Source organism: Negadavirga shengliensis (assembly GCF_042652345.1).
Classification (GTDB): Bacteria; Bacteroidota; Bacteroidia; order Cytophagales; family Cyclobacteriaceae; genus Negadavirga; species Negadavirga shengliensis.
On record NZ_JBHSJJ010000007.1, the window covers coordinates 1 to 57,671 of the forward strand.

52 protein-coding genes and 1 tRNA gene (1 of these 53 running past the window's edge) are annotated in these 57,671 nt (G+C 43.8%); 15 read left to right on the forward strand and 38 right to left on the reverse strand.

Annotated features, from left to right (window positions below; genetic code table 11):
* Nucleotides 1-185 precede the first annotated feature (185 nt).
* The 4 genes from hpf to ACFPFU_RS13125 are packed head-to-tail and all read right to left on the reverse strand — an operon-like array spanning nucleotide 186 to nucleotide 2,861.
* A complete protein-coding gene (hpf, locus tag ACFPFU_RS13110; RefSeq protein WP_377065214.1) occupies nucleotides 186-491 on the reverse strand; it encodes a ribosome hibernation-promoting factor, HPF/YfiA family in 306 nt (101 codons plus the stop codon).
* Nucleotides 492-522: 31 nt separating this feature from the next.
* Entirely contained in the window at nucleotides 523-1,407 is an 885-nt protein-coding gene (locus ACFPFU_RS13115; protein WP_377065216.1) for a tyrosine-type recombinase/integrase, read from the reverse strand.
* A 60-nt stretch (nucleotides 1,408-1,467) separates the two neighbouring features.
* On the reverse strand, nucleotides 1,468-1,662 hold the full coding sequence (gene rpsU / locus ACFPFU_RS13120) for a 30S ribosomal protein S21 (protein WP_377065218.1): 195 nt from the start codon (nucleotides 1,660-1,662) through the stop codon (nucleotides 1,468-1,470).
* 56 nt (nucleotides 1,663-1,718) lie between these two features.
* Nucleotides 1,719-2,861: an acyl-CoA dehydrogenase family protein gene (locus ACFPFU_RS13125; protein WP_377065220.1), complete on the reverse strand. Its 1,143-nt coding sequence runs from the start codon at nucleotides 2,859-2,861 to the stop codon at nucleotides 1,719-1,721.
* Nucleotides 2,862-3,098: 237 nt separating this feature from the next.
* On the opposite strand from ACFPFU_RS13125, the gene galE reads away from it, so the two are divergent.
* Both galE and ACFPFU_RS13135 read left to right on the forward strand, forming a co-directional pair.
* The gene (gene galE / locus ACFPFU_RS13130) at nucleotides 3,099-4,115 is read left to right on the forward strand and encodes a UDP-glucose 4-epimerase GalE (RefSeq protein WP_377065222.1); all 1,017 of its coding nucleotides are present in this window, start codon (nucleotides 3,099-3,101) and stop codon (nucleotides 4,113-4,115) included.
* Nucleotides 4,116-4,211: 96 nt separating this feature from the next.
* Entirely contained in the window at nucleotides 4,212-6,503 is a 2,292-nt protein-coding gene (locus ACFPFU_RS13135; protein ID WP_377065223.1) for a GH92 family glycosyl hydrolase, read from the forward strand.
* Between the two features lie 1,100 nt (nucleotides 6,504-7,603).
* Here ACFPFU_RS13135 and ACFPFU_RS13140 read toward each other — a convergent pair.
* From ACFPFU_RS13140 to rpmB, 7 genes are all read right to left on the reverse strand, one after another.
* Nucleotides 7,604-8,767, reverse strand: coding sequence for a hypothetical protein (locus tag ACFPFU_RS13140; RefSeq protein ID WP_377065224.1), 1,164 nt, complete (start codon nucleotides 8,765-8,767; stop codon nucleotides 7,604-7,606).
* Nucleotides 8,768-8,869: 102 nt separating this feature from the next.
* Nucleotides 8,870-10,180, reverse strand: coding sequence for a 30S ribosomal protein S12 methylthiotransferase RimO (gene rimO, locus ACFPFU_RS13145; protein WP_377065225.1), 1,311 nt, complete (start codon nucleotides 10,178-10,180; stop codon nucleotides 8,870-8,872).
* A gap of 249 nt (nucleotides 10,181-10,429) precedes the next feature.
* Nucleotides 10,430-11,479, reverse strand: coding sequence for a hypothetical protein (locus ACFPFU_RS13150; RefSeq protein WP_377065226.1), 1,050 nt, complete (start codon nucleotides 11,477-11,479; stop codon nucleotides 10,430-10,432).
* 525 nt (nucleotides 11,480-12,004) lie between these two features.
* Nucleotides 12,005-12,961: a signal recognition particle-docking protein FtsY gene (gene ftsY, locus ACFPFU_RS13155; protein WP_377065227.1), complete on the reverse strand. Its 957-nt coding sequence runs from the start codon at nucleotides 12,959-12,961 to the stop codon at nucleotides 12,005-12,007.
* Nucleotides 12,962-13,050: 89 nt separating this feature from the next.
* Nucleotides 13,051-13,203 (reverse strand): DUF4295 domain-containing protein, encoded by a 153-nt coding sequence (locus tag ACFPFU_RS13160; protein WP_377065228.1) that lies wholly within the window; start codon nucleotides 13,201-13,203, stop codon nucleotides 13,051-13,053.
* A 51-nt stretch (nucleotides 13,204-13,254) separates the two neighbouring features.
* A complete protein-coding gene (gene rpmG / locus ACFPFU_RS13165) occupies nucleotides 13,255-13,437 on the reverse strand; it encodes a 50S ribosomal protein L33 (RefSeq protein WP_092174477.1) in 183 nt (60 codons plus the stop codon).
* Nucleotides 13,438-13,467: 30 nt separating this feature from the next.
* On the reverse strand, nucleotides 13,468-13,710 hold the full coding sequence (gene rpmB, locus ACFPFU_RS13170; protein ID WP_377065229.1) for a 50S ribosomal protein L28: 243 nt from the start codon (nucleotides 13,708-13,710) through the stop codon (nucleotides 13,468-13,470).
* 220 nt (nucleotides 13,711-13,930) lie between these two features.
* Between rpmB and rocD the strand changes: the two genes are divergently transcribed.
* From rocD to ACFPFU_RS13205, 7 genes are all read left to right on the forward strand, one after another.
* A complete protein-coding gene (rocD, locus tag ACFPFU_RS13175; RefSeq protein WP_377065230.1) occupies nucleotides 13,931-15,205 on the forward strand; it encodes an ornithine--oxo-acid transaminase in 1,275 nt (424 codons plus the stop codon).
* Between the two features lie 19 nt (nucleotides 15,206-15,224).
* Nucleotides 15,225-15,881 (forward strand): HAD family hydrolase, encoded by a 657-nt coding sequence (locus ACFPFU_RS13180; RefSeq protein ID WP_377065231.1) that lies wholly within the window; start codon nucleotides 15,225-15,227, stop codon nucleotides 15,879-15,881.
* 205 nt (nucleotides 15,882-16,086) lie between these two features.
* Nucleotides 16,087-17,289 carry a porin gene (locus ACFPFU_RS13185; protein ID WP_377065232.1) on the forward strand — a complete coding sequence of 401 codons (1,203 nt, stop codon included), beginning with the start codon at nucleotides 16,087-16,089 and terminating at the stop codon, nucleotides 17,287-17,289.
* A 70-nt stretch (nucleotides 17,290-17,359) separates the two neighbouring features.
* Entirely contained in the window at nucleotides 17,360-18,328 is a 969-nt protein-coding gene (gene hemB, locus ACFPFU_RS13190) for a porphobilinogen synthase (RefSeq protein WP_377065233.1), read from the forward strand.
* Between the two features lie 856 nt (nucleotides 18,329-19,184).
* Nucleotides 19,185-20,495 (forward strand): ammonium transporter, encoded by a 1,311-nt coding sequence (locus ACFPFU_RS13195; RefSeq protein WP_377065234.1) that lies wholly within the window; start codon nucleotides 19,185-19,187, stop codon nucleotides 20,493-20,495.
* A gap of 125 nt (nucleotides 20,496-20,620) precedes the next feature.
* Nucleotides 20,621-21,790, forward strand: coding sequence for a porin (locus tag ACFPFU_RS13200; RefSeq protein ID WP_377065235.1), 1,170 nt, complete (start codon nucleotides 20,621-20,623; stop codon nucleotides 21,788-21,790).
* Between the two features lie 294 nt (nucleotides 21,791-22,084).
* Nucleotides 22,085-22,387 (forward strand): hypothetical protein, encoded by a 303-nt coding sequence (locus ACFPFU_RS13205; RefSeq protein ID WP_377065236.1) that lies wholly within the window; start codon nucleotides 22,085-22,087, stop codon nucleotides 22,385-22,387.
* 99 nt (nucleotides 22,388-22,486) lie between these two features.
* On the opposite strand, the gene ACFPFU_RS13210 is transcribed toward ACFPFU_RS13205, so the two are convergent.
* The 7 genes from ACFPFU_RS13210 to alaS all read right to left on the reverse strand — a co-directional run bounded on the left by ACFPFU_RS13210 (nucleotide 22,487) and on the right by alaS (nucleotide 32,435).
* The gene (locus tag ACFPFU_RS13210; protein ID WP_377065237.1) at nucleotides 22,487-24,934 is read right to left on the reverse strand and encodes a leucine-rich repeat domain-containing protein; all 2,448 of its coding nucleotides are present in this window, start codon (nucleotides 24,932-24,934) and stop codon (nucleotides 22,487-22,489) included.
* Nucleotides 24,921-25,763 carry a hypothetical protein gene (locus tag ACFPFU_RS13215; RefSeq protein ID WP_377065238.1) on the reverse strand — a complete coding sequence of 281 codons (843 nt, stop codon included), beginning with the start codon at nucleotides 25,761-25,763 and terminating at the stop codon, nucleotides 24,921-24,923. Before ACFPFU_RS13215 ends, ACFPFU_RS13210 begins: the two co-directional genes overlap by 14 nt.
* Nucleotides 25,760-26,338, reverse strand: a complete 579-nt coding sequence (locus ACFPFU_RS13220; RefSeq protein ID WP_377065239.1) for a hypothetical protein — start codon at nucleotides 26,336-26,338, stop codon at nucleotides 25,760-25,762. The genes ACFPFU_RS13215 and ACFPFU_RS13220 overlap by 4 nt, the downstream gene beginning before the upstream one ends.
* A gap of 29 nt (nucleotides 26,339-26,367) precedes the next feature.
* Nucleotides 26,368-26,838 carry a nucleoid-structuring protein H-NS gene (locus ACFPFU_RS13225; protein WP_377065240.1) on the reverse strand — a complete coding sequence of 157 codons (471 nt, stop codon included), beginning with the start codon at nucleotides 26,836-26,838 and terminating at the stop codon, nucleotides 26,368-26,370.
* A 284-nt stretch (nucleotides 26,839-27,122) separates the two neighbouring features.
* Nucleotides 27,123-28,238, reverse strand: a complete 1,116-nt coding sequence (locus ACFPFU_RS13230; protein ID WP_377065241.1) for a redoxin domain-containing protein — start codon at nucleotides 28,236-28,238, stop codon at nucleotides 27,123-27,125.
* A 2-nt stretch (nucleotides 28,239-28,240) separates the two neighbouring features.
* Nucleotides 28,241-29,725 (reverse strand): Asp-tRNA(Asn)/Glu-tRNA(Gln) amidotransferase subunit GatB, encoded by a 1,485-nt coding sequence (gene gatB / locus ACFPFU_RS13235; protein WP_377065491.1) that lies wholly within the window; start codon nucleotides 29,723-29,725, stop codon nucleotides 28,241-28,243.
* A 73-nt stretch (nucleotides 29,726-29,798) separates the two neighbouring features.
* On the reverse strand, nucleotides 29,799-32,435 hold the full coding sequence (gene alaS / locus ACFPFU_RS13240; protein ID WP_377065242.1) for an alanine--tRNA ligase: 2,637 nt from the start codon (nucleotides 32,433-32,435) through the stop codon (nucleotides 29,799-29,801).
* A 146-nt stretch (nucleotides 32,436-32,581) separates the two neighbouring features.
* Between alaS and ACFPFU_RS13245 the strand changes: the two genes are divergently transcribed.
* From ACFPFU_RS13245 to dprA, 3 genes are all read left to right on the forward strand, one after another.
* Nucleotides 32,582-33,559 (forward strand): M23 family metallopeptidase, encoded by a 978-nt coding sequence (locus tag ACFPFU_RS13245; protein ID WP_377065243.1) that lies wholly within the window; start codon nucleotides 32,582-32,584, stop codon nucleotides 33,557-33,559.
* A 203-nt stretch (nucleotides 33,560-33,762) separates the two neighbouring features.
* A complete protein-coding gene (locus tag ACFPFU_RS13250; RefSeq protein WP_377065244.1) occupies nucleotides 33,763-34,116 on the forward strand; it encodes a MerR family transcriptional regulator in 354 nt (117 codons plus the stop codon).
* Nucleotides 34,097-35,236, forward strand: a complete 1,140-nt coding sequence (gene dprA / locus ACFPFU_RS13255; RefSeq protein WP_377065245.1) for a DNA-processing protein DprA — start codon at nucleotides 34,097-34,099, stop codon at nucleotides 35,234-35,236. Before ACFPFU_RS13250 ends, dprA begins: the two co-directional genes overlap by 20 nt.
* 127 nt (nucleotides 35,237-35,363) lie before the next feature.
* On the opposite strand, the gene ACFPFU_RS13260 is transcribed toward dprA, so the two are convergent.
* Nucleotides 35,364-35,696 (reverse strand): type II toxin-antitoxin system PemK/MazF family toxin, encoded by a 333-nt coding sequence (locus ACFPFU_RS13260; protein WP_377065246.1) that lies wholly within the window; start codon nucleotides 35,694-35,696, stop codon nucleotides 35,364-35,366.
* Nucleotides 35,693-35,848 (reverse strand): hypothetical protein, encoded by a 156-nt coding sequence (locus ACFPFU_RS13265; RefSeq protein WP_377065247.1) that lies wholly within the window; start codon nucleotides 35,846-35,848, stop codon nucleotides 35,693-35,695. Before ACFPFU_RS13265 ends, ACFPFU_RS13260 begins: the two co-directional genes overlap by 4 nt.
* A gap of 118 nt (nucleotides 35,849-35,966) precedes the next feature.
* Here ACFPFU_RS13265 and ACFPFU_RS13270 point away from each other — a divergent pair, with 118 nt between their 5' ends.
* Nucleotides 35,967-36,626 (forward strand): hypothetical protein, encoded by a 660-nt coding sequence (locus ACFPFU_RS13270; RefSeq protein ID WP_377065248.1) that lies wholly within the window; start codon nucleotides 35,967-35,969, stop codon nucleotides 36,624-36,626.
* Nucleotides 36,627-36,631: 5 nt separating this feature from the next.
* Here the strand turns inward: ACFPFU_RS13270 and ACFPFU_RS13275 are convergent, their stop codons facing one another.
* The 17 genes from ACFPFU_RS13275 to ACFPFU_RS13355 form a co-directional block, all read right to left on the reverse strand.
* Entirely contained in the window at nucleotides 36,632-37,957 is a 1,326-nt protein-coding gene (locus ACFPFU_RS13275; protein ID WP_377065249.1) for a peptidoglycan DD-metalloendopeptidase family protein, read from the reverse strand.
* Nucleotides 37,958-38,353: 396 nt separating this feature from the next.
* Entirely contained in the window at nucleotides 38,354-38,917 is a 564-nt protein-coding gene (locus ACFPFU_RS13280) for a type 1 glutamine amidotransferase domain-containing protein (RefSeq protein ID WP_377065250.1), read from the reverse strand.
* Nucleotides 38,918-39,155: 238 nt separating this feature from the next.
* The gene (gene dnaN / locus ACFPFU_RS13285) at nucleotides 39,156-40,280 is read right to left on the reverse strand and encodes a DNA polymerase III subunit beta (RefSeq protein WP_377065251.1); all 1,125 of its coding nucleotides are present in this window, start codon (nucleotides 40,278-40,280) and stop codon (nucleotides 39,156-39,158) included.
* Nucleotides 40,281-40,583: 303 nt separating this feature from the next.
* Nucleotides 40,584-42,269: a gliding motility-associated ABC transporter substrate-binding protein GldG gene (gene gldG, locus ACFPFU_RS13290; RefSeq protein ID WP_377065252.1), complete on the reverse strand. Its 1,686-nt coding sequence runs from the start codon at nucleotides 42,267-42,269 to the stop codon at nucleotides 40,584-40,586.
* 9 nt (nucleotides 42,270-42,278) lie between these two features.
* A complete protein-coding gene (gene gldF, locus ACFPFU_RS13295) occupies nucleotides 42,279-42,998 on the reverse strand; it encodes a gliding motility-associated ABC transporter permease subunit GldF (RefSeq protein ID WP_377065253.1) in 720 nt (239 codons plus the stop codon).
* A gap of 2 nt (nucleotides 42,999-43,000) precedes the next feature.
* Nucleotides 43,001-43,909 (reverse strand): gliding motility-associated ABC transporter ATP-binding subunit GldA, encoded by a 909-nt coding sequence (gene gldA / locus ACFPFU_RS13300; protein WP_377065254.1) that lies wholly within the window; start codon nucleotides 43,907-43,909, stop codon nucleotides 43,001-43,003.
* A gap of 291 nt (nucleotides 43,910-44,200) precedes the next feature.
* Nucleotides 44,201-45,400: a phosphoglycerate kinase gene (locus tag ACFPFU_RS13305; RefSeq protein WP_377065255.1), complete on the reverse strand. Its 1,200-nt coding sequence runs from the start codon at nucleotides 45,398-45,400 to the stop codon at nucleotides 44,201-44,203.
* A 37-nt stretch (nucleotides 45,401-45,437) separates the two neighbouring features.
* Nucleotides 45,438-46,400 (reverse strand): L-threonylcarbamoyladenylate synthase, encoded by a 963-nt coding sequence (locus ACFPFU_RS13310; protein WP_377065492.1) that lies wholly within the window; start codon nucleotides 46,398-46,400, stop codon nucleotides 45,438-45,440.
* On the reverse strand, nucleotides 46,400-47,113 hold the full coding sequence (locus ACFPFU_RS13315) for a tetratricopeptide repeat protein (protein WP_377065256.1): 714 nt from the start codon (nucleotides 47,111-47,113) through the stop codon (nucleotides 46,400-46,402). The genes ACFPFU_RS13310 and ACFPFU_RS13315 overlap by 1 nt, the downstream gene beginning before the upstream one ends.
* A gap of 115 nt (nucleotides 47,114-47,228) precedes the next feature.
* On the reverse strand, nucleotides 47,229-47,780 hold the full coding sequence (locus ACFPFU_RS13320; protein ID WP_377065257.1) for an NUDIX hydrolase: 552 nt from the start codon (nucleotides 47,778-47,780) through the stop codon (nucleotides 47,229-47,231).
* Between the two features lie 4 nt (nucleotides 47,781-47,784).
* On the reverse strand, nucleotides 47,785-48,375 hold the full coding sequence (locus tag ACFPFU_RS13325; RefSeq protein WP_377065258.1) for a hypothetical protein: 591 nt from the start codon (nucleotides 48,373-48,375) through the stop codon (nucleotides 47,785-47,787).
* Between the two features lies 1 nt (nucleotide 48,376).
* On the reverse strand, nucleotides 48,377-50,290 hold the full coding sequence (locus ACFPFU_RS13330) for a RecQ family ATP-dependent DNA helicase (protein WP_377065259.1): 1,914 nt from the start codon (nucleotides 50,288-50,290) through the stop codon (nucleotides 48,377-48,379).
* Between the two features lies 1 nt (nucleotide 50,291).
* A complete protein-coding gene (locus tag ACFPFU_RS13335) occupies nucleotides 50,292-51,071 on the reverse strand; it encodes an enoyl-CoA hydratase/isomerase family protein (RefSeq protein ID WP_377065260.1) in 780 nt (259 codons plus the stop codon).
* Nucleotides 51,072-51,131: 60 nt separating this feature from the next.
* On the reverse strand, nucleotides 51,132-53,033 hold the full coding sequence (locus tag ACFPFU_RS13340) for a ComEC/Rec2 family competence protein (protein ID WP_377065261.1): 1,902 nt from the start codon (nucleotides 53,031-53,033) through the stop codon (nucleotides 51,132-51,134).
* A 262-nt stretch (nucleotides 53,034-53,295) separates the two neighbouring features.
* A complete protein-coding gene (locus ACFPFU_RS13345; protein ID WP_377065262.1) occupies nucleotides 53,296-53,850 on the reverse strand; it encodes a DUF3575 domain-containing protein in 555 nt (184 codons plus the stop codon).
* An 83-nt stretch (nucleotides 53,851-53,933) separates the two neighbouring features.
* Nucleotides 53,934-54,374, reverse strand: a complete 441-nt coding sequence (locus ACFPFU_RS13350) for a GNAT family N-acetyltransferase (RefSeq protein WP_377065263.1) — start codon at nucleotides 54,372-54,374, stop codon at nucleotides 53,934-53,936.
* Nucleotides 54,349-55,335 carry a PhoH family protein gene (locus tag ACFPFU_RS13355; protein ID WP_377065264.1) on the reverse strand — a complete coding sequence of 329 codons (987 nt, stop codon included), beginning with the start codon at nucleotides 55,333-55,335 and terminating at the stop codon, nucleotides 54,349-54,351. The genes ACFPFU_RS13350 and ACFPFU_RS13355 overlap by 26 nt, the downstream gene beginning before the upstream one ends.
* A gap of 106 nt (nucleotides 55,336-55,441) precedes the next feature.
* Between ACFPFU_RS13355 and ACFPFU_RS13360 the strand changes: the two genes are divergently transcribed.
* Both ACFPFU_RS13360 and ACFPFU_RS13365 read left to right on the forward strand, forming a co-directional pair.
* Entirely contained in the window at nucleotides 55,442-56,212 is a 771-nt protein-coding gene (locus tag ACFPFU_RS13360; RefSeq protein ID WP_377065265.1) for an SAM hydrolase/SAM-dependent halogenase family protein, read from the forward strand.
* 174 nt (nucleotides 56,213-56,386) lie between these two features.
* Nucleotides 56,387-56,470, forward strand: a tRNA-Leu gene (locus tag ACFPFU_RS13365).
* Nucleotides 56,471-56,825: 355 nt separating this feature from the next.
* On the opposite strand, the gene ACFPFU_RS13370 is transcribed toward ACFPFU_RS13365, so the two are convergent.
* Nucleotides 56,826-57,671 carry the end of a triple tyrosine motif-containing protein gene (locus tag ACFPFU_RS13370; RefSeq protein ID WP_377065266.1) on the reverse strand. Its footprint extends 2,154 nt past the window's final position, so the window shows 846 of its 3,000 coding nt (coding positions 2,155-3,000); its start codon lies beyond the right edge, outside the window; it ends in the stop codon at nucleotides 56,826-56,828.

Here is a 57,671-nt window from a genome sequence, read left to right on the forward strand (position 1 = left end):
GGACTGATTCTGTCAAAATCAATTTCACCGACTTCGTCGCAATGGAAAATAAACAGCGAAGTGCCAAAAATAACCCTATTCATTCACTGTCAAGCTTGTTCTATACAAGAAATTAGCCAAACTTAAGAAGGCTGCCTTTTACAAGGCAGCCTCTAATTTTAAATAAATATGGATGTTGGATTCTTCTATTGCTTGGCCAAGACCAGTTTTTCTTTGAATTTTTTGATCTGTCTCCTCAGTGCCTCCACTGATTCATCGGCAGCAGCCTCAAAAGAATCATTTTGACTTTTGGCAAACATCTGTTTGCCTGGTACATTCAGTTTAATTTCAACGATTTTGTTTTCACTCCTGTCATTTTTATCTAATCTCATAAAAACCTCGCCATCAATGATTTGGTCGTAATAGGTATCCAGCTTGTCCGCTTTTTTCTGGATAAAGTTGATCAGTTTTTGATCGGCGTCGAAATGAATTGAATGCATTTGAAGTTTCATGGTATTTAACGGTTAAAAGTTAAACTTTTATTTAGGCTTTAGGATGTGCCTGTTCAAACACAGCCTTAAGTTTCTCAATAGAGTTGTGGGTATAAACCTGGGTAGCAGCCAGACTTGCATGTCCCAATAAATCCTTAACGGCGTTCAGGTCCGCCCCTTTGTTGAGCAGGTGAGTAGCAAAAGTATGCCTCAATAGATGGGGACTTCTCTTGGTGGTCTGAACAAAAAGATCAAGGTGTTTTTTGACAATTCTGTATATCATCATAGGGTAAGCTGGCTCCTTACTTATTCTAACGATAAAATAGTCACTTCGGTGTACATTTAAAAATGTTTCTTCAAATACTTTTTGATAAAAAACAACATTCTTTTTTAGGGTCTCTGACATGGGAATAATTCTGTGTTTTTTACCTTTACCAAGCACCTGAATCTGCCCCGCATAGGTGTCCACATCAGCCCATCGCATGGTGATCAGCTCGGAAAGCCTCATGCCTGTAAGGTATAGAATCTCGATGACCATTTTGTCCCTTTGCCCCTCGAAATCTTCGCCATATTCTGCTTCTTCCAATATCTGCGCAATGGTATTTTCCTGGATAAATTCCGGCAACCTCCTTCCTTTCTTCAGGGCTTTGATTTTAAAAGTGGGGTCCTTGGAAATCTCCCCCGATCTGAGCAAAAACTTGTAAAACGACCTTAAGGTGGCGATTTTCCTGTTAACCGTTAAAACCGATAATCCCTGCTCGATTAAATCCACCATCCAGGCCCTGATTTCCTGGTGGCCGGCCTTTACCGGATCATCCAGTTCAAATGCTCCCTGCAAAAAGTCGGCAAATTGCTCAAGGTCTTTTTGGTAAGCCAATACCGTATGGGTGCTGGCCCGCTTCTCATGTTGAAGATAGTTGATAAAAGAAAAAAGCATACCGGTGAAAATATACACCAATATGCTTATTTATTTTTTCTAATGAAAAGGATGGACAGTTTATTTGCCTTCCTGATCCTGCATGCGCTGCTTGTAAGCCGCACGGATGATTTCATTTCTGCGACGAACAGAAGGTTTTTCAAAATGTTGCCTGCCTCTCAGTTCTCTGATGACGCCGGTTCTGTCAAACTTCTTCTTAAAACGCTTTAGCGCCTTTTCGATGGATTCGTTCTCTTTTACGTTTACTACGATCATTTTTTACACCTCCTTTCAGCATGCAAATGTAGGGCTATCAAATGAAAAAGAAAAATTTATTTCAGAATTGCTTTTGAAATCACCATCTTTTGTATCTCCGAAGTCCCTTCTCCTATCGTACAGAGTTTCACGTCCCGATAATATTTTTCCACAGGGTAATCTTTGGTAAAACCATATCCGCCAAAAATCTGCACGGCTTCGTTGGCAAGTTTTACCGCAATTTCTGAAGCGTAGTATTTGGCCATAGCCCCTTCCAGTTTTACCTGTTGTCCTCTGTTTTTCAGATCAGCAGCCTTGTAAGTAAGCAAACGTGCGGCTTCCAATTGCGTGGCCATATCGGCAAGTTTAAAAGAAATTCCCTGAAAGTCAGCGATGGGCCGGCCAAATTGTTTTCGTTCCTTTGCATATTTTAAAGAAGCTTCCAAAGCCCCTTCCGCTATGCCCAAAGACAACGCAGCAATGGAAATTCTACCGCCTTCCAGCACCTTCATGGATTGAATAAACCCCTCCCCCGTTTTCCCCAAAATCTGGCTTTCAGATACCCTGCAATCTTCCAAAATCAACTCTGCTGTTTCCGAGGTTCTCATCCCTAATTTATCCTCCTTTCTGCCTCCCCTGAAACCGGGGGTCCCTTTTTCCAATATGAATGCTGTCATGCCATGGGGGTTTCTCAGTTCTCCGGTCCTGGCAATCACAACAGCCACATCAGCTGAAAAACCATTGGTAATAAAATTTTTAGTCCCATTCAGAATATAGCCATCACTATCCTTTTTGGCGACCGTTCTCATGTTGGCAGCGTCAGATCCTGTGTTGGGTTCGGTAAGTCCCCAGGCACCCAGGTATTCTCCCTTTGCAAGTTTTTTGAGGTATTTTTCTTTCTGTTCGTCCGTACCGAAGGCTTGGATATGCCCCGCGCAGAGGGAATTATGGGCGGCCATGGACAAGGCTATACCAGGATCCAGCTTGGCCAGCTCCATAATGGCTGTCACATATTCAAAATATCCAAAACCGGCGCCGTCATACTCCTGCGGCACCAAAACACCCATCAATCCTAGTTCTCCGAGTTTTTTAAATAAGGGAACGGGAAATTCCTGGCGATCATCCCAGTCTTTTCGGAATGGACTGATCTCCTTTGCTCCAAAATCCCGAATCATCCCGGCAATCATGACCTGATTCTCATTGAGCTCAAAACTTATCATGGTAAAAAGAGTTTAAATAGTTTAATTGTATGGACAGATACTTTATTTAACTTAATCATTAGAACAAAGTTTCAAAATTCAAGCCGGCTTTTTGGCAATACCCGGAAATTGTTGAACCTTATATCTTTAAACGAAACTTCCAATAGTTATGGACGTTACTGAGGGGTTTAAAATGCCTTGTTAGAATGCAAGATTATAATTACAGTGTCGTTTCCTCACAAAATATTATATTTGGCCATGAAAAAAATTTTGATAACAGGGGGTGCAGGGTATATTGGTTCACATACCGCTGTCGCTTTGGTAAATGCAGGCTATGAGCCGGTCATCATCGATGACTTTTCTAATTCCGAAAAATCTGTCTTAGAAAGACTGAAAAGCATTACCAAACGGGAAATCACCTGGTATGAAGGCGACTGTAACGACGCCGTACGCATGCGGCAAATATTTTCCGAAAACCAGTTAACCGGCGTCATTCACTTCGCAGCCAGCAAAGCTGTTGGAGAAAGTACCCAAGTTCCTTTAAAATATTATAGAAACAACATCGTGTCCCTCTTGGTGCTCTTGGAAACCATGGCAGAGTTTGGAGTGAAAGACATTGTATTTTCTTCTTCATGCACCGTGTACGGCCAACCGGACCAACTGCCTGTAAAAGAGACTACCCCCAGAAAGGCAGCTGAAAGTCCCTATGGTAATACAAAAAAGATCGGGGAAGATATTTTGACGGATTATGTCAAAAGCAACGCCTCAGTCAGAGCCATATCCCTAAGGTATTTCAATCCCATTGGCGCTCACAAAACCGCTCTTATCGGCGAGTTGCCCCTAGGTGTACCAGCCAACCTGGTCCCTTTTGTAACACAAACCGGAGCGGGTATCCGTGAAAAACTTACCGTTTTCGGAAATGATTATGATACTCCCGACGGCACCTGTATCCGAGACTATATCCATGTCATGGACTTAGCTGACGCCCATGTAAAATCGATAGCCTATCTACAAGACAAAGGTGATCATTTTTATGATCTTTTTAACGTGGGAACGGGACAAGGCAACACGGTAATGGAAGTCATCAAGGCATTTGAAAAAGTCAGTGGTAAAAAACTCAATTATGAGATAGGTCCGAGAAGACCCGGTGATATTGAAAAAGTCTGGGCGGATACCGGAAAAATTGAAAAACTGTTGAACTGGAAAGCAAAATACAATCTTGAAGATGCTTTAAAGGACAGTTGGAAATGGCAACTGAGCCTGACCGCCAAATAATTTTCATGTAATAAATAATAAACTCCTAAGCACCTACCTATTGATCCGGATTTTAGTGTTCTGCTTAACGGATTGACGTTTGATACAATGTCTGATATGACGAAAATTACCTATTCCCGTTTTGTTTTAGCCTTATTGCTGGTAATCCCCTTGTCTTCTTTACGGGCGCAACTATCAGAGAGACCGGTAGATTTGGTTTTTCCCTTACTGGATGCGGCCAATTCAAGATGGTTTTTCTTCAGTTCAGCTACACGCCCCTTTGGCATGGTCAATCTCAGCCCCGACACCCAACTCGAAGGTGCCTGGGGAAGTGGTTACCGTTATGACACGGACACCATAAAAGGTTTCAGCCACATTCACGCCTGGCAAATGTCGGGAGTATCTGTCATGCCGGTAATCCCAAGTGACCATGTAGGGCAGTTGATGATGGATTACTATTCTCCTTTTAGCCATGAAAAAGAAACCGTAGAAGCGGGCTATCATAAGGTATATTTGGAAAAATATGAAATCCAAGCAGAACTTACCGCTACCCACCGGGTTGGGTTCCACAGATATAGGTACCCGGAACAACAGGCCCCTTCCGTCCTCTTTCACCTGGGCGGGACGCTGGGGCCAAGCGAAATTGTGGATGGCGAACTCCAACAAACCGGTCCCCGGACAATCGCAGGAAAAATCACCAATGCTCCTACTTCCAGAAGACCGAAGCCTATCACTGTCTATTTCCACGCTTCCTTTGAGCGGGAAATTTCGGGTATAATTGAAGACAATGCCGCTCCTCATAAGCTCGTTACTTTCCATCCCTCTAATGAGCAGGAACTCCTGATGAAGGTCAGCATATCCTACACCAGCCCTGAAAATGCCCAATTGAACATGGAGAGGGAATTGCCGGGATGGGATTTTGAAAATACGGTAAAAGAGGCCAAAAGGGAATGGAATGACTTGCTTGGCAGAATAAGCATAGAGGGGGGCACGGATACTTTGAGAAGGAGGTTCTATACAGACCTGTGGCATGCTCTGCAGGGCCGAAGGACCATCAGTGACGTAAATGGGGCTTATCCGGATAATACCGGAGCGACCTTCAGGATAGGTCAGATTCCCCTGAACACAGAGGGACAGCCCAAATTCAGGCACTTCAATTCGGATTCCTTTTGGGGTGCCCAGTGGACCTTGAATACCCTGTGGGGTTTGGTTTATCCGGAAATCATGGAGGAGTTCACTCAAAGTTTTTTGCAATATTATGAAGATGGCGGACTGATCCCCAGAGGGCCTTCCGGGGGCAACTACACCTACGTAATGACCGGGGCTTCTTCCACTCCTTTTTTCGTAAGCGCTTTCCAAAAAGGCATTAGAGGTTTTGACATAGAAAAAGCATATGAAGGCCTCAAAAAGAATCACATGCCCGGTGGAATGATGAGTAAATCGGGATATGAACACACAACGTGGCAGGGTGGCGATGTTGAAAATTACATCCGGTTGGGCTTTGTGCCTTATCCTAATCCACACGGACATTTCGGTAATCACGAAAAAGGGGCCAGTCTTACCCTGGAATATAGTTTTCAGGATTGGACATTGGCTCAACTGGCCAGAAAACTGGGCAAAAATGAAGATGCTGATTATTTTTTAGCCCGCTCCAAAAATTATAAAAACCAATATGATAAATCATCGGGCTGGATGAGACCAAAGGACGTTGACGGCAAATGGCTAGAACCTTTTGACCCTTATGATTATGGCAACGGGTTTATAGAATCCCATGCCGCTCAATTTACCTGGTTTGTCCCCCATGACCTATCCGGGCTTGCTGACCTTATGGGTGGCAAAGTGAAAGCTGCGGAAAAGTTGAACATGCAGTTCAGGCAAGCAGAAAAGCTGGGGTTCACCTCAGGCACCTCCCATTCCGTGGAGACCCATCCCGAATACCGACGGATTCCCATCAACTATGGCAACCAACCTTCCATGCAGACCGCTTTTGTGTTTAATTACCTGGGAAGACCCGATCTGACCCAATACTGGTCCAGAAAGGTTGTGGAAAAAGCTTTCAGCGCGCTCAGTCCTCATCTGGGATACAATGGGGACGAAGATCAGGGGCTCATGGGATCACTGGCGGTATTGATGAAACTGGGCCTCTTCCAGATGAACGGGGGTACGGAAACCAACCCTATATATGAACTGGGGAGTCCTGTTTTCGACAAGGTCACCATACAGTTAAATCCCGATTATTATCCCGGAAAAGAATTTATCATCATGGCGGAAAACAATTCGGATAAAAACTATTATATCCAGCACAAAACTTTCAACGGCGTGCCGTTGCCGGAGATGGGGGTACGGCATTTTGACATCATCCAAGGAGGCACGCTCCATTTGATCATGGGGGTTCAGCCAAAATGGTAACTATAGCAAAATCAAAAGGTGCTCTTGCAATTAAGTCAGGAATTCAACACGCAAATCATATCACCCGTTCCGGATTGGGGATATATTGAATCCGATTGGTTCTATAATCCTTTCACCCCTTCGGGGTTGGACCCAGAACGTACGGTAGACACCGGCCCAAACCGAAAAGGGGCGCCCTTCTTCCTTAATTTTTCAGACGGGGTAAAGGGATAATGTCACCCGTTCCGGGTTGGGGTGTGTTGGATTCCAATTGGTTCTATAGTCTTTTCACCCCTTCGGGGTTAGGTCCACAAAAACGGACGGCAGGCGCCAGCACACACCCATAGGGCGCTCCTTGTCCTCAATTTTTCGGACGGGGTAAAGGGATAATGTCACCCGCTCCGGGTAGGGGTGTGTTGGATTCCAATTGGTTCTATAGTCTTTTCACCCCTTCGGGGTTAGGTCCACAAAAACGGACAGTAGACGCCAGCACAAACCGAAAGGGACACCCTCTGTCCTCAATTTTTCGGACGGGGTAAAGGGATAATGTCACCCGTTCCGGGTTGGGGGTATTGGATCCCGATATGGCTCTATAGTCTTTTCACCCCGTCGGGGTTAGGTCCATAAAAACAGACGGCAGGCGCCGGCCCAAACCGAAAAGGGGCGCCCTTCTTCCTTAATTTTTCGGACGGGGTAAAGGGATAATGCCACCCGTTCCGGGTTAGGATATATTGGATTCCAATTGGTTCTATAATCTTTTCATTCCTTCGGAGTTAGGTCGCGGAACCGAAGGTAGACACCGATACAAATCCAAAGGGGCACTCTTTGTTCTCAATTTCTCGGATGGAATACTGGGATAATGTCACCCGTTCCGGGTTGGGGTGTATTGGATCCCGATATGGCTCTATAATCTTTTCACCCTTTCGGGGTTGGGTCTACGGAACGAACGGTAGATGCCGGACCACCCCGTAAGGGGTGGCATTCTTATAGAAAACACGGCTTAACACAGCGAAACCAACCCCGAAGGGGGTGACACCACTGCGAAGCCAAAAACACCGATCATTGAAAAAGATGTTTTCCTAATATTATATATCAAGGAACCTTCCCCTCATTAATCGTGATCACGAGAAAATAGGATGCCTTTCAAACGGCTTTTCCCTATCAAAGAGATACCTGTAGGTATGATGGGTTTTATAAATCGTTGCATTGAGCTGTTCGCATACCCGCATCATTTTTGGATTGAAATCCCCGATCCAGTTCATTTCCAAAGCTTTATAAGCCAGTTTTTTTTCGGCAATGGTATCCCGGTATTCAATGATCATCGCACTTTCCACCCCTTTACCCTGGAACTCTGGCACCACACCGAATACCAGCCCCAGCATTTTATCCGGGGGGTTAAAGGTCTTGTGCCACAGGAATTTGATTTTTCCCCATAAATCCATTTTCCCATTCACATATTTAAAAAGCTGATTGATCTCAGGAATATTGATAAAAAATGAAACCGGTTCTCCCTTGTGGAACCCAAAATATACCAAATACGGATCTATGATGGGTTTCATCTTATTCAGCATAAGTCGGGCTTCCCTTTCCGAAATGGACTTGCCCATGTGTCTTGCCCAGGCCTTATTGTATACGGTCATGAAATATACGGGGAATTTCTCCCATAGCTCTTTACCCTTAAGGTATCTGAACTGAAAATCTTTATCCTTAAGAATATGGGCAGCCCTTTCTTCCATTTTCGTCTCAATGGCCAAACCCCTCACCGGTCTCCTGTAGGTATATTGTTTGAAATATAACTGAAAACCATAAGCCTCAAAAAACTTTTGATAATAAGGAAAATTCCAGGGCATATTATAGTTCGGCGGCGAAAACCCATCCACCAGCAAGCCCCACCACTTATCCCGTTCGCCAAAGTTTACCGGCCCGTCCATGGCTTCCATCCCCTCTGCCTCAAGCCATTCCCTGGCCGTGTCGAAAAGCAAAAAGGCTGCTTTTTGATCGTCAACACATTCAAAAAAGCCCAAACCTCCCGTGGGTTGTTTCTCCTTCCATTTTGGATTCAAAAAAGCGGCCACTCGACCAATCGTGTCTCCGCTGTCATTTTTCGCCAACCACCTTTTGGCTTTCCCGCCCTGCTTGAAGAGTTTGTTGGTATCCGGATCAAAAATCCCCTCAATGTCTTTATCCAGCGGTCTGATCCAGTTTTTTTCGTTCCGGTATAGCCTTACCGCCATTTCTATAAATTCCTTACGGTGTTCCGGCCGGGTTACTTCCAATATCTGCATGTGGATTCGGTTTAAAATTTTAAAAATAAGCCCTTCTTTATAAAAGAAAAAGTTCAGACCAAAATAACCTGAACTTCTTCAAACCTTTTATCCAAACCGAAATCAAACCACCTCTCCATACAAATCAAATTCTGTGGCATCCGTGATTTTGACCTTCACAAAATCCCCAATGCGGCAATAATGCTTTTGGGCATCTACCAGCACCTCATTGTCCACTTCAACCGAATCAAACTCCGTCCTGCCCACAAAATGCCCGCTCTCTTTCTTATCAATCAGCACTTTGAAAGTCCTGCCTATTTTGGTCTGGTTCAAGTCAAAGGAAATCTGTTCCTGTATTTCCATCAATTGGTTGGCTCTGGCTTGTTTTACCTCTTCCGGCACACTGTCTTCCATATGGTACGCATGGGTGTCTTCTTCATGGGAATAGGTAAACACCCCCATCCTGTCAAAACGCATCCTCTCAATAAAACCCACCATTTCCTCAAATTCCTTTTCTCCTTCCCCTGGATGCCCGGCAATAAGGGTGGTCCTGATGGCAATGTTCGGGATTCTGGAACGAATGTTTTCTATCAAAGCCTCCTGTTTCTCCCTGGTGGTTCCTCTCCGCATGACCTTTAGCACTTCACTGGAACCATGCTGTAGCGGAATGTCCAGGTACTTGCAGATATTGTCCCGTTCGGCCATCACGTCCAGCACATCCATAGGAAATCCCGTGGGATAAGCATAATGCAGCCTTATCCATTCTATCCCTTCCACATCCGACAAAGCCCTCATGAGGTCCGCCAACCGCCGCTTTTTGTACAGGTCCAGCCCGTAATAGGTGGAGTCCTGGGCGATAAGCAACAGTTCCTTGGTTCCCTGGCTGGCTTTGTGTTGGGCCTCTTTTACCAGTTCCTCAATGGATCTGGATACGTGGCCACCACGCATAAGGGGAATGGCACAAAAGGAACAGGGGCGGTCGCAGCCCTCTGAAATCTTCATGTACGCATAATGGGCTGAGTGGGTAAGCAAACGCTCTCCTACCAGTTCATGTTTATAGTCCGCTTTGAATTTCTTCAGTATTGCCGGGAGATCCCTCGTCCCAAAGAAAGCATCCACTTGGGGAATCTCGGCCTCCAATTCGTCTTTGTAACGCTGGGACAGACAGCCCGTCACATAAACCTTATCAATTAACCCCCGCTCCTTTGCATCGGCATATTCCAGGATGGTATTAATGGATTCCTGCTTGGCATTGTCTATAAAACCACAGGTATTGATGATCACGATATTGTTGTCCGTTTCGCCGGATTCATGGCGGGCATCTATGCCGTTGCCCCGTAACTGGCTGAGTAAAACCTCTGAATCCACCAGGTTTTTCGAACAACCCATGGTAATGATATTGACTTTGTCTTTTTTTAAGGTTCTCGTTTTCAAATTATTGGAATTTGACGCAAAAGTACAAAAAATAAAAGCATTGGAAGATCCATGACTATAAAGATTGATCCAATGTTATTGAAATATTAATTCCGCGGGCCTTAATGGCTATTTAAATAAAAAAAGCTTAACCGTCCGGTTGACCCAAAAGACCGGATTATCAATAATTTTGGAGCAGTAATACAGCAACGATTTTTTATTACTCCTTGCAACATTTTTCAATCCGCGCCGATGTGAATCGGCGCTTTTTTATTGCTTCAACTTCAACATATAAAATGTCACGTGGTCCTCTTCCACACCAAAGTACTCCTGGTCCTTAAGGGCAAGTATCTCATCATTATCGTTTACCACTTGGGTCAATACCAAGCCTTTGGGAACCGGAATGTCTTTTTGAAGCACTTGGTGGCTTTTGTCCAAGACAGCGATATGTTGGTCTACGGTTTGCATGAATGACGCCCATCCCTCCGGATTGCTCCTATCATGCTGCCTAACCGTTTCCTCTTTTACTCCCTTGGTATATTGAACCAGGATATTCTCGTCCAAAACATACAAGTTCTCGATTTTGCCAAAATAAATATATTTCCATAGCTCATATAAATCATCCATCTTTTCAAAAGGTACTCCAAGGATAGGGACCGCATCTTTTATGTCCAGGTCCACGGTGTGCTGGAATAAAACTTCGTTTCCCATTTGATGATAAACATGGTATTTGAGCTCTCCCAGTAATTGCAAAAGCCACTCCTCCCCATTCTTGACGATGTGTGGATAGGTCCAATGATAGAAGTCTCCATCCTGATATATGGTTTCCGGGGGAAAGGGCATCGTATGGCAGACAGTTTGTGATGCAGGGTCAAAAACTTCCAGAATAGGGCTGCTGTATGTCTTCCTAAACATCTCCATCCGGCTACCATAATCCACTTTGCCTCTTTCAGGACGGATATAAGCCCAACCATCTCCCCATTCAAAAAACGGGGTTCTGAGCGTGCTGACATAAAAATAAGGCCCGGGAATTTCTATCCTCTCGGTTATATCGCCTGTGTCAGAAAATACCAAAAAACCTTTTTGTGAATCCATGATCGTAATTTTACCATCAAACAGACCAAAAGCCTTCGGCGATCGGACGGCATTCGGACCATCTGACGAAAGTGGAAACCGGGCCAAAACCTCCCCGCTCTCCCCGATAAGAAATATCACCCCTTTTTGACCATCTTCCATTAGATAGATATTCCTCTCTTTATCATAGTCATGGAAAGACAAGGTGCCTACATAATCGACGCGTAGGGAATCGACAATTTCCAATCGCCACCCGATGTTATGTTCCGACTTGGAATTATTCGATGAACAAGAAATCCAGATTAAACAGCCTGCAATTAAAATCAGTAAAAATTTATCAGTTTCCATATCCGAAAACTACGGATTGAGTTCTGATGATCCTATTTAAATAATGTTAAAAAATGGCTTCCACGCCTTTACCTGTGACAATAATTCATTTACATCAATGAGGAATTGTATCAGGTATAAAATTTAAATTACAATTTTTTATATATTTGATTCAATTTGATTTTTAAACAAAGTAAAAGGATTATATATCAACCACTAACACGAACCCATCATGAGAAATATATTCAGAGGATTACTGGCGGGCTATGGCGCCTACAAACTGGGAGGCGGATGCTTCAGCACCATTCTTATCTTTTTATTGCTTTGGTACCTTTTGGGTCAATGTTCCTAAACCGGATTGTTCGTTTTGCGGCCGTAGGTTATTTTCATTGGGCACTTAACCTGTATTTATAAAGCGTTTGGAAATGTTTAAAAAAGATCCAATTATTTCTTTTTAAACAATGAATCGACGAACTCTCTGCGGTTAAATACCTGCAGATCGGTCATTTTCTCTCCTACGCCAATATATTTAACCGGAATTTTGAATTGGTCGGAAATACCTATGACCACGCCGCCCTTTGCCGTTCCGTCCAGCTTGGTGATGGCCAGAGCAGTGATGTCGGTGGCTTTGGTGAATTCCTTGGCCTGTATGAAAGCATTTTGTCCGGTGGAGCCATCCAATACCAGAAGCACTTCATGAGGTGCTTCATCTATGAATTTTTGCATCACCCTTTTGATTTTAGTCAATTCATTCATCAGATTGACCTTGGTGTGCAGCCTCCCGGCAGTGTCCACGATAACCACATCCGCTCCCGTTTCCACCGCCTTTTTCACGGCATCAAAGGCCACCGAAGCCGGATCGGTGTTCATCCCATGTGAAACGACAGGCACCCCGACCCTTTCGCCCCAAAGAATTAGCTGGTCCACAGCCGCAGCCCGGAAAGTGTCGGCAGCCCCCAAGACCACAGATTTGCCCCCCTGTTTGAACTGATGGGCAAGCTTGCCTATGGTGGTGGTTTTACCGACACCATTGACTCCTACAACCATAATCACGTAAGGCTTCTTGCCTGCAGGCAATTCAAAATCTGTGAGATCATCGGTATTGTTTTCTTCCAGCAATTCCGCGATTTCCTCACGGAGGATAAGGTCCAGTTCTGAGGTATTGACATATTTATCCCTCATCACCCGCTCTTCGATGCGTTGGATAACCTTGATGGTCGTATCCACTCCGACATCGGAGGTAATGAGTATCTCTTCCAGCTCATCAAGAATCTCATCATCCACTTTGGATTTCCCCACAATGGCTTTACCGAGTTTGGAAAAGAGGTTCTCGTTGGATTTCTGCAAACCTTTATCTAGGCTTTCTTTTTTCTCTTTGGAAAAAAAACCAAATATTCCCATAGCGTTTAAATTGTCTTCTGAATATACGCAAAAATCCCTTCCGATACAGATCGAAAGGGACATTTGACCATTTCAAAGAATTAAATGAATTATTTCTTTAAAGTTTCCTGAACCATGGGGGTAGGAACCATTTCTTCTTTAAAAGTATAAGAACCGGTCTTTTCGGATTTTACCGCCCGGATCACCTTAGCGTAGGAGATACCGCCTTCTCTTTTTAGGGTTGCAACTACTTTCTTAGCCATGATGTGTGTTTTTTATAAAATCCCGAAGATAACTCCGGGATTGACAGTATATTATTTTATTTCTTTATGCACGGTTACCTTTTTTAGGATGGGGTTAAATTTTTTTAACTCCAGCCTTTCGGTAGTATTCTTTCTGTTCTTGGTAGTGATATACCGGGAAGTTCCGGGCATACCGCTCTGCTTATGTTCAGTACATTCCAAGATCACCTGTACTCTGTTACCTTTCTTAGCCATTGCTTCCTGTTTTTTTGGTGGAGGTAAATCTTATTTTATAATGATGTCACCTTTTTTCTGCGCCTCTTTCAACACAGCGGTGATCCCCTTCTTGTTAATCGTCCTCAATGCCTGCGAAGAAACTTTCAAGGTAATCCAAGCATTTTCTTCGGGAATAAAAAAGCTCTTTTTGTGAAGGTTAGGATAAAATCTACGCTTGGTTTTGTTATTGGCGTGCGATACATTGTTTCCTACCCGGGGCCTTTTTCCAGTAATGTCACAAATTTTTGCCATGATATATCGTATCGTATGATGTTTGACTCGTTTTCAATTGAGTTTGCAAATATCGGAAGTTTTAATTAAATACCAAAAAGCCGCGCCCAATTTATTCAATAAATCCTGGTGGGCGAACTTTTTGGTATAGATTCATTATTCCAAAAGCCTTTTATTATATTTGCCCACCGGGCTAAGGGTCCCTAAAAATCAACTAACCGGAATCAAAATTATTGTTCCCATGATGCAGGAAATCAATTCCAGCCAACAGGCGATAGACCTTGAAGACAAATTCGGCGCGCATAATTATCAGCCCCTCCCCGTGGTACTGAGCCGGGGAGAAGGTGTTTATCTGTGGGATGTGGAAGGTAAAAAATACTTTGATTTTCTATCCGCCTATTCGGCGGTTAACCAGGGACATTGCCATCCGAGAATCAAGGACGCGTTGATAGAACAGGCCGGCACTTTAACTTTGACCTCCCGAGCGTTTTATAACGATGTGCTCGGGCCTTACGAAAAATACATTACGGAATACTTTGGATTTGACAAGGTCCTTCCCATGAACACCGGCGTGGAGGCCGTAGAAACGGCCATCAAGATCGCCCGAAAATGGGGCTATGAGGAAAAAGGAGTTCCGGAAAACGAAGGTATTATCATCGTGGCTGAAAACAACTTTCATGGCAGGACCACAACGGTCATTTCTTTTTCCGACGACGAAAATGCCAGAAGAAATTTTGGGCCTTTTACCGCCGGTTTTATATCCATCCCTTACAATGACCTCAATGCGCTTCAAAAGGCTTTTGAGAAAAACCCACATGTGGTAGCTTTTTTAGTTGAGCCTATACAGGGGGAAGCGGGGGTTATCACTCCGGACGAAGATTATATCAGAAAGGCCTCCCTCATATGTAAAACCCATAATGCGCTCTTGCTTGCGGATGAAATCCAAACGGGAATTGCCAGAACGGGATCTTTATTGGCCGTTTGCGGCAATTGTAACTGCGAAGGGCATTGCGAAAAGCAGGACACCTATACCCGTCCTGACATCCTTATTTTAGGGAAGGCGCTTTCCGGTGGTTTTTTGCCCGTTTCAGCGGTCCTTGCGGACGATGCGGTCATGAATGTGATCCAACCCGGCCAACACGGGTCAACTTACGGAGGCAATCCTTTGGGGGTGAAAGTAGCCATGACCGCCCTTGAAGTGGTCAGAGATGAAAAAATGGCCCAAAATGCCAGAAAGCTGGGAAAGATATTCCGTGAAAGAATGCAGCTTTTGGTGGAACGATCGCCATTGGTCAGTACCGTAAGGGGGAAAGGCCTGTTGAATGCCATTGTAATCAATGACCGCCCCGACAGCGCCACCGCGTGGGAGATTTGCATCTCCCTGAAAGAGAATGGTCTCTTGGCCAAACCCACCCATGGCAACATTATCAGGTTTGCACCTCCATTGGTCATGACAGAGGAAGAACTGCACAGTTGTTGCGACATTATTGAAAAAACCATCTTGAACTTTAAATAGCATAGGCTAAATATCCACAATGGAAAAACTTGCAGTGATCTTTGATATGGATGGGGTGATCTGCCACACCAACCCCTATCATTCAGAAGCCTTTAGGCTGTTTTTTGGAAAAAGAGGACTAAAACCAACAGAAGAAGAATTCGCCCTGCATATGTATGGCAAAAGCAACAAATACATCTTTAGCCATTTTCTTGGCAGGGAAATTTTAGGTGAGGAGTTCGTTCAATTGGAAAACGAAAAAGAGGGGCTTTTCCGGGAAATTTATGCGGATAAAGTAGAACCCATCCCCGGTTTTACCGGTTTTCTATCCGAACTAAAACAGAATGGATTTAAAACCGGCGTAGCCACCTCAGCTCCCAGGGCCAATCTGGACCTGATTATGGAGAGATTGGGATTTGGCAAACATATGGAATCCGTAATGGCCAGTGAAAATGTAGCCAAGCACAAACCGGACCCGGAAATATACCTTAAAACCGCCCAAAACCTCAAGACCAATCCTGGATCATGCCTGGTTTTTGAGGATTCCTTCTCAGGAGTATCGGCCGCTCTGAACGCCGGCATGAAAGTGGTGGGTGTCCTGTCTTCCCACAATAAAGAAGAATTGCCTCCCTGTCACCTGTATATTACAGACTATACACAGGTAAGTGTCACTCAGATTTCTGATTTACTTACCTAACAGAAAATGCTGTTAACAATTTCTTAACATTCAAAAGTCCCTTTTTAAAAGAATAAGGGGCTTTTTTTACTTATATGCGGTTTAAGAAAGCAGATTGTTATCCCCATTTTTTATTTCATAACATTTTGGTAACCCCGCATTCATATTAAGGACATAGATAGAGTTTTACTTTGTGGTGCTGTATTACTAAAACGATTTAAACATAATGCGGAAACTTTTCGCCCTTACCCTACTCATCGCAGTATGGGCTACTATCAGTGTGAATGCAAGGAACACTGAAAACGATTCTGTACAGGTTGAAAAAGCAGAGCAATCCCAACAATGGTTTGATAAAATCCAGTTGAGGGGCTATGCTCAGCTCAGGTATAACCGTCTGTTTGAAACCAACCCTCAATTGCAATGTGACCAGTGCGACAAGTCCTGGGGAGAAAACGGCGGCTTTTTCTTCAGACGGATACGGATGATTTTCTATGGAGATATCCATGAGCGCGTGTACTTTTATATCCAGCCCGACTTTGCGTCAGGCGGGGGGAATTTTGCGCAAATCAGGGATGCGTATTTTGACCTGGGTTTAGATGCCGACCAGGAATTCAGGTTGCGGATCGGCCAGAGCAAAGTCCCTTTTGGTTTTGAGAACTTACAGTCCAGCCAAAACCGGATTCCTCTGGATAGGAACGATGGACTTAACAGTGCCGTGGCCAACGAGAGGGATATTGGGTTAATGCTTTACTATGCCCCTAAAAAAATCCGCGAGAGGTTCAGGTATCTGGTTTCATCCGGTCTGAAAGGTTCCGGGGATTATGGTGTCCTGGCATTAGGATTATACAATGGCCAGACTGCCAACCAACCTGAAAAAAACAATTCCATGCATGCGGTCACCAGGGCAACCTATCCTTTTGAACTTCCTTCAGGACAAATTATAGAAGGATCTTTGCAAGGATATACCGGCAAGTTTGTGATAGAGCGCAGTACCCTTACAGACAATGACCAGAGGGAATTCAGGGAGTTCCGATATGGTCCTTCCGTCATCGTGTATCCTCAGCCATTCGGGCTTCAAGCGGAGTTCAACTGGGGGAGAGGCCCGGAATTCAATCCCGAAACCATGAACGTGGAAGACAAACCTATCAGAGGAGGTTATGTACTGGGTTCATATTATATTGAACACGGCAAGAATACTTATATCCCCTTTACCAGATATCATTATTACAACGGGGGTAAAAAACATGAATTTGACGCGACCAAGCACAGGGTAAAAGAACTGGAACTAGGCGTGGAATGGCAACCACACAGCAATTTTGAACTGGTGGCCATGTATACGATTTCTGACCGGACTTTTGAAAATTCCCTCAACCCTCAAAACCGGCAAAAAGGAAACCTGCTGAGGTTACAGGCACAAATTAACTTTTGAGCGGCCGGGCAGTATTCTTCCGTATATTTTGGTAATTTTGATTGAAAATCCGTTCAATCCGAAACCGAACATGCTTAGACGACCCAGAAGAAACAGAAAGTCCGCGGTGATCCGCTCCCTGGTGGAAGAAACGCGACTGTCCGTAAAAGATCTGATTTTACCCTTATTTTTAATTGACGGTATCAACCAGAAAGTGGAAGTGGCTTCCATGCCGGGGGTGTACCGTTATTCTCCGGATTTGATGTTGGAGGAAATTGATGCCTGCATGCAGCTGGGCATCAAGGCTTTTGATATTTTTCCGGCTTATCCGGAAAGCAAAAAAGATAAGTATGCCACAGAAAGTCACAACCCGGAAACTTTCTATCTCAAAGCCATCAACAAAATCAAACATGCATTTCCAGAAGCATGCATCATGACCGACGTGGCCATGGACCCCTACAGTTCAGATGGGCATGACGGGCTGGTGGAGGAAGGCCAAATCCTCAATGATGAAACCCTGGAGATCCTCGGAAAGATGGCTTTAGCTCAGGCACAGGCCGGGGCGGATATTATCGGACCTTCCGACATGATGGACGGGCGCATAGGCCATCTCCGCCGTCTATTGGATAAAGAAGGGTTCAAAGAGGTATCCATTATGTCCTACACGGCAAAATACGCCAGTGCTTTCTACAACCCCTTTAGGGATGCGCTGGATTCCGCACCCAAATCGGGAGATAAAAAAACCTACCAAATGGACCCAGCCAATGCCCGGGAAGCCTTGATCGAAGCGCAACTGGACACGGAAGAAGGTGCGGATTTTTTGATGGTAAAACCTGCACTAGCCTACTTAGATATCATTCGGCTGTTAAATGAAAACTTTTCCCTTCCTATCGCTGCCTATAACGTCAGCGGGGAATATGCCATGATCAAGGCATCTGCGGCCAACGGGTGGCTGGATGGGGAAAGGGCGATGGTGGAATCTCTTCTGAGCATTAAGAGAGCGGGAGCCAAAATTATTTTAACCTACTTCGCTAAAGAATACGCTCAAATGCAGAAATAAATAAGTTCAACTGGCAAAAACAGCTTTCTATTTGAACTGTATTTTTTGTTATTGACATAAAAACTCTGATATTGAGTTAAAAATTTAGCGTCTTTTCATTTTTTTTTTAAAATTTTTTTTCCATTCTTTTTGTTATTTTCAGGTCAATTAATTATAAGATAAATGACATTCCCGGCTTTCGCTTATTTATTCTCTGTATTTTTTAATTTTTCCTTATTTTATTCCATTTGAACAAGCAGTTATTTCCCTAAACAATATTTTCCATATCTTCTATCCCTGTTGGCGTTTAAAACGTCATTTTAAACATTAACAAGTTTCAGAAATATTATGATTAAATAATGATCTTATATTTAATAAACATGCAAATTTTTCGATAAAACCAGTTCAAAAAATACCCTTTACTCTCTGATTTTCTGCATAATACATAAATAATAGTTGTTTTTTTTACCAAAAAAACATTTAGATTTAAAGAAAATTAGAAATACCGTAATGTAAGGTATGTCTTTTATAAATCACATAAAATTTCAACCTAACCCGAGCATGATACAAGTGACGCACAGATGAATGATTAAACATCCTTAAGCCAGTTCCCCGAGGTCAGGCTGGGACAGGCTATCCCGACCTGAGGTACGGGACAAGTTATAGCCATTGAAAAACAAATTATTAACAAACCGAGCATGACGAAAACGTCCCCACACTGGGATGCCCCGATAGCGGGGGACATGTGAGGCAAGCTATCTGGCAACTTAAATACAAATTATAAACAGATGAAATCGAGCATGACGGGATCGTCACAAACTGGGATGATTATAGATTGCGAGATTCCATATGGCCAATGAAAAATAATTAAAAACATATGAAAGGAGATTTTACTATTCTAACTCAAGTAAGTGTTGAAAACATCACCCAAGGGGTAGATTTTTCAGCAGAAATTATCCAAAACACACTCACCACGAATAATTTATGGATGATGTTGTCCACCGCATTGGTATTTATCATGCACCTGGGCTTCGCCGGGGTTGAAGCGGGATTTGGTCAAGCGAAGAACACTGTCAATATCCTATTTAAAAATACGGTTACACCGATCATCGGAATCGTCTCTTATTCGCTGATAGGATTTTTTCTAATGTATCCGGGATTTGAGGTACCCGGATGGCTCGACTTCGATTTTTCCGGGTGGAACATGTTCTGGTTTAAGCCGGAAGAAGCAGATGTTTCAGCCGGATACGCCGATGCAGGGTATACCTACTGGACAGACTTCCTGTTTCAAGCGATGTTTGCCGCTACGGCTGCCACCATCGTATCGGGCGCTATCGCCGAAAGGGTCAAATTAGGCGCATATCTCCTTTTCACTGTTGTTTTTGTAGCGATTGTATATCCATTGATCGGTAGCTGGAAATGGGGTGGCGGCGCCTTGGACGCCATGGGCTTTTATGATTTTGCAGGCTCCACACTCGTTCATTCTGTTGGCGGCTGGGGAGCTCTAGCCGGTGTCATCCTGGTAGGTCCCAGAATCGGCAAATATGTCAACGGCAAGGCAATAGATAAGCCGGGAGCGAGTGTACCGTTGGCGGTGATAGGCGTCTTTTTACTTTGGTTGGGCTGGTTTGGCTTTAATGGGGGTTCCGTACTTTCTGCAGATCCCGCATTGGTATCGCTGGTCCTGGTAACCACCTGTCTGGGCGCATGTGCGGGCGGACTTGGCGGATTCCTGGCCGCCTATTTCGTATTTAAAAGACTGGATCTCGGCATGGTGTTAAATGGCGTGCTCGCCGGATTAGTCGGTATCACTGCCGGAGCTGATGTGATCAACCCTATATCCGCATTGATTATAGGTTTTATAGCAGGCATTCTGGTTGTATTGTCCGCCACTTTTTTGGACAGAATGAGATTGGACGATGTGGTAGGCGCGGTTTCCGTACACCTGACTTGTGGCATATGGGGAACTTTGGCAGTAGGCCTGTTCTCCAACAATCCGGAACATACCTTTTTGACCCAATTGCTGGGAGTAGTTATCTGCGGAGCGACAGCCTTCTTTTCCGCATTTATCATTTTCTACCTGCTTAAAGTCACCATGGGCATCCGGGTTTCCGAGGAGCATGAACGGTCCGGGCTGGATAGCCACGAACATGGCATCAGGGGATATACCATTGTGTATGATGAATAGATAATTAATAAATGCAGCCCGATGCTGAAAAAAACCCTGGCTTATCGAAAAAAACACCACTCTCTTTCGGAATAAGACCAGGGTTGACACAGTCAAATAAAATTTAACCGATAATTAAAATTAAAATGAAAAACTTAAAATATCTAATTATAACTGTCTTTTCCTTATTTTCAACCCTGGTCAATGCACAGGAAGAGGCGGAAGATAAAACATCAAGAATTGGCTTTTCAGGCTCAGTGGACGCTTATTTCAGGTCAAATTTTAACGCTCCAAATAAAGGGGAATTTACCCAGGCTCCAGCCACCTCGTTTGCCAATCTGCCCGGCTTTTCGTTGGGAATGGCCAATATCGTCGCCACTTATGAAGGCGAAAAAGTAGGCTTTGTTGCCGATCTGGTATTCGGACCAAGGGGAGAAGACGCCGTCTTCGGATCTCCTTTATATGCAGGAGGAATAGCCGGAAGCTCTCAGATCGTTAACCAACTTTACGCGTATTGGAACATAAACAATGCCGTTACCCTGTCCATGGGTAATTTCAATACCTACTTGGGTTATGAAGTCATCTCCCCTACCGGTAATTTCAATTATTCCACTTCCTACATGTTTTCCTACGGCCCCTTTTCCCACACTGGGATCAAAGCAGATTTTGCCTTGTCTGACAAATGGTCCTTCATGGCGGCTGTAATGAACCCAACGGATATGACCGAATTCAATTTGTACGGCACTTATACGCTGGGGGCTCAGTTGGCTTACGAAACGGAAGCCGGAGGTACTTATCTGAACTTTCTCTACGGTGACCAGGACGGAAAACTGAATGCTGATGATTTTCCCACCTTCGGTACGGCCTCTCTCGGTTCCACTTTTCAGGTCGACCTGACCATGGGCTACAATGTGACCGAACCTCTTTTCTTAGGATTTAACGGAACTTATAACACCTCGGGGGCAGGTCAGTTCTACAACGGTACCAACATAGAAAACGGAACCGGCGATGGCGCGGGGTTCTATGGAGCTGCCGGATATCTGCAAGTCACCACATCAGATAAGTTTGCTATTGGCGCAAGAGCAGAATATTTCAAGGTCTTCAATGATGGCCTGGAGGGTGTTGTCGGACTAAGTAACGGCGACGGCAGCGTATTCGCCGTTACTTTATCCGGCAATGCCAAGATAGCCAACAACCTGACACTGATACCGGAGATAAGATTGGACTCCATGTCACAAGATTTTTTCCTGAATAAAGACCTGGGCAATTCAAAAAGCCTTGCTTCATTTGTTCTCGCCGCGGTCTTTTCTTTTTAAAAAACAAAAAAAATCAAAAAACCACCGTGACGGTTAATCACGGTGGTTTTTTGATTTTATATCCTATTTCTGATTTTAAGGTTAAAATAACACCCCTTTTTTTTCTTCACAAAGACAAACTTGAATTTTCCAGTTTTATATTTACCCTATTTATAAAAAGAATAGTATTTAAATTCCGTATATAATTTTACATAAATATAAAAAACTTTAAAAAACAGCTGATTTCCAGCAACCTTTTCTCTCAAATCCGTATTATAGAGTAGGGTCTTATATTTCAACTTTACCCGATACGTTATGAAAAGGCTTATATATATATTTGTGGCAGGCTTGCTTTTCTTAAACTTCTCTTACGCGCAGTCAGACCGGGAGCTTAAGGGTCCGGCAGCCAAAAATTACAAACCCTGGAAACAGCAGGCCAAAACCGGCGTGGCATATACCGACATCGCTAAGGAAGACCTGAAAGGTCCTGCATTCAAAAATCGAAAACATGTCAAGGATGCGCCACAGGAAGTGGTATCCGTCAATACAGACCTGGATAGAAGAAAAAGAATCACAGGACCAAAAGCTAAAAACAACCAGCCTTACCGAAGAAATTAGCCAAGCAAACCATTAAAAATATGAAAAAGCTGCCCTATTTGGTTTAAGGCAGCTTTTTTATTGCTTCCTTTTTCGTCAATAGAAAAAATATCGCGTCCTTTAGTAATGCCTGACATCCGCATCAGGATTGTTCCGCTTAAAGGTATCGACCTGACGGGTATTGATCCGGGTATTGAAACAGACCAGTCTATCCAAATTGACAAGGTGCATGATGGGTTTTAAATTTCTTACGTTGGTGCTTGCAATATCCAGTTCCCTAAGGTCATAAAGCGTCTCAAGCCCCCTGAGCCTGCTGATGTTGGTCCCTGAAAGGTTTAATCTTTTCAATCTGCCTAATTCTCCAAGAGGTCTTAAATCTTCGATGGCGGTATTCGAAACATTTAAGGATTCCAAGTACGTCAGTGGCGAGAGCGGGCTCAAATCTCTGAAAGGCGCCTCTGTTATTTTCAAATGCTGGAGAGATTCCAGTCTGGACAAAGCAGATGGGTCTGCAAGGGGTACATTGTGGATTTCAAGTTCCCTGAGGTTAAAGAACACCAATAACGCTTCCAGATCAAACACGTCCGCGCTCTCAACTTTTAACCGGGGGCTGGCGGTCAATCGGTGAAGTTCATAGGTATCTGGGGACTTTGAAAGATCAAATTGATTGGACAAAAGCCCTTTCCAAATATCATCCAAATTATCCCACCAGGAATTCAGTTCATCTGTTCTGTAAACCACTACCGCATCTTCGATATAACTGACCAGTTCCTCCACTTCCCATTTTGGAACATCTGTATGGTCGACATTAATATATTTTAAAGAAGTGAGTGGTTTAAGTGGGTCCACGGATTTAAGTTTGGTGCCTCTGAAAGATACCTCTTTCAGTGAACTCAGTCCGCGAAGGGCTTCCAAATTGGTGACTTCACTATTATCTCCTTTTATGCCAACGAGCGTTTTCATCTCCGCCAGAGGAGACAGATCTTGTATTTTTGTGTTTTCGAAAGTCACATATACCGTTTTCTTAAACTTCAAAGCGGGCCTTAGGCTGACTACCTGGCTCGAAGACAAGTTTAAAGTATCAAGACTTACCAACTCCGACAGCTCCTCCACCGAAGGCTGGCCTTTACCCAAATTGGGATAAACTTTGATAAATACCTGATTCCAGCCCTCAGGAAGTGTCTCCCACCATGTCTGGAGATTTTCCACATTGTGTATAAGGAGTGTCCTTCTATTTCTCCTGGCAAATTCATCCGCGGCATTTTCCGTGATGCTCGTCTTGTCCGCATAAATCCTGCGTATACTGCCAGATCCGTTAAGCGGCTCCAGCTGGCTTACTTCAGTACCATTGATGTTCAAGCGCCACAATTTAGGAAGCTCAGCCAATGGAGAAAGGTCAAGGATATTCGTTTCTTCAAGGTTAATTTCTTCCAATGCTTCCAGTTCGGATAAAAATCCAAAATTGATCAAAAAATTCCCTTTTAAGTTAAGCACTTTAAGGTTTTTCAGCGCTTTGATATTTTCAATATTGTTGAAGCCATTTTCTTCAAGATCCAAAACTTCCAACTGGGTAAAATTATTCAATACCCCGAACCCCATCAAGGGGGTTCCCCTTGCGTATAGCTCTTTAAGGTTTTTGAGGTTGGCCAAGTCGTCGATATTGGATATCCGTGTGCCGGATATATTCAAATGGGTAAGTCTCTCAGAGTATTTTATAAACTGAATATCCTCGTTGGGCGTATCGGATATGTCCAGATAAGTCAAAAAAGTAACGTTGCTGATAGGGTTGAGTTCATTGATCTGCGTGCCGCTTATGTCCACGTACTTAAGTTCGCGCAAAGCCTGAATCGGGGAAAGGTCAATAATCAGTTGGTTGCCGGATAAATCAAGGCTGTCCAGACTGCTGATTTTATACAGCAAGTCCACTTCGATGCTGTCTTCCTCTATTTGGAATTTCCTCCTAAAATAGTTTTCCCATTCCAGGGAAAGGGTTTCCCACCACTCCTGTAGCTCTTTGTCCCTGCTTAACCTGGTGGTATAAATGCTGGCAATTTTCAGTTCATTGGAGGCTTTCTCCAAGTTAATTTCTATAAACCTGGGTTGTGTGTTTTCAATTTTTTCACTGTTGAGTCCCATAGCAGTGAGCGTCCGGTCTATGGAAACTTCAAAAAACAATTCCCCATTATCCCTCAACTGGGGCTTGATTTCCCTGATTTTGAATTGGAAAGAAGCGTCTCTGAAAAAAAACTCGACATCCTTTAAGTAAGAGGTTACATTTTTGTTGGTAATGACTTTCCTGTCAGACAGGAGGTCATCTTCAACCTGCACTTTATCGTCCCTAAAGATCTTTTTATAGCTCTCCCGGATGATGACATCTTTGTCTCTGGCGGAAGTTTCCCCGCTGCCTACGGTATTGAGAAAATACTGCAGAAACCGCACCTGGTCTTCCACTTGCTGAGAGAAGTCTTTGATTTCCTGCTTACTATATCCCCCCAGATCTTGGGCCCAAACAGTAAATTGTGCTAGGAAAAAAACAAAAAGTGATATGAATAACTTAATTTTGGTCATATATATAGTTCAAAATAACATCCTTGTCTCCTTCTTCAAGTTTGACCAGGTTAGCGATCAGCCACCCGGTGTTGAAGCCGGGTCTGTTAAACTGGGCAAGCTCAAAATACCACTTGTCAATCTGGAAAAAATGAAACTTTACTTCTTTAACCGTCTCGAATTTCATCCTTCCATTTTTTATTTCGTAAATAAAAAGACTCAGATAATCCGGTTTAAATTCCTTCGGCGTATACGATTCAGGCCTGGGGTTATCCTGTATAGCCTTCCGTAAATTCATGAACCCAAGTTCATGGCTCAAAGGGTGGAGGAATTTTTTTTGATCTCCTTTGGGTTTATCAAATGCCTCTTTGAAAGGTTCGAAGAGCACATTTTCTATCACCCACTCATAGCCTAAACCCTCAGGCTGTAATTTTAAAAACAGTACCACGTCATGTTTCTTCCCGTTATGGGTAAAAACAGTATTTGCTTCTGCAAACCATTCTCCCCCATGAAAACTCAGGAACTGGGGATAGGTGTCAGACACCACGGTACTGATGAATTCCCTTTTCAGGTCATTGGAAATGTCAGAGGTCTCGTTGTCAAAAAGAATATTGATAAAGGATTTCCTGAGTTCCTTGTTTCTATACTGCTCGTCTTCGGGATAATACCTTCTGTCACCTTCTTTGCTTTCCTCCGCGTTGAAGCGGCGGAAAAACTGGTTGACCTGTTTGGTTGAGGCAGCAAACCTGCCATCGTCAATCAACTGCCCGGAGCCGCTGTCTAGCATTTGCCCCGGTGCAGTCTGTATTGATATCAATAATGTTATTAAGCTAATGAATATTATTCTCATGCTGAAGTTTCAGTCACTCTCACATCACCTAACAACACATCCCAGAACTCAATGGTTCGTCCGGATATCTGCGTTTGTTTTTTCTCAACATATATGGTGATGTCTTTTTTGGTAGTATCTCTATAGTTTAAGCCTGCCTCTTGCGAAGTGCCTTCAAAACGCTGATAGATGGTGATCACTCCTACATATCTGCCGTCCGGCTGTCTTTCCAGATCACTGATATAATGGATGTCATACCAACTTATGTTCACCCTGTCGTAGTTAAGGGCCATCAGCCTTTCGAAGTATCTCCTGATTTTGTAATAGGCGATTTCATTGGTGTTCAGTGAAGAAACACCCATTTCTGCGTCAGGAGCAAACAATTCCTCTGCCCTGTCCATTACCCTCGTTGCTTCAGAAAACTGGGTTTCTTTACTACCAATGATACTGATGTATTTACTCAAGTCCTTTACTTTCTCTAAGGCCAAAGAATCAATAGCCTGTTTCCTTTGAGGACTGATGTTGTCGTCCTGCGCAAAGACCACCATTGTGGTAGCCAGAAATAATATCAATAAGGATGGAATATATTTTTTCATAACTAACTTAATTCTTTTGTTATTTACAACTATCTTCTACGTAATTCTAATTCAGCTACTCTACCGGATCCATCCATTCTTATGTCACTGATGAAATTCAGGTTCTTCTGCGTATCTTTCAGGTAATGAAGGTATTTTTCAATGGTGGTAGGCTCGTCGTAATCCTTGACACCAGCCTCTTCATGGATAACTATCAGTACCGGGGTATTCTGGTTAGAAAACATCCCCAAAGCTTCTCTGATGGTATTATTTGCACTCTGTAAGTTCGTAGCGTTCGCAACAGCATTGAAATAATCCTCGAGCTTACCTACCGCTACCTCTTCGGCTGAAGGCTTGGCAGGTTCAGGTTTAGGCGCAGGCGCAGGTTCTTCCACCGGCACCGGTTCCGGTGCTGCTTCCACTACTTTTTTCTTACTTTTACAAGCACCCAATGCTAATAGTCCAAATAGCATGACGGTCAAAAGCCGGGTTAGGGGTAATTTAAAACTACTTTTTTTCATGTTTACTTAAAATAATTGTGTTGTTGATATTATTCGTGTTCCAGGTTCTTGCACTCTCAAAAAGCATTCCACTTCATGGGAGTAAGGGTTTTCTTAAGATGTAAGTGCCTTTTTAGTCGGTTTTGAGGTGATATATAATAAATTTGGAAATGTTGTTATTTGATAAACAATTATTTTATCAAATACTTGGTTTTTACTTCTTTTTCCTCTCTACTACCATGCTGCGAATATATAATAATATCCCGATAATATTAAAAGATTATTTTAATGGTGATTTTATTATTTTAATCAAACAATTCTGCGAGTTTGTTCTCGAGGGTCTTTCCGCGGAGATCCTTGGCCAAAATGTTGCCGTCAGGGTCAATCATATAGGTGGCCGGAATAGCATTGATCTGATAAGTCGCCGCCGCATCGGAATTAAAATACTTTAAATCGGAGACCTGCGTCCATTCCAAGCCGTCTTCCTCGATCGCCTTTAACCACATTTCTTTCGTCCTATCCAATGACACCCCAAAAACTTCAAATCCCTTATCTTTATATTTGTTGTAGAGTCGAACCACATTTGGGTTCTCCTCCCGACATGGTTTGCACCACCCCGCCCAGAAATCAATGAGGACGTATTTGCCTCTTAAACCCGATAAACTGACCAGCTCGCCCTCGGGATTGGGCAGTGAAATTTCCGGTGCCGGCTGCCCTATCGAAAGCGCTCTCATCTCCTCGAGTTCCTGCTTCCAGGAGTGGATAAGCCTCATATCCGGATATCTTTCACCCAACACCACGATCACACTATCGAGATAATTGAAATCTGTCCTCGGGTTCAACATTCCTAATCCCGCCAATGCCGCAAAACTGCCTTCCATCTCCGAAATAGCCGTTTTTATCCGGTTTGCATGGTTTATCTCAAGCTGCATGGCCTTTTCCTGAATGGCCCTGATCGTCTCCTGATCCCTGTCGGCCATGGCTTCATAAAACCCGGTATTCAGTTCATTTCCCTCTTCTTGATAACGTAGTGTCAACTCGTCTATTTTAAGCAACAGCTGACTATCCCGGGAACCCTCCGTTTCCAGATTATCATTTGAAAAATCATAGGTAATATCAACATCCTCATCATACAATGCCAAGCGGACATTTTTTTCTCCCATAAGGTCCAGTTCGTAAAAATTTGGGCCTTCCAATTCCAGTTTATAATCGAACTTCCCGTTCTTTCCCACATGGATGGTATCTACTACGTCCAGCCTGTCATTGTTATACCGGGATAAAACGAGAAAGCCATCCGGCTTGTTTTCCAGTTTTCCTGATACAACCACTTGCCCGTCGAACTGACTTCCCTTTTCCACACATGACCATAAAGACAAAACCAACGTGCTGAGATAGAATGAAGTGAGAATGGTATTTTTCATGTTTAATTATCCAATAGTTCAATTAATATTTTACTTGCCACTTTAGGGTCTGCCTTACCTTTAGACCGTTTCATAACCTGGCCCATAAACATGCCCATCAGTCCTTTTTTACCTGATTTGTATTCCTTCACCTTTGCTTCATTTTCCGCAAGTACACTTTCCACGATTGGCTTAATGGAATCCTCGTCGCTTTCCTGTATGAGGTTCATTTCCTGCGCAATTTCTAAAGGAGTTTTTCCCTGCCCCTTTAGCATCTCCGGATAGATTTTTTGGGAAGCTGCCGTAAAACTGACTTTTCCATCATCTATCAAATGGATCAGACTCGCGAGCTGATTTGGCTTAACCGGAAAATCATGGATGGATAGGGTTAACTCGTTGAGGTAAGATTTGACTGGCCCCATCATCCAGTTCGAGGCCGCCTTGTAGTTAGATGTCAAGTGGCAAAGCTGCTCGAACCACAAGGCAATTTCCTTGCTGTCGGTCAATACACCTGCATCGTACTCAGGCAATCCGTAATCATTTACAAATCTGTCAAAAAGCTCTCTTGGCAGCGGCGGCATGTCCTTTTGGATGCTATCGAGCCACTCTTCTGAAACCACTACGGGGCTGAGGTCAGGCTCAGGAAAATACCGGTAGTCATTCAGATCTTCTTTGGTTCGCATGCTGCCCGTAAAACCGGTTGTGGCATCAAAAGTCCTTGTTTCGGATAGGATCTCCTCCCCTCTTTCCAGTAGCAATACCTGTCTTTCAAACTCATGTTCGATGGCCCGCACCACATTTCTAAAAGAGTTCATGTTTTTCACCTCAACTTTTTTCCCCAAAACCTTTTCTCCCTTTCTCCTCGTGGAAATATTAGCATCGCATCTTAGAGAACCCTCTTCCATGTTACCATCGCATATCTCCAGGTATTTTACCAGTTTTTTTATTTCCGTAAGGAGATTATAGGCCTCCTCCGATGAACGCATATCCGGCTCGGTAACAATTTCAATCAAAGGAACACCTGCCCTGTTAAAATCCACCAAAGTATCAATTTCTCCTGCCAGGTGAATGGACTTGCCGGCATCTTCTTCCATATGAATGCGGGTAAGGGCCACATCCTTTTTATCTCCATTGGCAAGGCTGATGGGAACAAAGCCGCCCACACATATCGGATTTTTGTCTTGGGTGACCTGATAGCCTTTTGGCAAATCAGGATAAAAATAATTTTTTCTGGCAAAAATGTTTCTCCTTGTAATCTCTGAATTACAGGCCAATCCCATTTTGATGGCAAATTCCACCGCCCTTTTATTAACCTTAGGCAAAGTCCCCGGATGGCCAAGGGTTATCACAGAAATGTTGGTGTTCGGCATGTTGCCAAATTCTGTAGAATCAGAAGTATACATTTTGCTTTTTGTAAGCAATTGCGCGTGAACTTCCAACCCTATTACCAGTTCGTATTTACTTTTAACCTCTTCAGACACAGAGGAAATAGGCTTTTCTTCAATCATCATTTATATATTACTGTTCCCACACCAAAAATGGCAGAGTTTTCATCTAAAACCAAATGAATAAACGGCTAAATTAAGCAGATGCAGCTCTGAGTGTGCTTTCCGCAACTTCCAACACCTTCCGGAGGCCGGAAATGTCCTTTCCGCCCGCAGTGGCAAAGAAAGGTTGTCCCCCTCCTCCCCCTTTGATTTCTTTGGCCAACTGCCTGACCAACCGGCCTGCATCAAGTCCTTTCTCCTTCACCAAAACTTCATTGACCACCACCGCTATCTGGGGTTTGCCATTGATATCAGCGGCCAGGACAGCTACCAATCTTTCCATTTCATTTTTCAGTTCGAACGCCAGTTTTTTCAACGCATCATTGTTGGGCAATTTCACCAATCCATGGATGAAACGGTAATCGTCAATAGAAGTTGCTTGCTCCTTCAGTTTTTCTTTCACTTGTTCTGTTTCTTTCAGATGCAGCGAGTCAATCTCCTTTTTAAGTTCATTTTTTTCTGATATCAGGTCCGCTACCGCCTTTTTCAGATCCCTGGGGTTTTTAAGCATTTCCTGAATTTCCTTCAACAGATCGAGATGCGCGTTTACATAATCTTCGGCCTTGGCGGATGTGATGGCTTCCACCCTTCTCACCCCGGCAGAAATCGAGCTCTCCGATATGATTTTAAAAAATCCGATTTCGCCCGTTGCCTTTACATGAGTGCCTCCGCAAAGCTCCACCGAAAATTCAGGATCAAAAGTAACTACCCTCACAAGATCCCCATATTTTTCCCCGAAAAGCGCCGTTGCCCCCATTTCTTTGGCTTCGCCTATGGGTACATTCCTTTTTTCGCTCAAAGTCACATTTTCACGGATTTTTTGGTTGACGATCTTTTCCACTTCATTTATCTCTTCCTCGGAAAGCTTGGTGTAATGGGAGAAATCAAACCTCAACAAATGTTCATTGACCATGGAACCTTTTTGTTGGACATGATCCCCCAACACCTGTTTCAGGGCGGCTTGAAGCAGGTGTGTGGCCGTGTGATTACTCATTGTCAGCATCCTTTTTTGACTGTCTACCTGACATTCAAATTCCGCCTCCGGATCATCCGGTAGCCTATCCACAAAATGCACGGTCAAATCGTTCTCCTTTTTGGTGTCGAGCACCTTGATGGACTCGCTGTCATTAAATAGGATACCACGGTCTCCTACCTGCCCCCCACTTTCTGCATAGAAGGGGGTTTTATCCAGGACCAGTTGGAATTTATTGCCTGTTTTGTCTTTGATTTGCCTATACTTGAGGATTCTGGTTTGGGAAGTCAGGGAATCATATCCCACAAATTCCACCTCATCTTTATCATAAACGGTGACCCAATCTCCGGTTTCCAGCTTGGCTGCTGACCTTGAGCGTGTTTTTTGCTGTTTCATGGCCTCCTCAAAGCCCTCTTCGTCCACTGAAAGCCCATTTTCTCTGGCTATCAATGAAGTCAAATCCAGCGGAAAGCCATAAGTATCGTACAATTCAAAAGCAATCTGCCCGGGGATGGTTCCTTGCTGGCGCATTTGCAAATCCTTCCGGATCTGTTCCAGGTTTTTCAACCCTTTTTCCAATGTCCTTAAGAAAGAACTTTCCTCCTCTAGAATCACCTTGGCAATAAATTCCTCCTGGGTAGCTATCTCCGGATAAACCTCCCCAAAATGAACGGCCAGTTCAGACACCAATTTATAAAGGAACGGTTCCTTGAATCCCAAAAAAGTGTATCCATACCTGACGGCCCTTCGCAAAATCCTTCTGATGACATATCCGGCTTTGTTATTGGAAGGCAATTGCCCATCTGCGATGGTAAATGATATGGCCCGAATATGGTCCACAATCACCCTAAAGGCAATATCCGTTTTTTCTGATTCCCCGTATTTTAACCCCGATAAGCCCTCTACTTTTCTCAAAAAAGGGTCGAACAAATCCGTGTCATAATTGGATGATTTGTTTTGGATAACCCGGACCAGACGTTCCAAGCCCATCCCCGTATCCACGTGTTTGGCCGGCAGATCAAGAAGTATTCCCTCACTGTTCCGGTTAAACTGCATGAATACCAAATTCCATATTTCAATCACTTGGGGATGGTCTTCATTGACAAGGAGCTTTCCCGGAGTTTGTAAGATCTCCGATTCTGATCGAAGGTCCATATGGATTTCAGAGCAGGGACCGCAGGGACCGGTATCCCCCATCTCCCAAAAATTGTCTTTCTTTGAACCAAAAAGTATCCGGTCTTCGTCTATCCATGATGTCCATAGGTCATAAGCTTCCTGGTCCCTATCCAACCCGTCTTTTTCGTCACCCCCAAATACCGTCACATACAACCTGTCCGCTGGCAGTCCATATACTTTGGTAAGCAACTCCCAGGCCCATTCAATGGCTTCTTTTTTAAAATAATCCCCAAAGGACCAGTTGCCCAACATCTCAAACATGGTATGGTGGTAAGTATCCACACCAACTTCCTCTAGATCATTGTGCTTACCTGAAACTCTTAGACACTTCTGGCTGTTGGCTACTCTATTGTTTTTGGGGGTTTCATTTCCTAAAAAATAATCCTTAAATTGGTTCATCCCCGCATTGGTAAACATGAGGGTAGGGTCATTTTTGACCACAATCGGGGCCGACGGAACAAATTGATGCTGCTTGGATTGAAAAAATTCAACAAAAGTGCTTCTTATTTGTTTAGTGTCCATGAATTATGTACTTTGATTGATTATATTTCGAATAATTGAAGTATTGTTTTTATATTTGTATCCAAATACCCATCTCCATCAAGTTGCTGATCACCTGGGTTTTTTTCGGATTACAAAATTAGAAGTTTTACCGTACCATTTATTAAATGAGTAGAATAAAATATTATTACGATCCCAAAACCTGCAAGTACGAAAGATATGTAAAGAGCAAATGGGACATTACGTTGAACGTTTTGGGCTTTTTTTCACTTTCCAGCATTATAGCTGTGGGCATTCTGCTTATTTTCAACTATTATTTTGACAGCCCAAAAGAACTGATACTCAAAAAAGAAAACAAAGAGCTGAAGTTTTATTATGAAATGCTTGAGCAGGAAGTGGGCAAGCTAAATACCATGATAGCTGACCTTCAGGAAAGGGACGATAATCTCTACCGTGTCATTTTCGAATCGGAACCCATTCCCTCATCTATCAGAAAGGCGGGCTACGGTGGCTCAGATAGGTTCCGGGAGATCAAAGAAAAAGGTCTGAATCAGGAAAAGATGATCATCTCAGTAGCTGAGAAGGTAGAAACGCTGAAAAGGCAACTTTACATTCAATGGGAATCCTACAATGAGCTGTCAGAAACAGCCCTTAACAAAGAGGAGTATTGGGCTTCCATTCCAGCCATCCAGCCCATTCACAATGAAGAACTCAATAGATTGGCTTCCGGTTATGGCATGAGGCTCCATCCCATCCTCAAAGTAAGAAAAATGCACAGCGGCGTGGATTTCTCCGCTCCCAAAGGCACTCCCATATACGCTACGGGCGATGGCGTGATAAAACAAGTGAGAACAGAGTTTGGGGGATATGGCAAGTTTATTGTCATAGACCATGGATTCGGTTTCACTTCACTATATGCCCACATGAATGATTTCAATGTCAGAGTGGGCCAAAAAGTAAAGAGAGGGGATAAAATAGGCACCGTTGGCAACACCGGATCTTCTACCGCTCCCCATGTACATTATGAAGTGATGAAGGAAGGAAAATATGTTAATCCCGTAAACTATTTCTTCAAAGATCTGGAACCTTCAGAATTTGATAAGATATTGGAACTGGCTTCCAGGGAAAACCAATCGTTGTCCTAATAGAGATCAACATATAATATACTGCCCTATTCAGTTGCGTTCTTAGCGCTTTCAATAGGGCAGTTTCATTTTCTTGATGTTTATTTCTTGTGAAATTTTTCTAAAAAGGAAACGTTAAGTCATCAATCGATAGCCCATATCGAAAATTACTGTTGCCTTATAGCTAATAATTGTCGTATTTTTGATAGAAAAACGAATGTATTTTGCCTTATAAAGAAAAGGAAATAGAGAAAAAGTATTACTCCATTGGAGAAGTAGCGGATATTTTTAAAGTAGCTACGTCATTGATCAGGTATTGGGAAGGGGAATTCGATATCATCAAACCCAAAAAGGACAAAAAGGGAAACCGCAGGTTTACCAAAGATGACATCGAAAAAATCCGGCTCATTTATCACTTGGTCAAAGAGAAAGGCTATACCCTTACCGGAGCACAGGAAATCATCAAAAAGGACCTTCATCAAATCCAGGACAAAGCGTCAATGATTGCCCGTCTCCATAAAATCAAAGGATTTTTAATTGAAATCAGAGACAATCTAAATGCCGACAACAACCCATAATGAATTGCTGCATAATGTGGCATTGAGCCTGGTCCCTCAAATAGGACCCGGCAATTTCAAAAACATTGTCAGTTATAGCGGGTCTGCCCATAACTTTTTTAACATGACCAAAGGCAGAGCCTCCAAAATTCCCGGTATAGGTCCCAAACTGCTGGAACTGAGATCCAACAAAGATACTTATCTCAGGGAAGCTGAAAAAACCATTCGGGAAGCCAATGATAACGGCATCCAAATTCATAGCTATCTGGAGGACACGTACCCCCAAAGGCTGAAATCCCTGCCTGATTCCCCCGTCATTATTTTTTCCAAAGGAAACATTGACCTGAATCCCTCAAAAACGATAGGCATTGTGGGCACCAGAAACGCCACCGCATACGGAAAAGCCGTTACAAAAAAAATATTGGAAGATCTTGCACCCTACAGCCCCACAGTGATCAGCGGCCTGGCATATGGCATAGACATAGAAGCCCATCGCGCTGCATTGCAATTTGATCTGCCAACCCTTGCGGTATTGGGATCTGATCTGAAAAAAATATATCCCGCTTCTCACAAAAGGACAGCGGAACAAATGATGGAAAACGGCGGGCTGATATCGGAATACAGGCTAGGTGCCGCGCTCAACGCCAGTAATTTTCCTCAGAGGAACCGCATCATCGCAGGTATGTCCGATGCATTGATTGTCGTCGAGGCGGCGGAAAGAGGCGGGGCCCTCATCACCGCAGAGATAGCTTACAGCTATAATAGGGAGGTATTTGCAGTGCCCGGGAATTTGCAGTCGACTTACAGCGAAGGCTGCAACAACTTGATCAGAAGCATGAAGGCGGGTATTTATATTGGAGCAAGGGAAATAGAAGAAGCCCTTTCATGGAATAAGGAAGGCGGAAACCCAAAGGCCGATAAAAAGGTTTTCGACACATCCGGCTTAGACCCCGTCGAGAAACAAATCATAGAGGTTCTCTCCAAAGCAAACGAAATAGAAATAGACCGGCTGAGTTGGGAAACCAACCTGCCCATTTCTGTTTTGGCGGGTAAATTGCTCAGCCTGGAGTTTTCGGGTATCATCAAGGCCTTACCGGGAAAAAAATACCGTTGGCAACCGGATAAGCGTACATTTATTTGATCGATTCGGGAAGCCCAAAAAAGACAACGGTTTCAGCCAGCGATTATCCTCTCCAAACAGCAGGGAGAAACTCATGAATACTCGTCAAACTATTGCTACTTTAACTTCCAAAAATGCTGAAAAGTGATCAATACCGTAAAATATCGTTCAAGGTTTTTATTACAAGGGCGAGATGCTCCGTTTCGACTGCCCCTAATTTTCGCACCAAGCGATCCTTAAAAACTGACCGAACGTGAAAAATGAGCATTTCTGACATTTCCTTTAGTCCATTGGTTTTACTCGGCGTCAGAATAGGGTTTCCTTTATAATTTTTGACCTTGCTGGTCAATGGAATTACGATGACAACATTCAGGTATTTGTTCAATAAATTGCCGCTGATGACAACAACAGGCCGGAACCCTGCCTGCCCGTTATCCATAGTGGGGTTTAGATCGGCATACCAGATCTCTCCTTGCTTCATTGATCTTCCAGTTGCCCGAGATAATCTGCCATCCCCTCTTCTGCTATAGAAAGCAGATTTTCATCTTGTGCTGCTTTTTTATAGGACTTAACGTATTCGGCTCTTACCAATTGCTCTAAATACAACCGTGATTTACCGGAAGGTGTATCCATATTCAATGTATTGTTTAGAGAATATTGCAACAAACTCCAAAAAAACAGTGTTTTTCACCGTCAATATTTCCCAAATAAGAAATAATATTCTATATTGAGTAACCTAACCCTCATTGACATGAAAAGTTCTCCCTACTTCCCCCTTACTTTGATAGGATTCATGTTTTTTTCTTGTCAAAGCCCGGAAAAAGTTCCGGAAGGATTGCCTGGTCAAGTTTCCCGGGCCTATGGCTTCGACCGTTTGGAAAGCGTGGCATCGATCTCGTACACCTGGAACGTCCGAAGAGACAGCGTGACGGTGGATACAAGAGATTGGTCCTGGGACTTGGAGAAAGGTGAAGTCTTTTATTCGGGACCGGATACGGCAGTGACTTACCTGATTTCTGAAAAAACAGACGCCCTCGAAAGTGTGGACAAAAGGTTTATCAATGACAAATACTGGTTGCTTTTTCCTTTTCAGCTTGCCTGGGACACGGGCTATGAATCGGAAGTCATTGAGGATCAAAACTCGCCTATTCACAACGAAAGAACCACCAAGCTGATTATCCGGTACAACGACAGTGACGGGTACACTCCGGGAGATGCTTATGACCTATATATTGATGACAACAACCAAATCAGGGAGTGGGTATTCCGTCGGGGAGATGGTCCTGAAGGAAGGGCCATGACCTGGGAAAATGTGCAGGATTTTGAGGGCATTAAAATCGCGTTGGATCATAGAAACGATGCCGGTGAAAAAACCATTTGGTTTACCAATGTGACTGTCAAGCAGAAATAGACAGGTCAATCTGCATTGATCCAGCCTCGCAAACCCAGAGGTGTTTCCACAAAATATTGATTTTCAAAAGTTCCCCAAATCCTGGCTTCTCCGGTAAACAAATTTCCACTCAAGCTTTCCCCCTCCTCCCAAGCCGTTTTGATGATGGTTTGAGGGTTAATTTCTATTTTGCCCAATGGCTCATCTATGCTGTTGGCAAGGCCCTCATGAATATAACCTTTTCGTCCATCCGGCAGAGAAACCCTATACCAGCCATGGGTTTTCCCCTCCATTTGCAGAAGCGTGCTCCTTTCAAAGCCTCCCAGCTTTGAAGAATGTGTTCCCGGTTGGGTTCGGATGTTTGCCAGGCTTGCCGCCACGATCCCCATTCTTCCCACACCAGCGGTGTCCGCTCTGGCCAGAGGTTCCAACGAACGCCGGTCCAAAACAAACGGCAGCGGATTTACCGCTCCCCTCCTGGTTTTATAAATCCCAAAATGCAGATGGGGCGCTGTGGTAATGGCATTTCCTGTGTTGCCCACAAACCCTATTGTATCCCCTTCGGCTATCCTTTGTCCCGGAGAAACCGCCTGACTGTCCAGATGGGCATAATACTGCGAGTAACCTCGTTTTGAATCAAAAAGCCAGACTACCTTACCACCCAACCGGTTGTTTCCCACCCTGCTGATCCGTCCGTCGGTGACAGCCAATACCGGCGTGCCTCTGGGAGCGAACACATCTATACCTTCGTGCTTCCTTGCATCCCCATCCCGGGGATCTCCCCAAAAACTGTCAATATTCCTACTCGTTTTTCCGGGAATTGGAAATGCCAATATTCCTTGATAATTGATCTGTAGTTCTAAAGCGCCTCCTCTGAAAAGCTCAGGTTGAATCCTCAAAGCATGAATACCTGAACTTTTTACTTCATAGTTAACATATCCGGAATCCTCTGCATAATGGATCCTTTTAAACTCTTCTCCAGGAATGACATCGAAAACATCAATAAAAAATGAGGTTATATTATCAGAAAAAGCATTCACCCAAATACTGATTTGGCTCCCCTCCTCCACTTCATATCTCCATAGCTGGGCTTTGGGTGTTTTGGGATCAAAATACGTAACCTCCGTATAGGGTAAGTCCACGTTTAACTGAGTTTTTAGCACCTCAATCCCTTCCTGCTTCCAATCAAATACCATGGCGTAATCCCTTATATCAGATGATTCAATCGCATGGAGGTATTTTTCATAGGGACTTTCTTTCGTGAGCAAACGATCTACTTTAAACCCGTTGCAGGAAACGATCAGCGCTGCGAAAAACGCGAAAAACCCATTGATTATCCTTGTGCTAAACATAGTCGTTATGTGGTTTTTGAAAAAAGAGGGATAGGACCGGCGGTGATCCCTTCCCCCTTTGAAGATTAACGTCGGGTCAAATATGATATTTCGGGTAATTTGTTTGTGTAACAGCTGATTTTGGAGAGCATATGGTTGTCCAGGAATTCCCAAATAGAGCCAGGAACAGGTCCCCGAACCCGATCAACAGGATTTGGGGAATTGCCATAAAGGATCAGGAAATATTATAGAAAATATTACCAGGGAAAACGGTTCAAAGGGCGGAATCATTTCATGGATTCCCTATCAACCCTGTCTCGTCCGTCCGGCTCCCAAAGCCGTAAGGGAAGCAGGCAGGCGTGGATAATGAATCCGTTGGCTAACCCGAAAATCCATCCCTGACTTGGCTGGCAGGCTTTATGTCATCTTCTGCTCTTTATGTTGCCCCTCCTTGATCTCTTCGATCATTTTCCTATTGAAATCCGGCAAATCACCGGGATTTCGTGACGTAACAAGGCCTTGATCACATACACAGGAATCATCTATCCATTTACCGCCTGCGTTGACAATATCGGTTTTTACTGAATGGAATGAAGTCAGTTCCCTGCCCCGAAGCAGTCCTGTTTCGATCAAAACCTGCGGTCCGTGGCAGATGGCTGCCACAGGTTTGCCTTCCTTTATAAACGAACCGATGAAATCAACTGCCTCTTTTGATCTTCTCAGGTGATCCGGATTGATCACGCCACCGGGGATTACTACTGCATCGTAATCACCTTCGGTCACTTCGCTGATGTGCTTATCCACTTTGAATTCACTTCCCCAGTTGCCGTCCTTCCAGGAAACGATCTTGTCCTTTTGAGGAGAAACCACATGGACGGTAGCCCCCGCATCTTCCAACGCTTTTTTGGGTTCGATAAATTCTGATTCTTCAAAACCATTTTCTGTGATAATGGCTACAGTTTTTCCTGAAATACTACTCATGATGATTGTTGGTTTAGTTAAAATGAAATAAATTTTATCTAAAAATCACAAAAACCATGCAAATAAAGTCTTAATAGACAAAAAAATATAACTATAAACATTTCTCCTCCCCTTCAATGTTCCTCAGAATACTTCCACTAACCTTTATCGTATAAAAGCAGCGTGTCCAGTTTTTTGGCCATAAAAAAACCCGGGATTTTCCGGGCATAGATGAATGGCTACTTGATTTCAGAGGGGATTATACATAATTGCTCAACATCACCGGCATGACCAACATAAGTATGTCCTCATTTTCCGCCATATCCGAGGGAAGTATCAACCCTGCCCGGTTAGGCGCACTGAACTTGAGGGTCACTTCTTTTGCATTGAGGTTATTCAGCATTTCAACCAGGAATTTGGCATTGAACCCTATCTCAATGTCCTCCCCGTCGTGCTCACAAGACAGCCTCTCGTTGGCTTCGTTGGAAAAATCGAGATCTTCCGCTGATATCTGGAGCTCACTCCCGGTCAACTTCAATCTCACCTGATGGGTGGTTTTGTTGGCATATATTGCGATTCTCCTGAGCGAACTCAAAAACTCCACCCTATCGATGGTCATGTTGTTCTCATTGTCCACAGGAATTACATTTTCGTAATCCGGAAAACGTTCATCAATCAGCCTACAGATCATTTTTATATTGTTGAACTTGAAATAGGCGTTGCTGTTGTTAAATTCCACTGATACCGGAACATTGTCAGAGGGCAGCGTAGACTTCAGTAGATTCAGTGCTTTTCTGGGTACGATTATGCTCGCAGGTTCTGAAGAAGCGATGTCTACCCGTCTATAACGTATCAATCTATGACCATCTGTGGCCACAAAAGTCGTATTGGTGTCGCTTAGGTTGATATAAACTCCCGTCATAGCAGGTCTAAGCTCATCGTTGCTCGTGGCAAATATGGTGTTGGCTATGGCATTATTCAGCACATCGGTGGACATATCCACGGAAGTGGCATTGGTCACGCCCGGTATCTTCGGAAAATCGGTGGCATTTTCTCCTGCCAACTTATACCGGCCATTGTCAGAGCTTATCTCTACACTGTAGGTATCCTTATCAATGCTGAATGTGACAGGCTGCTCAGGCAGATTTTTGAGGGTCTCGATTAGAATCCTTGCCGGTACGGCGATGTTTCCGTCTTCTTTTGCCTCCACTTCAATTTCCGTGATCATTGAAGTCTGCAAATCAGAGGCGGTAACAGTCAATTTACTGTCTTTTATTTCGAAAAGGAAATTTTCCAAAATGGGCACCACCGGATTCGTGGTTACCACACCATTGATAGATGAAAGGTGTTTTAGCAGAGAAGAAGAGGAAACAATAAATTTCATATGTATATGATCTTTTTTTATGGTCACTGGAATTCCCGGCCTAAGCCACCTCAACGAAACATTTCTGATAAGATGGCTTTGGGAGATATCCCATCAAAACAGCGATAAATTACGGTTTACTTTATAACAGGGTAAATTTATAAATAAAATCATAAAAGGACCTAAAAGGAAAATATTTTGATAAGAAAAACAACATATATTTTGTTACTACTTGGGATTACTCATAGACAAACCGCTTTTTGATTAATAGTATCACCTGCAATTCAATGCCGGAAAGTAAGTTGGCTACATGAAAGAGGCTGGTTAAGCCCCTGAATTTTCACTTCCGGTATATTTTCTTTTTCTAATATACATCCTTATTGACCCTCCCGCAACAATAATTGCGACGGGAAGCAAAATATTTATTACCTGCCAGAACGTCTGTTGGTTTCTGGCTTTGATCCTATTTAGGGGTCTGATTTTAAACTGCTTATTTCTGGTAGCGATAATTCCGTCTGGGTCGGTCAGGTATTGCATTGCATTCTGCAGGAATTCCCTGTTGGATGACACCGCATCAGTATAGGGGTCCAATCCAAGCGGCATGGGTTCATGGTACTGGGGGTCGATCAGGCTTTTTACCAGGTTCCCGTCGCCTGCCACCACAATTTTTCCGCCATTACCTGATTCTTTAAAATCCGTTTTATCAAACCCTTCGGGCAAAAAGCGGTTCTTAAAATAAGAAGTAAATTCCCCTTCCAACAGATAAACCAAAGGCAGGTTACTTTGGGTAAAGGTTTCCACCTCCGGATCTTTGGCCATGTCTTCAAAGGCCACCCTTACCGGGGCATTCAAGGTCTTGCTGTAATTACTCGTAAATACCAGAGGGGTCTTCCGCACGCCTTCTGCCTTGACGGTATCTATGCTGCTGACAAACCTGAACTGAAGCTGGTCAAGCCCCTTTGTAATAGGATGGGCAGCCATTCTTCCCGCGTTCACATAAAATGGCCATGGCAACGGCACAATCTGGGACTGGTCGCCAAAGTCCCCGGCCACCACCGGATGATAACCAAAATTCAGGTCCTGAATATAATCCCGGTTGATTCTTATACCATAACGGAACAACAGGTCATCAAGGCCGGTATCAAAGGGCATGGCCACGGTTCCTTCATCCCCTGCCATTTCAAGGTCTACCATCAATTGATCTATAAAAAGCAGAAGATTGCCTCCATACATTAGGTACTGGTCCAGCAGGTATTTTTCCCGTTCCCCATAGGAGGTTTTGGGCCCTGCCACCAGCAACGCCTCAAAGCCCAACAGATCCTCTACGCTTTTGGCCTGATCAAAAGGCACCTTGTATACTTCAAAATCATCATTCAACGCCTCCACCATGCCAAACCCTTCGTCCTCCTCCATCTCTCCCTGTCCAATAATTACGCCTACTGTCCTCTGATGGCGGCTGTAGAGCCTTTTGATCGCTTGGCTTATCTCAAATTCCAGATTTTCCATGGAGAGGTTGAGGATTTCGTCCGGGGTCATTCCTTTCTCGCCTTTAAGTAGAAGAACTCCGATTTCATAATCTTCAGTTCTGAGGATGATCCCCGGAAAAATCATCCTTGTAATCTCTCCGCTACCCTGTTTTGCGTGAAGGTTGGTCGGGTTGATACCGTATTCCGCCAGGGCATATATATATTCCTTCCGTATTTCAGGATCCAGTTCTAAGGGGTCCTGAAAATAAATATGGATTTTTTCCGGACTATAGGCCCCAAACGTTTTCAAGGTATTTTCTATGGACTTCTGAAACCGTTTCATACCACCGGGCAACTCACCGGCAAGCAAAATTTCCACCTCCAGTGGCTCCTCCATTTCAGCCAGCACAACTTTGGTCGCATCACTCAGGGAATACCTCTTTTCCTCTGTCAAGTCAATTCTGAACAACACCCACAGATTGATGAGATATATCAATATCCACCCCACCAAAATTACTCCCAAACCGATCGCCGCTGTTCTCATCTTCTCATCTTATTGTTTAGCCACCAAGATCCATGTCAAAACCAACCAGGTAAGGATCATTCCTGTAAAATAAAACAGGTTGGAGGAATCAATCACTCCTCTTCCCATTTGGTCATAATGAAAACTCAGGCTCAGTTCTTCCACCCAAAGTCCAAAATCCCCGGTATACAAGGTTGCAACCGCTGCCAAACCGCCGTAAAATAAAAAACTCATAAACACTCCTATCACAAAAGACACGATCTGATTGGGAACAAGCGCTGAACTGAAAATCCCGATGGCGGAAAAAACAGCTGCCACCATAAAAAGTCCAATATAGGAACCAAAAAAACCTGCACTGTCGATATTCCCTACCGGCTCTCCCAATTGCACCACGCTGTAGTAATAAACCAGAGTGGGTAAAAGAATAAATAAAATCAACAGTAAAGCTGCGAAATATTTGGCCAAAACAATTTGATAATCCTTTAAAGGGGATGTTTTAAGCAGCTCCCAGGTTCCTGATTTTTTTTCTTCGGCCAGCATTTTCATGGTTACCGCTGGAACCAAAAACACAAAAACAAACGGGGTATAACTGAATAAGGGCCCGAGATCTGCGTATCCATATTCCAAAACACTTGTACCCGGAAACACCCATACAATAAGGCCTAAAGAGATAAGAAAAACACAGGCAATCAAGTACCCTGTAGGGTTGTTAAAAAAGGAATTGACTTCTTTAAGAAATAACCTCCACATATTCAGGACTGGGTTAAACGGTAAAAGACGGATTCCAGATTCTTTTCTTGCTGTCTGATGCTGATTAAGTTAAGGTTTTTTTCCTGTACCAGCGCCAGCAGAGATTTTCTCAATTCTTTGGGTTTGTTGCAGGTAAAGACAAAAGTGTTGGGGTGTAGAGGGTTGATTTTTTCAAACTCCAAACCGCCAAACCATTCCTGTTCCAAATATTCCTCAGTTTCCAATATCAAGGTGTATTCCCCTTCATCGGATTTAAGGTTACGCAACAGATCCTGGGCTACAATCCTCCCCTTGTGGATGATGACGACTTTTTCACAAATGGCCTCTACTTCCTGCATGATATGGGTGCTCAGAATCAGTGTTTTGTCCCGGCTTATTTCTTTGATCAATCTCCTGATTTCGACCAGTTGGTTCGGGTCCAAACCTGTCGTGGGCTCATCCAAAATAATGATTTCGGGATCATGCACCAGGCTTTTGGCCAATCCCACCCGCTGACGGTAGCCTTTGGAAAGTTGGCCTATTTTTTTTGTTTTTTCCGGCATGAGCCCGCACTGCTCCATCACGGTGTTTACCCGGTTTTTCAAGTGGGTTCCCTTTATGCGGTATAAACTGCCCATAAAAGACAGGAATTCCGGAATGTACATTTCCAAATACAGCGGGTTATGTTCCGGTAAATATCCAATCATTCTGCTTACGGTTTTGGGAAACTTGTTCACCGAAACGCCTTTCACCAAAACATCCCCTGCATCGGCAGTTAGATAACCGGTGGCGATTTTCATGGTAGTGGACTTTCCTGCCCCATTGGGTCCTAAAAAGCCAAGGATCTGTCCAGGTTTTGCCTGAAAACTGATTTGATCCAATACTTTCTGGGAACCATAGTATTTAGAAAGGTTACCTATTTCTATAGACATGGGTGAAAGTTTCCGTTGATTGATAACAGATCTTAAAAACGAACAAGTATAACCCGAGAACGAAAATATGCTTTCTACATTGTTTCCGAACTACCTTGAAACTGCGCGTACATTCTCTCCACCAAAGTGTGGTCCCCACAAACTTCATATTCCCACAGGGTTTGTAGGCCCGGGATTACCCCCAACCCATAAAGAACAGAAGGCCAAAGACAACCCAAACTGTGGCCAAGCAGGATAAAAAAGGTCCAATTCCGGGAGAAATGGACCTTAATATTCAAATATAACAGTATTTTACGGTTCGAGCGCTTTTACTCCGGGAAGTTCTTTTCCTTCCATTAGTTCAAGTAAAGCCCCTCCGCCGGTTGAAACATAAGAAACCTCTTCACCAAAACCGAATTTGTTTACCGCAGCTGCTGAGTCCCCTCCTCCGATCAGCGTAAAAGCACCGTTACGGGTGGCCTCCACTATAGCCTCGGCCATCGCTTTGGTCCCATGCTCAAAGCTGCTCATTTCAAATACACCCATCGGGCCATTCCAGAGGATGGTTTTTGATTTTTTTATGATCTCAGCAAATTTTGCCCGGCTCTCCGGCCCAATATCCAGGCCCATCCATCCATCAGGGATCTGTCCTGCTTTAGCTGTACTTTGTTCGGCATCATTCGCAAAAGCCTTTGAGGTCACGGTATCCTCCGGCAACACCAGGTTGACGCCTTTATTTTTGGCTTTTTCCATCAACTCAAGAGCCAGTCCCATCTTATCCTCTTCCAGTAATGAATCCCCTATGGATCCTCCCTGGGCTTTTGCAAAGGTATAGGACATGCCACCCCCGATAATCAAATTATCCACTTTGTCCAACAGCCTTTCTATCAATAAAATCTTATCAGAAATCTTTGCTCCTCCCATGATCGCAGTAAAAGGCCTTTCAGGTCCCCCGAGAATCTTATCGGCATTTTCCAACTCAGCCTGCATCAGATACCCGGCGGCTTTGTCCACAAAAAACTTCGCCACAATGGAGGTGGAAGCATGGGCTCTGTGTGCCGTTCCAAAAGCATCATTTACATAAATGTCTCCCAACTTTGAAAGTTTCTTGGCAAACTCTTCGTCTCCTTTTTCCTCCTCCTTGTAGAAACGCAGGTTCTCTAAAAGGAGTACAGCACCGGGATTAAGACTGGTGGCCAACTGCGTGGCTTCCATGCCTATACAATCCTTGGCAAATTTAACCGATACGTCCAGCTCTTTATTAAGTTCCGTGATCACATGTTTGAGAGAGAATTTGTCCTCCGGACCTGATTTGGGTCTACCGAGATGAGACATCAAAATAACTGCTCCCCCGTCATTTAATATTTTCTTGATGGTTGGAACCGCTGCTGTTATCCGGGTATTGTCGGTTACACGAAATCGCTCATCCAAAGGAACGTTAAAATCCACCCTAACGAGTGCCTTTTTCCCTTTAAAATCAACATTATCCACGGTTTTGATTCTATTGTTCATAAGTTGTAGGTTTAAAATTTACTTAAAAATAATCATTTTATTTTGCCGCAGCCCTTCTCAAGCGGTCATTTATGGCCTTTCCCAAATGTTCTTCGGGTAACTCTTCAGCCAAAATTACGGAAACATCGGCCTTATCCAAATACCGCATGCTTGAAAACAGGTTTCTCGCCGCCTCTTCATAACTGCCTCCAGGGCTCAACACCGCCTGTCTGGAAGGATCTATATCCTTATATATTTTATTGAAAGACAATATACCAAAATTTACATTTTTTGTGGTATATCTTTTGATAAGAACATCCAATTCACCTAATAATACAGGTTTTGTCGGCGCGTAATGACTCTTCAGCATTCCGGGCGATTTTGGGTTGCTACTCGACTGCGGCAATATGAGGACTTTGCCCACCACCTTCTCTATGGCGGACACCTCTATTCCTCCCAGGCGATAAATCGTAATCTGGTCATGTTCCATCCCCACAATGGTGCTCTCAAGCCCTACCTGACAATTGCCTCCATCCAGGATATAGGGGATTTTATCACCCAATTGGTCCATCACATGTTCCGGCCTGGTGGGAGAAATATACCCGAAGGGGTTCGCACTGGGAGCTGCGAGAGGAAACTTCAGTGACAATAAAAGCTCCCGTGTCAATGGGTGATCGGGGATTCTTACGGCCACCGTATCCAGCCCGCTTGTGACCAAATCCGGTATGATATCCTTTTTGGGCAGCAGAACCGTTAACGGGCCCGGCCAAAAAAACCTGCACAATGCCATCAATTCCTCCGGTATATTTTGAACATATTTAAAAACCTGCTCGGCTTCCCCTATGTGAATGATCAAAGGATCGAAACTTGGCCGGTTTTTGGTCTTATATATTTTCAAGACCGCATCTGTATCGAGGGCGTTTCCCGCCAACCCGTAAACGGTTTCCGTAGGGATTGCCACAAGTTCACCGGATTCCAACAGCGCTTTGGCTTTGGATATGTCCTTTCCTATCCCGGCCATCATTCTTTACAAAACTCTTCGATCCATTCATTGGCCTGAGGGTATCCCAAGCTTAGTGCCATTTTAAGATGGGCACAACCTTCTTCCTTCCTGCCCAATGCACTCATTTCGGTTACACCTAACAAATAATAGGCCGCAGCATTTCTTTTGTCCAGATTAACGGCTTCGGTAAGAGAAGAAATCGCGGCCACCGGATCATTATTCCCCAAAAGCGCTTTGGCCTTGTTGAAATGCACCTGAGGCTGATTGGGGTTGGCCTGCAGGGCCTGCTCAAAATCCACCAATGCATCTTCATACATTTCCAGGCCCAAAAGTGCCAGTCCCCTGTTGTAATAAATATCAACCTGTTGGGGAGCTAATCCATTAGCCATATTATAATCCATGACGGCTTCTTTATAGGCTTTGTTCTCCAATAACGCATTGCCACGGTTAAAAAAAGGTTTATAGTTGGTACTGTCTGCAATTATCGACTGATCAAACGCAGCAATGGCTTCCTGCCAGTTTTCCTGCTCAAAATAAGCCACCCCTTTCGCATTCCAGGCAGCAGCATGGGCTCCGTTTTTCTCCAATAACCGGTCAAAGTAATCTATCGCCTTTTGAAAATCACGATTTTCCAAAGACGCGATCCCCGCATCGAATAACCGGTCTTCTGATGGACCACAGGCCCAAACCACCAAAACCAGCAGGTTAACAAACATAAATCTCCTCAACATTGATTTTTTTTGGCAAAGATAGGGATTCTAGATTTCAGGCAAATCAAAAAATAAAAAGAGATAACCCATTGTTCCTTTCAACAGGCAAGACGAATTTTCTTTAAAGACAAATGATTCAAATGATGATCTCTGATTTACTTGTTTTTTCCAACATCCTCAAGATAGAAATATTATGCCCTACCAACTCCTCTACCATGTCAAAACTCACCCAGGCCAGGCTTTTACTTTCAGGGCTGATCACAAGCGGTTCATCCATTTCCGCTTCAATCAAAAACCTGACATCATAATGAAAATGCTGAGCATCCTCCCCATAGGTGGGTATAATGTGTCTGTCGATATCGAAAATAAACCGGTCAACAAGCCGAAGCGAAGCGAGCCCGCTTTCCTCTTTAGCTTCGGTCATCGCCACCTCTAAGAGATTCTCATTACCGTCTGCGTGACCTCCCAGCTGAAGCCATTTTTGAAGCTTTCGATGGAGGCCAAGTAAGGTATGGGTACGCCTACGGTTGACAATCCAGGAAGAGGCGGTGAAATGGCCCTTTTTTCTTTCCCGGCTATAAGCTATCGGATCATCGGTCAAAGCGATAAAATCATCAACAAATTGCTTCTCTTCCTCGAAGGGCGTCCTGTAATTTTCTAAAAGGGTTTTAAGAATTTTTCTATCCATAACCTTATTCATCTGCTTTAAATAAGTGTTCTATATATTGATCAAAGGGCCGCGCCTCATCATATAACCGGTCTGAATATACAGTAACCAGTACTTTTAGAAAATCGGGTTTATCGTCTATATACACTTTTTCTATGGTCACATTGCCAAAAAGCTGATTAATTTTATCGGAGTGGCGGGGGGTGACAAAATCCGGCTTAAAATACAGCTTTTCTGTTACTTTCACCTGGTCACTTATCTCTTGCATCTTTCTGTCCAGGCTGACCTTCCTATACCCCAAAGCTAACATCCGTTGTCCAAATGCAAAGAAAAGATTTGAAAAAATTTTCCCCGTCATGGTTTTTTGGCAGTTCAAAGCAAAACCGTTAGCATAAGGCGATCTCAGTATATGGACCTCCGGTTCACAAGGAATGCCTGCTTTTTTGAGGTGGTAATTTTGATATACTTTTGCAAGGGCATCCCGGCCTTCCCCGGAATCCATCCACAAATCTACCTCATTCAGGTATTCCTCTGAAACAACAAAGTTTTCCTTAAAACCAATGCGGTTTTTCTTACCGGGAAACAAGCCTTGTAAAACATCGTCACTAAAACCCATGTTATTTCAATTTGATTTTGCCGTCCATTTCAGTATGTATAATCTCCTGGTCTTCCAGTTCTCTGAGAATGCCCACACCTTCATCATCCATGTTTAGCTTAGACCGGGAAAACAGCTCCTCTACAGAAAACGCTTTTCCCCCCTGTAATGTTCTCAGCAACTTCTCTTTGATCAGCTCCAGGTCACCCACATGGCCGGCTTCTCTTTTGGCTTTCAAACACACGTCACAAATACCGCACAGATGATCACTATGTTCTCCAAAATATTCCAAAATCTGATCGGTCCGGCAGTTCATTTCATTTCGAGCGTATCCGATCATACGCTGCGCTTTAAGAATGGCCTGTTGCCTTCTGTGGGCGATTCTCCTTTTATCCAGCGGCAAACTTCGGGCGTCAAGCCTTGGGGTAAGAAAAGTTACCTGGGGCTTGTCTTTCCTTGCATGATACGCTACAACCCCCATCGCATCCAGCTGCTCCAGCATTCTGACAACCTCCATTTCAGACAACTGCAATAATTTGGCCAGTTTGCTTTCATAAATTTTTATATAATTGACAAAAAGCTCTCCGCCGTACATCCGCAGCAAAACTTTAATCAGGGGATCCAGTTTGGCATATGCGATCTGCGTCTCATAAAGTTTGCTCTGGTCAACCAGAATGTGAAGTGTGGACGGCATAAAGACACTTTCCGTGAACAACACCAGGGATTCCTCTTGCATCACTTTGAGCACATTATAAGTGGTCATGGGATCCAGCTGATAATTTTGTGTGAAGTCTGTCAAATCAAAATCATAACTTCCCATAGGGCTGCTGCCCACTGCGATCCGGTAATAATTTGCCAGACTTTGATATACTCTTTTTATGGTTTCTTCCGGAGGATATGATTTTTCGGCTTTCTCTTTAAGAAGGAGAAGATCCTGCTCCTGTACGATAAGTACTGCAAAAGCCTTAATGCCATCTCTGCCTGCCCTTCCGGCTTCCTGGTAATAGTTCTCCAGATTCTCAGGTGCCTCAATATGGACGACGAGCCTTACATCAGGCTTATCTATTCCCATTCCAAAGGCATTTGTGGCCACCATCACCCTTACTTTCCCTTTGATCCATTCCATCTGCCTGCTTTCGCGCTTTTGCTGATCCAGACCAGCATGGTAGAAAGTTGCTGAAACTCCCAGACGGTTAAGCTGGGCAGCTATTTCCTTTGTGCCTTTCCTGCTTCTTACATAAATAATAGCACTTCCAGGCACTTTGTTCAGGATGTCCAGGGCTTTTTCAAACTTATTTTCTGCCCATCTAACCACGTAAGAAAGGTTTTTTCTGGCAAAAGACTGTACAAAAACATTCGGTTTTTTTAGCCGGAGTTTGTCGATAATATCCTTTCTGACCTCCATCGTCGCAGAGGCGGTGAGGGCGATCATCGGTACATGGGGATGAATTTCCCTTAGGGCCGCTATTTCCAGATAGGGCGGCCGGAAATCATACCCCCACTGGGAGATACAATGGGCTTCGTCCACGGCTATCATGCAAACATTCATCCGCTTGAACCTTTCCACAAATAAGTCGGTTTTTAGGCGCTCGGGGGATAGATAAAGAAACTTGATGTCGCCATATACGCAGTTATCCAGCAAAGTGTCAATTTCTCTTTTCTGCATACCCGAGTAAATCGCGGTGGCTTTGACTCCCCTTTGCTTAAGATTATCCACCTGGTCCTTCATCAAGGCGATAAGGGGGCTCACTACAATACAGATGCCCTCCTGCATCAGGGCAGGTACCTGAAAACAGATCGATTTCCCACCCCCGGTGGGCAACAGCGCCAGCGTATCTCCTCCATCTGCTATGGAAAGCACGATTTCCTCCTGGAGAGGCCTGAAATCCTGATAGCCGAAATACGCCTTTAATACATGTAAGGCTTTGGTTTTCAAGTTACCATTGTATTTTTTGTTTGTTCAAAAATGCAGCGATCCCTTTTTTGCAATCATCGGTATTCCTGGCCCTGGCATTCATTTCGGCCGCATACCTAAGCCCTTCATCCAAGCTCTTTCCAGGCAATAAGGCCAACATTTTCTTGATGGAAGCAAGTGATTCCCCTGAGTTTTCATGAATCAGTTTTTGGGCAAAAGCCTTAACCTCTCCTTCCAGCGCTTTTTTCTCTACAACCCTAAACACCATTCCCATCTTCAGCGCTTCCTCCGCATTGATCATGTCGCCGGTAAGGAGCAGCTGCCTGGCTTTTGCTGTTCCTATTTTTTCCTTTAGAAAGACCATTACCAGGGCAGGGAGAAAGCCGATTTTCACCTCAGGAAAGCCGAATTCCGAATTATCCGTGGCGAACACAAAATCGCAGACATTGGCCAGGCCACATCCCCCTGCAATGGCCGCGCCGTGAACCTGTGCGATGACCACTTTCGGGAACCGGTATATTTTTTCAAACAAAGACCTGAGCAAATGGCTGTCTTCCAGGTTTTCCTCATAGGAAAAGTCCTTCAATTGTTCCAGATATCCCAAGTCCGCCCCCGAACAAAACACATCACCGGCAGCCCGTATCACCAACACTTTGACAGCATCTTCCTTCTCAAAGTGATCCAAACTTTGATGAATTTCGTTTACCATCTGCCCATTGAGTGCATTTTTTTTATCGGGTCTCTTTAATGTCAGGTAACCTATCCTGTTAATTGTTTTTCTACTAACATATGCCTGTGCCATAGCTTACCGATTTTTATCCAAAGTAAGTCACAATCACGCCAATCGCAAAAATCCCGTCCCTCACTTGAAATTTATTTTTATCGCGGTGTTGCCCATTGAAAGTGTGGAGTGGTCAGGGACATTTTCCCAATGTCCCGAACGGTATACAGCAACCTGACAAGGCAGATTGTTCAGGTTTATGGTCTCTTCCTCTAACCGGACAGACTTGTTATTTGGCAAAAACAGTTCACGCCCACCCCCTTTTTCCTGATGAATAAGCGGTCGGGTCCGAGTTTTTCTGTTCCTGATCCTGTTGGGAAGTACCTGATACTGAAAATCCTCCTCCGGGATTTCTTCCATATAAGTATAAAGTCGTCCGCCATAAAAATAGTCTATCACTTTGCCTTTCCGGACCTGGTAAATGTACAGTTCTTCTTTCCAATATCCCTTCAGGTGAATCCAAGCTTTGGTCACACACAAAAAGGCAAAAACCAAAACAGCGGCTCTCAGATAATTCTTCTTTTTATCAATTACAAAACCGTATAAAAGCAACAGAATACCCCAAAAAAGAACCATTTCCCACACGGACAAATACAAATTTTCCAGTTTTGCTGAGGGTAAATATTGAAGGCTAAAAACGGCTTTATTAAGCCAAAAAATCAAAATATTGACTACATAACCAAGAAACGCTGCCAGCCCGGAAAGGGAGGAAAGCATTAAAAAAGGGATCCCTACTGACATGACCAGAAATGCCCCGGGAATAGCGACAAGGTTTGAAAACAAAAAATAGGTGGGAAATACGTTAAAATAATATAGAGAAAGCGGGAAGGTGGCAAGCTGGGCCGCGATACTCACAGCGGTAATTTCCCAGAAATAATGTACCCAGCGGTTCATGGGAGTCCATACCCTTGCAATCACAGGTTGGAAAAGCAAAATCCCCGTGAGCGCGGCATAGGAAAGCTGAAACCCCACCGAGTAGATGATAAAAGGATCATACATCACCAGAATCAGTGCAGAAAGTGCCAGGGAATTATAGATGGACGGATTCCTGGATTTTATTTGTGATAATGCCATAATGGTGAACATGGTCGCTGCCCTCAACACGGAAGGGGACAAACCCGTAAGCGTGGCATAGCCCCATATTACCAGAATCACAACGCTCAAAAATACAGCCCTTTTGATTCGTTTTAACCGCTGGGGTTTCCACAGAAGGAAGAAAAATCCATAGATAATCCCAACATGAAGACCTGAAACAGCCAGCACATGCATGGCCCCGGCGGTCACGTAGGCATCGCTTACTTCCGTTTCAAGGTCATTTTTTTGGCCCAATAACAAGGCTTTTGCTATTTGTGCTGAAGCAGGATCGTGGACAAAATGATCAATTTTCCCCAACAGGTGATTTCTTATTGCGGCAATCTTGTGGGAAAGTTTAGCATGACGGCCCCTGCTGAGCAGGGTTACACTATCCCCTGCAAAATGGCTGTGAAAAACCTGTTGGTTAGCCATAAAAGAAGCATAATCAAACTCCCCGGGATTTTTTGGAGAAGGGATCCGCTCGGGGCTTCCTTTTACAAGGACAACATCTCCGGGTTGCAGTGCTTGAGCGGATCTATGGTAAAACTGGATCTTTCCGCTGGCAGGTATCATTTCCCCTTCTCTTTTTATAGCCAGAATCTTAAGAGCGTTGGCGACGCTATTCGGCTTCTGTTCATCCCATTGCTGAACCTCTGCTAAATAGGCAACAACAGGCCCCGTGTTTACCAGATGAACCGGATCATTACGCGCATCTTTTAGTGACGCCAATTGGAAACCGGCCAAACCAAGCATCAAATAAGCCAAAAAGGGAAATACAACGTTGGAGACAGGAATCCTATAGATTCTGTGAACAATTAGCATCAGCCCATACATGCCGAATCCTGCAAAAAGCAGCACCAAAGCGAACTCCGACCCCGGCTTTGTTTGGGGATAAACGATAACACCCAAAAGGAAAAAAACGTGTATCTTAAAAAAGGAAATTCATTGAACTTCATCTCTTGAAAAAAGTTTGGAGAAAGATAGTAAAATAATCAATAAAAAGCCATAAAAAAGACCCTGCCTTAACGGAGAGCCTCTGGATTAAAATCATTGTCAGGGATTAACAGGTCTTCTGTTCATTTGCTTCAAAAAACCTTTCCCTTTGTTTGAATCTTTTGGAAACCGTCTTGCTAACCCCTGATTTTTATCCAATGGATGTTCCTCAAAAATATCAGAAACGGAAACCAATGCTGAAACCGGCATTCACTTCCACTGCAGAAAACCGGGTGCTTACATCATTGTTAAATCCTCTGGCTATATTCACATAGGGGCCGAGGGCAAATTTATCATTATGGACCCATTTGTATCCCCCACCTATGCCGATAATAAAGCTATTGAGATCTGTTTCTATGGTCTGGTCATCTACAGTTTCCGTGAAGGTTCCCCCCCGGTATTTCAAAAAAGGGGAAACGTAAAGGCCAGAAGGCTGTGCAGGATTGACAAAATAGTAATTGTAAGACAATAACACACTGGTCGCGTTAAAATCCCGGTTTTCATCTGTATCGGATATGTATGAAAACCTATCAAAGAAAAACACTTCCACCCCTATGGATTGGTTTTGATCCAAAAAATGCTCATACCCAAGTTCCAGGGAGCCGATCAGGATCGTGTTGGCAATGTTCAGTTTCACTTCGTTGTTGTGGGGGATTTCGCGCTCCATGACTTGTGTATGGCCATTGACAATAAAAAACGCTAAAGACAAAAGTGTAAGGATAGAATTTTTCATATATTCTCGAATTGTGGTATTCAAAAATCAAATTTAAATATGATTATTTATTTTTAAAGTATCTATTAAACAATATAAACTGATTATTTCTTAGAAAGTTTCATGAGATAATGTTCAATGTTACATTCCATAAATTTTTCCCCTACCTTTTCAAACCCGAATTTCCGGTAAAGGCCCACAGCGGCCACCTGGGCATGCATGTAGATATCGTTCCCGGCGGTTTGCGGATTATTGTTGATATCCTCCAAAACCGCCTTTACCAAAGCTTGTCCTATCCCCTGGTCCCTAAAAGGCTTCAATACCGCAAACCTTTCCAGTTTTACGCCTTTGTCCGCCATTCTCCATCTGGCCGTCCCCACCGGCTGCTGTCCGATATAAGCCAAAAAATGAACGGAACTGTTTTCAAACTCATCGTACTCCTCATCGGGAGCAACCAGCTGTTCGTGGACAAAAACCTCTTCTCTGATTCTGAAGGCTTTTTTAAGGTCCTCCTGATTATCAACTTTGCTTACTGATAGGTCCATTTATCTTTTTACCGTCTTCGTTTTCATGTTTGTCATACGCGTCTATAATGGATTTGACCAATTTATGGCGTACCACATCCCTACCGGTAAGGTTGACCACCCCTATACCTTTGACGTCTTTCAAAATCCTGAGTGATTCCCTCAACCCGGACTTCTGTTTAGCAGGCAGATCAACCTGGGATTGGTCTCCTGTAATGATCACTTTGGAATTGGGGCCCATCCTGGTCAGAAACATCTTGATCTGCTGACTGGTCGTATTCTGCGCTTCATCCAAAAGGATAAAGGCATCATGGAGCGTTCTTCCCCTCATATAAGCCAAAGGGGCAATTTCAATCACCCGGCTTTCCTGATAAAATTTGAGCTTCTCTGTGGGGACCATATCGCCCAAGGCATCATAAATAGGCCTCAAATAGGGATCGAGTTTTTCCTGCAGATCCCCCGGAAGGAAACCAAGGTTTTCCCCGGCCTCTACCGCCGGCCTGGTAATGATGATCCTTTTAACCTCCCTGTTTTTCAATGCCCTGACAGCAAGCGCCACGGCAATATAGGTCTTTCCTGATCCGGCCGGACCAAGGGCAAAAACCAGGTCATTTTTATAGGATGATTCAACCAGCTTTTTCTGGTTTGGCGACTTGGGCCTGATAACCAAACCTTTGTTTCCATATAGGATGATATCACTGTGGGTATGCAGGGCGTTTATGGGGGTTCCTTCCAGGGCGATGTATTCCTTTACATTTTCCGGAGTAACCCGTCCAAACCGGTTAAAATGTTCCAGAAGCATGTTCAGGATATCATTGATCTTTAAAATTTCCGGAGCCTGGCCCTTAATCCTGATTTCGTTACCCCTTGAAACAATTTTGCTCTGGGGAAATGCTGCGGATATTTGTCTGATGTTTTCGTTTTCAGATCCGAGAAAATCCAGCAAAGAAACGTTTTCTAATGTAATGACTTTTTCTACCAATATTTTTCTGCTAATTAAGTAATTTCAATCTTATCCTTACAATATAAATTACCTATTTTTGTTTATTCTTACTACAAAAGTACGAATTTTTAATTGACTTGCTTGTATGGCGCTAGTGACATTTATATCAGATTTTGGAAACTCAGATTACTACGTACCTGTGGTGAAGGCCAAAATGCTTTCTATAAATCCACAGCTGTCCATTGTGGACATCAGCCATGAGATTGCCCATTACGACATTGCCCATGCTGCCTTTGTTCTTCGTGCTGTATATAACGAATTTCCGAAAGGCACCGTTCATTTAGTAGCCTTAAATGCCACAAGCAACATCACTGACGGTTTTATTGGCGTGAAGCTAAATGAGCATGTATTTGTAGGGCCCAACAACGGTGTGTTGAGCATGTTGGCAGACCATGAGCCGGGAATCATCGTCAAGTTTTCAGACATCCATGTCAAAGACAGCACTTTTCCCGCCAAAGATATTTTGGCGCCGATCGCCGCCAAAGTGGCCAGCGGCGCTGCCATCCATGATTTTGGCGGGCCATTACAGAGCATCAAAAAAATGATGGCACGGCAATTCAAAGCCAGCAAAAAACAGATCATAGGCTATGTGCTGCGGGTGGACCATTATGGCAACCTGATCACCAACATCCCCAAAGAAGTATTTGGGAAACTGAACCCGGGCAGGTTCCGGATAGAGTTTGGAAGGGAATCCCTGGATGGACTTCAAAAAACCTACGATGAAGTGGAGCCGGGGGACTGCTATGCTTTTTTCAATAGCCTAGGGCTGCTGGAAATCGGCATTAACCATGGCCATGGGGCAGATCTTTTGGGTCTGCGTTATGACAGTCCCGTGTTCATTCATTTCGAGGCTTAACATATTGGAATCGAATGTCTTATTGAAAAACACTTGGCTCACTGCATAACAAAGACCGGAAAAAAGTTCAAAAAAGTAAATCATCGCAAGCCCAAATTATTGTATGGAAAAAATTCTTTAACCATATTTGCATCCCGTTCAGCAAGGAACGGTGCGGTGCAGAGCACTGGATAAGCCCAGGTGGCGGAATTGGTAGACGCGTTGGTCTCAAACACCAATGAGGTAACACTCGTGCCGGTTCGACTCCGGCCCTGGGTACGTATTAAAGCTCCTTCTCATCAAGAAGGGGCTTTTTTAATTAAACCGCCGGAGGAGAAGCCTGTCCCGAAGCAACGTAGCCGATTTCGGGAACACCGGCCCCCATACGGACAACCCCTTCGGAATTGCTTTTGAAGGGTTTTTTACCTTTTCCTATATTGGAAAAACGACTATCCTTTTTTGTTCTCGATGGATTTTCCGCAGCTGGCGAAAGACAATAAAACAAAAAACAGCCTGTTGTTATGGTCAGAGGGTCGCAAGTACCTCCCGCAATTATCGTAAAAGATCCTGTGACTTTAATCTTCCCGTAAACCCTAGTTTTAAATAATAACGATGATTAACTTGGGCTATGTAGCTATTTTTTGATACCATCATGGGAATTAAGATTATTTTCCTCGAGCTCATGGTCAAAACCTGAATGCGACAGGGAATCCAGGAACTCGACCATATTCACTTCATGATCCAGAGACAGTCTCTTTCTCATCCTATATCTGGCAGTCTCAACTCCTCTTACGGAAATATTGAGGATAGATGCTATTTCTTTATTGGTAAGATTCATTTTCACAAAAGCACAAAGTCTCAACTCCTTTGTGGAAAAGTTAGGATAGGCCATTTTCAGTTCCCGGAAAAAAGCCTGATGGACTCTTTCAAAATTTGAATCAAACACCTGCAGGTGCTCCTCATCACTGAGGTTATACTTAATCCTACTTTGAAGGGATCTTAGTTTGGATTTTACCTTCTCATTGGAAGTACCGTCCCTAATTTGCCGAATCTCTTCGTTGAGTTCGTTCAGAAGATCCTTTTTCTTAACCAAAAGCATGGTATAATTTGCAAGTTCTTTGCTTTTATAAACCACATCCTCTTCTAAAATTTCTTTATCCCTTTCAATCTTTCTCTTTTCATGCTCAAGTTTCATCTGCTGGATTTCGAGTTCAAGCAGCTTTGTCCGCTCTGCTTCATCAACGCGGGCCTTTTCTTTTTCCGCCTTGATCTTCCTTTTTACCGCAAAAATTAAAAACGATACAATCAGCAATACCAGCAAAGCAAATAGGATAATTGCTACCGGTGTCTGATACCACTGGGGGGCGATATTGAAATAATAATAACTTTCTGCAGACTCCTCTCCTATCCTACTCCTGGCCTTCACAGTAAGCATATAGTTTCCTGGCTTTAAATAACTGAATTCCGCGGATGATTTTTC

Coding starts and splice junctions, on each gene's coding strand:
- hpf (WP_377065214.1), bottom strand. CDS start 491: ATGAAACTTCAAATGCATTCAATTCATTTCGACGCCGATCAAAAACTG.
- ACFPFU_RS13115 (WP_377065216.1), bottom strand. CDS start 1,407: ATGCTTTTTTCTTTTATCAACTATCTTCAACATGAGAAGCGGGCCAGC.
- rpsU (WP_377065218.1), bottom strand. CDS start 1,662: ATGATCGTAGTAAACGTAAAAGAGAACGAATCCATCGAAAAGGCGCTA.
- ACFPFU_RS13125 (WP_377065220.1), bottom strand. CDS start 2,861: ATGATAAGTTTTGAGCTCAATGAGAATCAGGTCATGATTGCCGGGATG.
- galE (WP_377065222.1), top strand. CDS start 3,099: ATGAAAAAAATTTTGATAACAGGGGGTGCAGGGTATATTGGTTCACAT.
- ACFPFU_RS13135 (WP_377065223.1), top strand. CDS start 4,212: ATGACGAAAATTACCTATTCCCGTTTTGTTTTAGCCTTATTGCTGGTA.
- ACFPFU_RS13140 (WP_377065224.1), bottom strand. CDS start 8,767: ATGCAGATATTGGAAGTAACCCGGCCGGAACACCGTAAGGAATTTATA.
- ftsY (WP_377065227.1), bottom strand. CDS start 12,961: ATGGGAATATTTGGTTTTTTTTCCAAAGAGAAAAAAGAAAGCCTAGAT.
- ACFPFU_RS13160 (WP_377065228.1), bottom strand. CDS start 13,203: ATGGCTAAGAAAGTAGTTGCAACCCTAAAAAGAGAAGGCGGTATCTCC.
- rpmG (WP_092174477.1), bottom strand. CDS start 13,437: ATGGCTAAGAAAGGTAACAGAGTACAGGTGATCTTGGAATGTACTGAA.
- rpmB (WP_377065229.1), bottom strand. CDS start 13,710: ATGGCAAAAATTTGTGACATTACTGGAAAAAGGCCCCGGGTAGGAAAC.
- rocD (WP_377065230.1), top strand. CDS start 13,931: ATGATGCAGGAAATCAATTCCAGCCAACAGGCGATAGACCTTGAAGAC.
- ACFPFU_RS13180 (WP_377065231.1), top strand. CDS start 15,225: ATGGAAAAACTTGCAGTGATCTTTGATATGGATGGGGTGATCTGCCAC.
- ACFPFU_RS13185 (WP_377065232.1), top strand. CDS start 16,087: ATGCGGAAACTTTTCGCCCTTACCCTACTCATCGCAGTATGGGCTACT.
- hemB (WP_377065233.1), top strand. CDS start 17,360: ATGCTTAGACGACCCAGAAGAAACAGAAAGTCCGCGGTGATCCGCTCC.
- ACFPFU_RS13195 (WP_377065234.1), top strand. CDS start 19,185: ATGAAAGGAGATTTTACTATTCTAACTCAAGTAAGTGTTGAAAACATC.
- ACFPFU_RS13200 (WP_377065235.1), top strand. CDS start 20,621: ATGAAAAACTTAAAATATCTAATTATAACTGTCTTTTCCTTATTTTCA.
- ACFPFU_RS13205 (WP_377065236.1), top strand. CDS start 22,085: ATGAAAAGGCTTATATATATATTTGTGGCAGGCTTGCTTTTCTTAAAC.
- ACFPFU_RS13210 (WP_377065237.1), bottom strand. CDS start 24,934: ATGACCAAAATTAAGTTATTCATATCACTTTTTGTTTTTTTCCTAGCA.
- ACFPFU_RS13215 (WP_377065238.1), bottom strand. CDS start 25,763: ATGAGAATAATATTCATTAGCTTAATAACATTATTGATATCAATACAG.
- ACFPFU_RS13220 (WP_377065239.1), bottom strand. CDS start 26,338: ATGAAAAAATATATTCCATCCTTATTGATATTATTTCTGGCTACCACA.
- ACFPFU_RS13225 (WP_377065240.1), bottom strand. CDS start 26,838: ATGAAAAAAAGTAGTTTTAAATTACCCCTAACCCGGCTTTTGACCGTC.
- ACFPFU_RS13230 (WP_377065241.1), bottom strand. CDS start 28,238: ATGAAAAATACCATTCTCACTTCATTCTATCTCAGCACGTTGGTTTTG.
- gatB (WP_377065491.1), bottom strand. CDS start 29,725: ATGATTGAAGAAAAGCCTATTTCCTCTGTGTCTGAAGAGGTTAAAAGT.
- alaS (WP_377065242.1), bottom strand. CDS start 32,435: ATGGACACTAAACAAATAAGAAGCACTTTTGTTGAATTTTTTCAATCC.
- ACFPFU_RS13245 (WP_377065243.1), top strand. CDS start 32,582: ATGAGTAGAATAAAATATTATTACGATCCCAAAACCTGCAAGTACGAA.
- dprA (WP_377065245.1), top strand. CDS start 34,097: ATGCCGACAACAACCCATAATGAATTGCTGCATAATGTGGCATTGAGC.
- ACFPFU_RS13260 (WP_377065246.1), bottom strand. CDS start 35,696: ATGAAGCAAGGAGAGATCTGGTATGCCGATCTAAACCCCACTATGGAT.
- ACFPFU_RS13265 (WP_377065247.1), bottom strand. CDS start 35,848: ATGGATACACCTTCCGGTAAATCACGGTTGTATTTAGAGCAATTGGTA.
- ACFPFU_RS13270 (WP_377065248.1), top strand. CDS start 35,967: ATGAAAAGTTCTCCCTACTTCCCCCTTACTTTGATAGGATTCATGTTT.
- ACFPFU_RS13275 (WP_377065249.1), bottom strand. CDS start 37,957: ATGTTTAGCACAAGGATAATCAATGGGTTTTTCGCGTTTTTCGCAGCG.
- ACFPFU_RS13280 (WP_377065250.1), bottom strand. CDS start 38,917: ATGAGTAGTATTTCAGGAAAAACTGTAGCCATTATCACAGAAAATGGT.
- dnaN (WP_377065251.1), bottom strand. CDS start 40,280: ATGAAATTTATTGTTTCCTCTTCTTCTCTGCTAAAACACCTTTCATCT.
- gldG (WP_377065252.1), bottom strand. CDS start 42,269: ATGAGAACAGCGGCGATCGGTTTGGGAGTAATTTTGGTGGGGTGGATA.
- gldF (WP_377065253.1), bottom strand. CDS start 42,998: ATGTGGAGGTTATTTCTTAAAGAAGTCAATTCCTTTTTTAACAACCCT.
- gldA (WP_377065254.1), bottom strand. CDS start 43,909: ATGTCTATAGAAATAGGTAACCTTTCTAAATACTATGGTTCCCAGAAA.
- ACFPFU_RS13305 (WP_377065255.1), bottom strand. CDS start 45,400: ATGAACAATAGAATCAAAACCGTGGATAATGTTGATTTTAAAGGGAAA.
- ACFPFU_RS13310 (WP_377065492.1), bottom strand. CDS start 46,400: ATGGCCGGGATAGGAAAGGACATATCCAAAGCCAAAGCGCTGTTGGAA.
- ACFPFU_RS13315 (WP_377065256.1), bottom strand. CDS start 47,113: ATGTTGAGGAGATTTATGTTTGTTAACCTGCTGGTTTTGGTGGTTTGG.
- ACFPFU_RS13320 (WP_377065257.1), bottom strand. CDS start 47,780: ATGGATAGAAAAATTCTTAAAACCCTTTTAGAAAATTACAGGACGCCC.
- ACFPFU_RS13325 (WP_377065258.1), bottom strand. CDS start 48,375: ATGGGTTTTAGTGACGATGTTTTACAAGGCTTGTTTCCCGGTAAGAAA.
- ACFPFU_RS13335 (WP_377065260.1), bottom strand. CDS start 51,071: ATGGCACAGGCATATGTTAGTAGAAAAACAATTAACAGGATAGGTTAC.
- ACFPFU_RS13345 (WP_377065262.1), bottom strand. CDS start 53,850: ATGAAAAATTCTATCCTTACACTTTTGTCTTTAGCGTTTTTTATTGTC.
- ACFPFU_RS13350 (WP_377065263.1), bottom strand. CDS start 54,374: ATGGACCTATCAGTAAGCAAAGTTGATAATCAGGAGGACCTTAAAAAA.
- ACFPFU_RS13360 (WP_377065265.1), top strand. CDS start 55,442: ATGGCGCTAGTGACATTTATATCAGATTTTGGAAACTCAGATTACTAC.